The organism is Plastoroseomonas hellenica (assembly GCF_018129085.1).
GTDB classification, from domain to species: Bacteria; Pseudomonadota; Alphaproteobacteria; order Acetobacterales; family Acetobacteraceae; genus Plastoroseomonas; species Plastoroseomonas hellenica.
The window spans coordinates 1-57,362 of record NZ_JAAGBB010000037.1 but is presented as its reverse complement, the minus strand read 5'-3'; the positions used below and the strand labels follow the sequence as shown (position 1 = coordinate 57,362).

47 protein-coding genes and 1 pseudogene (1 of these 48 running past the window's edge) are annotated in these 57,362 nt (G+C 67.1%); 25 read left to right on the top strand and 23 right to left on the bottom strand.

Annotated elements, in window-relative coordinates; translation table 11 throughout:
• From GXW71_RS24800 to GXW71_RS24775, 6 genes are all read left to right on the top strand, one after another.
• Positions 1 to 428, top strand: partial view of a TonB-dependent siderophore receptor gene (locus GXW71_RS24800; RefSeq protein WP_211855379.1) — the end only. 1,792 nt of this gene lie to the left of the window's left edge; 428 of the gene's 2,220 nt are visible here — the last part of the coding sequence; its start codon lies off the left edge, out of view; it ends in the stop codon at positions 426 to 428.
• Positions 429 to 508: 80 nt separating this feature from the next.
• Positions 509 to 1,327, top strand: a complete 819-nt coding sequence (locus GXW71_RS24795) for an ABC transporter substrate-binding protein (protein WP_211855378.1) — start codon at positions 509 to 511, stop codon at positions 1,325 to 1,327.
• The gene (fhuB, locus tag GXW71_RS24790) at positions 1,320 to 3,329 is read left to right on the top strand and encodes a Fe(3+)-hydroxamate ABC transporter permease FhuB (RefSeq protein ID WP_367617365.1); all 2,010 of its coding nucleotides are present in this window, start codon (positions 1,320 to 1,322) and stop codon (positions 3,327 to 3,329) included. The genes GXW71_RS24795 and fhuB overlap by 8 nt, the downstream gene beginning before the upstream one ends.
• Entirely contained in the window at positions 3,326 to 4,987 is a 1,662-nt protein-coding gene (locus GXW71_RS24785) for a cyclic peptide export ABC transporter (protein WP_211855377.1), read from the top strand. Before fhuB ends, GXW71_RS24785 begins: the two co-directional genes overlap by 4 nt.
• Positions 4,984 to 5,790, top strand: coding sequence for an ATP-binding cassette domain-containing protein (locus tag GXW71_RS24780; RefSeq protein ID WP_211855376.1), 807 nt, complete (start codon positions 4,984 to 4,986; stop codon positions 5,788 to 5,790). Before GXW71_RS24785 ends, GXW71_RS24780 begins: the two co-directional genes overlap by 4 nt.
• Before the next feature lie 99 nt (positions 5,791 to 5,889).
• Positions 5,890 to 6,954 carry a siderophore-interacting protein gene (locus tag GXW71_RS24775; RefSeq protein WP_211855375.1) on the top strand — a complete coding sequence of 355 codons (1,065 nt, stop codon included), beginning with the start codon at positions 5,890 to 5,892 and terminating at the stop codon, positions 6,952 to 6,954.
• 641 nt (positions 6,955 to 7,595) lie between these two features.
• Here GXW71_RS24775 and GXW71_RS34970 read toward each other — a convergent pair.
• Positions 7,596 to 7,838, bottom strand: a pseudogene (locus GXW71_RS34970) (IS5/IS1182 family transposase); the annotation flags it as partial.
• A 111-nt stretch (positions 7,839 to 7,949) separates the two neighbouring features.
• On the bottom strand, positions 7,950 to 8,672 hold the full coding sequence (locus GXW71_RS24770) for a helix-turn-helix domain-containing protein (RefSeq protein ID WP_211855374.1): 723 nt from the start codon (positions 8,670 to 8,672) through the stop codon (positions 7,950 to 7,952).
• A gap of 18 nt (positions 8,673 to 8,690) precedes the next feature.
• On the opposite strand from GXW71_RS24770, the gene GXW71_RS24765 reads away from it, so the two are divergent.
• Genes GXW71_RS24765 through GXW71_RS24755 form a run of 3 tightly spaced genes read left to right on the top strand, consistent with a single transcriptional unit; the run spans position 8,691 to position 10,897 of the window.
• Complete coding sequence (locus GXW71_RS24765) at positions 8,691 to 9,590, top strand: transporter substrate-binding domain-containing protein (protein WP_211855373.1); 900 nt, start codon at positions 8,691 to 8,693, stop codon at positions 9,588 to 9,590.
• 10 nt (positions 9,591 to 9,600) lie between these two features.
• Positions 9,601 to 10,245, top strand: a complete 645-nt coding sequence (locus GXW71_RS24760) for an amino acid ABC transporter permease (protein WP_211855372.1) — start codon at positions 9,601 to 9,603, stop codon at positions 10,243 to 10,245.
• 1 nt (position 10,246) lies between these two features.
• Complete coding sequence (locus GXW71_RS24755; RefSeq protein WP_211855371.1) at positions 10,247 to 10,897, top strand: amino acid ABC transporter permease; 651 nt, start codon at positions 10,247 to 10,249, stop codon at positions 10,895 to 10,897.
• Positions 10,898 to 10,910: 13 nt separating this feature from the next.
• On the opposite strand, the gene GXW71_RS24750 is transcribed toward GXW71_RS24755, so the two are convergent.
• The 3 genes from GXW71_RS24750 to GXW71_RS35600 all read right to left on the bottom strand — a co-directional run bounded on the left by GXW71_RS24750 (position 10,911) and on the right by GXW71_RS35600 (position 14,010).
• Complete coding sequence (locus GXW71_RS24750) at positions 10,911 to 12,200, bottom strand: NtaA/DmoA family FMN-dependent monooxygenase (protein ID WP_211855370.1); 1,290 nt, start codon at positions 12,198 to 12,200, stop codon at positions 10,911 to 10,913.
• A 13-nt stretch (positions 12,201 to 12,213) separates the two neighbouring features.
• A complete protein-coding gene (locus GXW71_RS24745) occupies positions 12,214 to 13,341 on the bottom strand; it encodes an NAD(P)/FAD-dependent oxidoreductase (RefSeq protein WP_211855369.1) in 1,128 nt (375 codons plus the stop codon).
• A 462-nt stretch (positions 13,342 to 13,803) separates the two neighbouring features.
• A complete protein-coding gene (locus tag GXW71_RS35600; protein WP_408902006.1) occupies positions 13,804 to 14,010 on the bottom strand; it encodes a DUF736 domain-containing protein in 207 nt (68 codons plus the stop codon).
• Positions 14,011 to 14,115: 105 nt separating this feature from the next.
• On the opposite strand from GXW71_RS35600, the gene GXW71_RS24735 reads away from it, so the two are divergent.
• Positions 14,116 to 14,736 carry a hypothetical protein gene (locus GXW71_RS24735; protein WP_211855368.1) on the top strand — a complete coding sequence of 207 codons (621 nt, stop codon included), beginning with the start codon at positions 14,116 to 14,118 and terminating at the stop codon, positions 14,734 to 14,736.
• 218 nt (positions 14,737 to 14,954) lie between these two features.
• Here the strand turns inward: GXW71_RS24735 and GXW71_RS24730 are convergent, their stop codons facing one another.
• From GXW71_RS24730 to GXW71_RS24710, 5 genes are all read right to left on the bottom strand, one after another.
• The gene (locus GXW71_RS24730) at positions 14,955 to 16,493 is read right to left on the bottom strand and encodes a methyl-accepting chemotaxis protein (protein WP_246526862.1); all 1,539 of its coding nucleotides are present in this window, start codon (positions 16,491 to 16,493) and stop codon (positions 14,955 to 14,957) included.
• Positions 16,494 to 17,241: 748 nt separating this feature from the next.
• Complete coding sequence (locus GXW71_RS24725) at positions 17,242 to 17,625, bottom strand: ABC transporter permease (protein ID WP_211855367.1); 384 nt, start codon at positions 17,623 to 17,625, stop codon at positions 17,242 to 17,244.
• A 987-nt stretch (positions 17,626 to 18,612) separates the two neighbouring features.
• Positions 18,613 to 18,882 carry a hypothetical protein gene (locus GXW71_RS24720; RefSeq protein ID WP_211855366.1) on the bottom strand — a complete coding sequence of 90 codons (270 nt, stop codon included), beginning with the start codon at positions 18,880 to 18,882 and terminating at the stop codon, positions 18,613 to 18,615.
• 378 nt (positions 18,883 to 19,260) lie between these two features.
• Positions 19,261 to 19,809 (bottom strand): hypothetical protein, encoded by a 549-nt coding sequence (locus tag GXW71_RS24715; RefSeq protein ID WP_211855365.1) that lies wholly within the window; start codon positions 19,807 to 19,809, stop codon positions 19,261 to 19,263.
• Positions 19,810 to 19,984: 175 nt separating this feature from the next.
• Positions 19,985 to 20,794 carry a hypothetical protein gene (locus GXW71_RS24710; protein WP_211855364.1) on the bottom strand — a complete coding sequence of 270 codons (810 nt, stop codon included), beginning with the start codon at positions 20,792 to 20,794 and terminating at the stop codon, positions 19,985 to 19,987.
• A gap of 173 nt (positions 20,795 to 20,967) precedes the next feature.
• On the opposite strand from GXW71_RS24710, the gene GXW71_RS24705 reads away from it, so the two are divergent.
• Positions 20,968 to 21,117, top strand: a complete 150-nt coding sequence (locus tag GXW71_RS24705; RefSeq protein WP_211855363.1) for a hypothetical protein — start codon at positions 20,968 to 20,970, stop codon at positions 21,115 to 21,117.
• Between the two features lie 268 nt (positions 21,118 to 21,385).
• On the opposite strand, the gene GXW71_RS24700 is transcribed toward GXW71_RS24705, so the two are convergent.
• The gene (locus GXW71_RS24700; protein WP_211855362.1) at positions 21,386 to 22,294 is read right to left on the bottom strand and encodes a LysR family transcriptional regulator; all 909 of its coding nucleotides are present in this window, start codon (positions 22,292 to 22,294) and stop codon (positions 21,386 to 21,388) included.
• Between the two features lie 55 nt (positions 22,295 to 22,349).
• On the opposite strand from GXW71_RS24700, the gene GXW71_RS24695 reads away from it, so the two are divergent.
• From GXW71_RS24695 to GXW71_RS24680, 4 genes are read left to right on the top strand one after another with little or no spacing between them, the layout of a single operon-like run.
• Complete coding sequence (locus tag GXW71_RS24695; RefSeq protein ID WP_211855361.1) at positions 22,350 to 23,477, top strand: tripartite tricarboxylate transporter substrate binding protein; 1,128 nt, start codon at positions 22,350 to 22,352, stop codon at positions 23,475 to 23,477.
• A 41-nt stretch (positions 23,478 to 23,518) separates the two neighbouring features.
• The gene (locus GXW71_RS24690; protein WP_211855360.1) at positions 23,519 to 24,310 is read left to right on the top strand and encodes a creatininase family protein; all 792 of its coding nucleotides are present in this window, start codon (positions 23,519 to 23,521) and stop codon (positions 24,308 to 24,310) included.
• A complete protein-coding gene (locus tag GXW71_RS24685; RefSeq protein ID WP_211855359.1) occupies positions 24,307 to 25,080 on the top strand; it encodes a maleate cis-trans isomerase family protein in 774 nt (257 codons plus the stop codon). The genes GXW71_RS24690 and GXW71_RS24685 overlap by 4 nt, the downstream gene beginning before the upstream one ends.
• Positions 25,077 to 26,369, top strand: a complete 1,293-nt coding sequence (locus GXW71_RS24680; protein ID WP_211855358.1) for an amidase — start codon at positions 25,077 to 25,079, stop codon at positions 26,367 to 26,369. The genes GXW71_RS24685 and GXW71_RS24680 overlap by 4 nt, the downstream gene beginning before the upstream one ends.
• 479 nt (positions 26,370 to 26,848) lie before the next feature.
• Here GXW71_RS24680 and GXW71_RS24675 read toward each other — a convergent pair whose 3' ends face one another.
• A complete protein-coding gene (locus GXW71_RS24675) occupies positions 26,849 to 27,760 on the bottom strand; it encodes an HpcH/HpaI aldolase family protein (protein ID WP_211855357.1) in 912 nt (303 codons plus the stop codon).
• Between GXW71_RS24675 and GXW71_RS24670 the strand changes: the two genes are divergently transcribed.
• The 3 genes from GXW71_RS24670 (at position 27,747) to GXW71_RS24660 (ending at position 31,455) form a co-directional block, all read left to right on the top strand.
• Positions 27,747 to 29,117 carry an LLM class flavin-dependent oxidoreductase gene (locus GXW71_RS24670; protein ID WP_211855356.1) on the top strand — a complete coding sequence of 457 codons (1,371 nt, stop codon included), beginning with the start codon at positions 27,747 to 27,749 and terminating at the stop codon, positions 29,115 to 29,117. The two genes, GXW71_RS24675 and GXW71_RS24670, sit on opposite strands and share 14 nt — an antisense overlap.
• A gap of 282 nt (positions 29,118 to 29,399) precedes the next feature.
• Positions 29,400 to 30,374 carry a tripartite tricarboxylate transporter substrate binding protein gene (locus GXW71_RS24665; RefSeq protein ID WP_211855355.1) on the top strand — a complete coding sequence of 325 codons (975 nt, stop codon included), beginning with the start codon at positions 29,400 to 29,402 and terminating at the stop codon, positions 30,372 to 30,374.
• Between the two features lie 97 nt (positions 30,375 to 30,471).
• The gene (locus GXW71_RS24660; protein ID WP_211855354.1) at positions 30,472 to 31,455 is read left to right on the top strand and encodes a Bug family tripartite tricarboxylate transporter substrate binding protein; all 984 of its coding nucleotides are present in this window, start codon (positions 30,472 to 30,474) and stop codon (positions 31,453 to 31,455) included.
• A gap of 65 nt (positions 31,456 to 31,520) precedes the next feature.
• Here GXW71_RS24660 and GXW71_RS24655 read toward each other — a convergent pair whose 3' ends face one another.
• Positions 31,521 to 32,318 (bottom strand): maleate cis-trans isomerase family protein, encoded by a 798-nt coding sequence (locus tag GXW71_RS24655; protein ID WP_211855353.1) that lies wholly within the window; start codon positions 32,316 to 32,318, stop codon positions 31,521 to 31,523.
• A gap of 193 nt (positions 32,319 to 32,511) precedes the next feature.
• Positions 32,512 to 33,375: a tripartite tricarboxylate transporter substrate binding protein gene (locus GXW71_RS24650; RefSeq protein WP_246526861.1), complete on the bottom strand. Its 864-nt coding sequence runs from the start codon at positions 33,373 to 33,375 to the stop codon at positions 32,512 to 32,514.
• Between the two features lie 381 nt (positions 33,376 to 33,756).
• Here GXW71_RS24650 and GXW71_RS24645 point away from each other — a divergent pair, with 381 nt between their 5' ends.
• Positions 33,757 to 34,434: a GntR family transcriptional regulator gene (locus tag GXW71_RS24645; RefSeq protein ID WP_211855351.1), complete on the top strand. Its 678-nt coding sequence runs from the start codon at positions 33,757 to 33,759 to the stop codon at positions 34,432 to 34,434.
• Here the strand turns inward: GXW71_RS24645 and GXW71_RS24640 are convergent.
• Genes GXW71_RS24640 through GXW71_RS24630 form a run of 3 tightly spaced genes read right to left on the bottom strand, consistent with a single transcriptional unit; the run spans position 34,431 to position 37,697 of the window.
• Complete coding sequence (locus GXW71_RS24640) at positions 34,431 to 35,600, bottom strand: NADH:flavin oxidoreductase/NADH oxidase (RefSeq protein WP_211855350.1); 1,170 nt, start codon at positions 35,598 to 35,600, stop codon at positions 34,431 to 34,433. The two genes, GXW71_RS24645 and GXW71_RS24640, sit on opposite strands and share 4 nt — an antisense overlap.
• A 25-nt stretch (positions 35,601 to 35,625) precedes the next feature.
• Entirely contained in the window at positions 35,626 to 36,885 is a 1,260-nt protein-coding gene (locus GXW71_RS24635; RefSeq protein WP_211855349.1) for an NAD(P)/FAD-dependent oxidoreductase, read from the bottom strand.
• A complete protein-coding gene (locus GXW71_RS24630; protein WP_211855348.1) occupies positions 36,882 to 37,697 on the bottom strand; it encodes a GntR family transcriptional regulator in 816 nt (271 codons plus the stop codon). Before GXW71_RS24630 ends, GXW71_RS24635 begins: the two co-directional genes overlap by 4 nt.
• A 38-nt stretch (positions 37,698 to 37,735) precedes the next feature.
• On the opposite strand from GXW71_RS24630, the gene GXW71_RS24625 reads away from it, so the two are divergent.
• Positions 37,736 to 38,704, top strand: a complete 969-nt coding sequence (locus GXW71_RS24625; RefSeq protein WP_211855347.1) for a tripartite tricarboxylate transporter substrate binding protein — start codon at positions 37,736 to 37,738, stop codon at positions 38,702 to 38,704.
• A 305-nt stretch (positions 38,705 to 39,009) separates the two neighbouring features.
• Here the strand turns inward: GXW71_RS24625 and GXW71_RS24620 are convergent, their stop codons facing one another.
• Positions 39,010 to 40,308 (bottom strand): NtaA/DmoA family FMN-dependent monooxygenase, encoded by a 1,299-nt coding sequence (locus tag GXW71_RS24620; protein WP_211855346.1) that lies wholly within the window; start codon positions 40,306 to 40,308, stop codon positions 39,010 to 39,012.
• Between the two features lie 46 nt (positions 40,309 to 40,354).
• Entirely contained in the window at positions 40,355 to 41,266 is a 912-nt protein-coding gene (locus tag GXW71_RS24615) for a tripartite tricarboxylate transporter substrate-binding protein (protein WP_211855345.1), read from the bottom strand.
• Between the two features lie 150 nt (positions 41,267 to 41,416).
• Here GXW71_RS24615 and GXW71_RS24610 point away from each other — a divergent pair, with 150 nt between their 5' ends.
• Positions 41,417 to 42,313 (top strand): LysR family transcriptional regulator, encoded by an 897-nt coding sequence (locus GXW71_RS24610; RefSeq protein ID WP_211855344.1) that lies wholly within the window; start codon positions 41,417 to 41,419, stop codon positions 42,311 to 42,313.
• Between the two features lie 462 nt (positions 42,314 to 42,775).
• Here the strand turns inward: GXW71_RS24610 and GXW71_RS24605 are convergent, their stop codons facing one another.
• From GXW71_RS24605 to GXW71_RS24590, 4 genes are read right to left on the bottom strand one after another with little or no spacing between them, the layout of a single operon-like run.
• Positions 42,776 to 44,518 (bottom strand): ABC transporter permease subunit, encoded by a 1,743-nt coding sequence (locus tag GXW71_RS24605; RefSeq protein WP_211855343.1) that lies wholly within the window; start codon positions 44,516 to 44,518, stop codon positions 42,776 to 42,778.
• A gap of 28 nt (positions 44,519 to 44,546) precedes the next feature.
• Entirely contained in the window at positions 44,547 to 45,656 is a 1,110-nt protein-coding gene (locus GXW71_RS24600) for an extracellular solute-binding protein (RefSeq protein WP_211855342.1), read from the bottom strand.
• Positions 45,657 to 45,705: 49 nt separating this feature from the next.
• On the bottom strand, positions 45,706 to 46,773 hold the full coding sequence (locus GXW71_RS24595; RefSeq protein WP_246526860.1) for an ABC transporter ATP-binding protein: 1,068 nt from the start codon (positions 46,771 to 46,773) through the stop codon (positions 45,706 to 45,708).
• Between the two features lie 8 nt (positions 46,774 to 46,781).
• Positions 46,782 to 47,936 (bottom strand): M24 family metallopeptidase, encoded by a 1,155-nt coding sequence (locus GXW71_RS24590; RefSeq protein ID WP_211855341.1) that lies wholly within the window; start codon positions 47,934 to 47,936, stop codon positions 46,782 to 46,784.
• Between the two features lie 99 nt (positions 47,937 to 48,035).
• On the opposite strand from GXW71_RS24590, the gene GXW71_RS24585 reads away from it, so the two are divergent.
• From GXW71_RS24585 to GXW71_RS24570, 4 genes are all read left to right on the top strand, one after another.
• A complete protein-coding gene (locus GXW71_RS24585) occupies positions 48,036 to 48,947 on the top strand; it encodes a LysR substrate-binding domain-containing protein (protein WP_211855340.1) in 912 nt (303 codons plus the stop codon).
• A gap of 999 nt (positions 48,948 to 49,946) precedes the next feature.
• Positions 49,947 to 50,597 carry a hypothetical protein gene (locus GXW71_RS24580; RefSeq protein ID WP_211855339.1) on the top strand — a complete coding sequence of 217 codons (651 nt, stop codon included), beginning with the start codon at positions 49,947 to 49,949 and terminating at the stop codon, positions 50,595 to 50,597.
• A 1,569-nt stretch (positions 50,598 to 52,166) separates the two neighbouring features.
• Positions 52,167 to 56,177, top strand: coding sequence for an Ig-like domain-containing protein (locus GXW71_RS24575; RefSeq protein ID WP_211855338.1), 4,011 nt, complete (start codon positions 52,167 to 52,169; stop codon positions 56,175 to 56,177).
• Between the two features lie 170 nt (positions 56,178 to 56,347).
• On the top strand, positions 56,348 to 57,362 hold a 1,015-nt coding region (locus GXW71_RS24570), incomplete at its 3' end, for an ABC transporter transmembrane domain-containing protein (protein ID WP_246526859.1).

The window sequence follows — 57,362 nt, the reverse complement described above, 5'->3', positions numbered from 1 at the left end:
CGCGCGGCGTCGAGCTCGAGACGCAGCTCGCCATCACCGACAACTTCAACATCATGGCCGCCTACACCTACACCGATGCGCTGGTAACCAAGAGCAACGCGGCCGACCTCGGCACCGTGCCGGCGACGATCCCGATGCATCAGATGACGCTCTGGGGCGACTACACCTTCCGCGAAGGCGCGCTGCGCGGCTTTGGCTTCGGCGCCGGCGTGCGTTATTCCAGCGCCACCTACAACACCGGCAACACGGCGCGGGTGCCGGACTACACGGTGGTGGACGCGATGGCGCGCTACGATTTCAACGAGCAATGGCGCCTCTCGGTGAACGTGCGCAATCTCTTCGACAACACCTATGTCGCGAGCTGCACCTATGCCTGCTTCTACGGCGAGAGGCTGACGGTGACGGCGGCGCTGCGGTATCGCTTTTGACGTCGGGCGACCACCGTCAGGCCCGGCATCCGGCGGCGCTGTCCAGGCGCGCTGTCCTGGGCGCGGCGGGGATGCTGGCAGTGGCGCCTGCCTTCGCGGCCGGGCCGCCGCAGCGGATCGCTGCGGTCGGCTGGCCGGCGGCTCAGGCGCTGCTGGCACTGGGCGTCCCGCCGCTCGGCGTCACCGAGATCCGCCGCTACGAGCAGCTGGTGATCGAACCGGCGCTGCCGTCATCCACCCTCGAGCTGGGGCTGCGCTTCGAGCCAAATCTGGAGCAGTTGCAGGCGCTGGCGCCGGATCTCATCCTGGCCGATGCCAGTGCCGGCGGGATCCTGCCAAGGCTGCGCCAGATCGCCCCGGTCAGCCTCTATGCCTGGCGCGGGCCGCAGGGCGTCGCTCTGCCGCAGGCCCGCACCGGTCTCCGCATGCTCGCCGGCGCTATCGGGCGTGACGCCGCCGGGGAGGCATGCCTGGCCGAGCTGGACGCCACATTGGCTCGGGCACGCGACCAGCTGCGGCCGATCAGCGGGCGACATGTCTTCCTGGTGGCCGAGGTCCTGCAGCAGCGCATGCTGATGCTGGGCGGCGGCAGCCTCTTCCAGTCGGTGCTGGACGCGATCGGCTTGCGCAATGCCTGGACCGGGCCGACCAGCGCTTTCGGCCATGCGCTCGTGTCGCTCGATGAGTTGGCCGCGGCGCCGGACGCCAGGCTCATCCTCACCGGGCGGCAGGGGCGGGACTGGCAGGATTTGGCCGGAGACCCGATCCTCCGGCACCTCCCTTTTGTCCGCGAAGGGCGCGTAACGGTGTTGCCGGCGACCCTGTTCTATGGCGGCGTCCCCTCCGCCACGCGGCTTGCGCAGCTGCTGATGCAGCATCTGGACATCACCAGTGTCTGAGTTGCGATTGTCCGGGCCGCCACTCGTCGGGCCGCGTTCGGCCAGCCGGGTCGGCTGGATCATCGGCGCCTTGTTGTTGGCCGCAGCCCTGCTCGCCTGGCGGGAGCTCGCCGGCAGGCTGCCCCCGGCGCTCTGGTGGCAGGCGGCCTTCGCGCCGGTCGAAGAAGATCTGCGGCAGGTCGTCGTGCACTACGCCATGTTGCCGAGATCGGCGGTGGCGATCCTGGCCGGCGCCGCCTTGGCGCTGGCGGGGATCCTGCTGCAGCAGGTGCTGCGCAACCCGATGGCGGAACCCGCGACCCTCGGGGTTTCGGCCGGGGCCTCGCTGGCCCTCACGGGCGCGACGCTTTTCCTGCCGGGCCTGCTCGTCCTGGGCCGCGAACCCGTTGCCTTCGCGGGAGGCGTGGCGGCGCTCGTGCTGGTGCTGGCCTTGTCCTGGCGGCAGGGTTTCGCGCCGCTGCAAGTGATCCTCGCCGGCATGGTGGTCAGCCTGGCCTGCGGCGCATTGAGCGCCGTGCTGGTGCAGTTCCATCACGACATGCTGCTCGGCCTGTTCATTTGGGGCGCCGGTACGCTGGATCAGCGCGGCTGGGACAGCGCACAACTGCTCCTCACCCGCCTCGCCGCGGCCACGCTGCTCGCGTGGCTGCTGCTCCGCCCATTGCGCTTGCTGGAACTGGACGAGGAGGTCGCGGCCAGCCTTGGCGCGCGGGTGGCGATCACCCGCCTGGCCGGGCTGGGGGTCGCGGTGCTGCTCGCCGCCTCGGTGGTCAGCGCGGTCGGGCTGATCAGTTTCCTTGGTCTCGCCACCCCGGCGTTGGCGCGGCTGCTCGGGCTGCGCAGCTTCAAGTCGCGGCTGCTCTGGGGGCCGCTGCTCGGGGCAGGCCTGCTCTGGCTGACCGACCAGGTCGTGCTGCTGATCCCGACCGGTTATCGCAGCCTATCGACCGGCGCGATGGTGGGGTTCCTGGGCGCGCCGCTGCTGATCTGGCTGCTGCCGCGCCTCCCGGCCAGCCCTACCCCAATTCTTGCCCGGCCGCAGGTACCCGGCCGGCATGGGCGGCCCTGGCTCTTGCTCCTGGGGCTCCTGCTCCTACTGCTCACCTTGGTTTGGCTGGCCCTCGCGATCGGCCAGGATGCCGAGGGCTGGCACTGGGCCAGCGGCCCGGCATTCGAGGCCTTGCTGGCCTGGCGTGCCCCGCGCGTCGCCGCAGCGCTGGCCTGCGGCCTGCTGCTCGCGCAGGCGGGGACGCTGATGCAACGCATGACCGGCAATCCGATGGCGGCCCCGGAAGTGCTCGGCATCACATCCGGCGCGGCGCTCGGGGTGATCGCCCTGATCTTCACCGTCACCGGGACGACGCGTTGGACGCAGATGGCCGCCGGCGCGGCGGGCGCCTTCGTGGTCCTCGCGATCATGCTGGCGCTCGGCCGCAAATCCGGCTTCGCACCGAACCGACTGATCCTGGCCGGCATTGCGCTGACAGCGCTGCTCGGCACCATGACCGGGCTGGTGATGGCGAGCGGCGATCCCCGGGCTGTGGCGCTGCTCACCTGGATGGCGGGCTCGACCTACGCGGTCTCAGCCAGTGAGGGCACGGTGCTCTTCATCCTCGCGGCCATCAGCCTGCTGCTGGTCCCAGTCCTGGCGCGCTGGCTGGACATCCTGCCGCTGGGCCCCACCGCGGCGCGGGTGCTGGGCTTGCCGCTGACGTTGGCGCGGCTCTGCCTGCTGCTGCTGACCGCGGCCATGACCTCCGTCGCCACGCTGGTGGTCGGGCCGCTGAGCTTCGTCGGCCTGCTCGCCCCGCAGATCGCCCGGATGGTCGGGCTGGGGCGTGCCCTGCACCAGATGCTTGGCGCCGCTCTGCTGGGCGCCATCATCCTGGTGCTGGCGGATTGGGTCGGCCGCAATGCGGCCTTCCCCTTCCAGATCGCCGCGGGATTGCTGGCGACGGCGATCGGCGGGCCGGCGCTGCTCTGGCTGCTGGTCCGCCGATGAGCCGCCGCGTCCTGTTGCAGGAAGGCATGCGGCTGCTGCGGCCATTCCGTCGCCTGATCCTGCTCGCCGCCGCCTGCGGCGCGGCCGCCGGCCTCGCCACCGTCGCGCTGCTGGCGACCGTCAACCGCGCGCTCAACCAGCCCGAGGGGCTGGCCAGCGGTCTGTTCGGCGCCTTTCTCGGGCTCTGCGCCATGACGCTGGTCGGTCGGGCGGTGTCCGACATCCTGACCAACCGTGTCGGCCAGCGGCTGGTCGCGCAGGTTCGCACGGCGCTCGGCCGCAAGATCCTGGAGGCACCGATCGCGGCGCTGGAGCGCTACCGCTCCCACCGCCTGCTGCCGGTGCTGACCAAAGATGTCGACATGATCTCCGACATCGCCTTTCTGCTGGCATCGCTGCTGATCGCCAGCGCCGTGACGCTGGGATGCTTCATCTACCTCGCCTGGCTGTCGCTGCCGATGTTCCTGCTGCTGCTCGTCTCGCTCGGCCTCGGCAGCATCATCCAATATCGCGCACGGGCGCGCGCGATCCGGGGCTTCCGCGCCGCGCGCGACAGCGAGGACACGCTGCACAAAGCCTATCGTGCCATCTCGGAAGGTGCCAAGGAGCTGCGCATCAACCGCCGCCGCCGTGCGATGGTCTTCGGCGGGCAGATCGAGGCGACGATCGACCGCATCCGCGCGATCAATGAAGGCGCCATCCGCAATTTCGTGCTGGCCAATACCGTCGGCTCGGCCCTGCTGTTCCTGGTAATCGGCCTGCTGCTGGCCTGGCAGCTCCTCTTCCCCGCACCGGACCAGGCGGTGCTCAGCGGCTTTGTGCTGGTGTTGCTCTTCGTGAAGGGGCCGATGGACCAGATCATCGCCGCGATCCCGTCGCTGGGGCGGGCGCAGATCGCCTTCGGTCGGATCGCCGAGCTCTCGGCAGGCTTCGTCACCCCCGAGCCGGGGGTCACCACGGACCGGCCGGTGCCGCCGGATCGCCAGATCGACAGCCTGGCGCTGCGCGGCCTGCGCTACGCCTACCCCGCGAGCAAGGGCAGCACGCCCTTCACGCTGGGGCCGATCGACCTGACCATCCGTCGCGGCGAGATCGTCTTCATCGTCGGCGACAACGGCTCGGGCAAGACGACGCTGATCAAGCTGCTGCTGGGCCTCTATGTGCCGACCGAGGGAGAGGTGCTCCTCGACGGGCGGCCGGTGACGGATCTCGACCGCGACGACTACCGACAATTGTTCACGACGGTCTTCGCCGACTACCACCTCTTCGAGGAGTTGGCCGAGGATGCCGATGGCCTGGCCGAGAGGGCGGGGCCGTATCTGGAAAGGCTGGAGATTGCGCATAAGGTGACGGTGGAGAACGGCGCCTTCTCGACCACCGATCTGTCGACCGGCCAGCGCAAGCGGCTGGCGCTGGTGCAGGCCTATCTGGAGCGCCGGCCGATCGTGGTGTTTGACGAATGGGCGGCCGACCAGGACCCCACCTTCCGGCGTATCTTCTATACCGAGCTGCTGCCCGAGCTGCGAAGCCAGGGCAGAACCCTGATCGTCATTTCACATGACGACCGCTACTTCGACATCGCCGACCGCGTCGTGCGCCTGGACGCCGGGCGAGTTCAGGCGGAAGAGGTCGCCGTCGCCAAGGATCCCGCACCATGACGCCTTCGCGCAGCAGCGCGCTCGAGGTTGCGTCGCTCTTCACCCTTGAAGACGCCACCTTTCGTGTGGGTGCCGCGACGCTGCTGCAGCCGCTGCGCCTCGAGATTCCCGAAGGCCGGGTTATTGGGCTGATCGGGCACAATGGATCGGGAAAGTCCACGCTGCTCAAACTCCTGGCCCGGCAGCAACCGCCTTCCAGCGGGGGCATCAGCTTCCGAGGACGGCCACTGCACAGTTGGGGGCATCGTGCCCTCGCGAGGGCTGTCGCGTATCTGCCGCAGGACACGCCTCCCACTGACGGCATGCTCGTGCGAGAGCTCGTGGCGCTCGGCCGTTACCCATGGCACGGGGCGCTCGGACGATTTGGCGCCGAGGACCGCCGCAAGGTCGCCGAGGCCATGGCACTGACGGAGGTGGAAGGCTTCGCCGAACGCCAGGTGGAGACGCTCTCCGGCGGCGAGCGGCAACGCGTCTGGCTCGCCATGCTGGTGGCGCAGGACGCAACCTGCTTGCTGCTCGATGAACCTATATCGGCGTTGGACATCGCGCATCAGGTGGAGGTCCTCGCCCTCATCCGGCGGCTGAGCCGTGAGCGGTCGCTCAGCGTGATCGTGGTGCTGCACGACATCAACATGGCCGCGCGCACCTGCGACGAGATTCTCGCCCTGAAGGGCGGCCATCTGCTGATGCGAGGGAGCCCGGGAGACATCATGGCACCCGAGCGGTTGCAGGCGATCTATGGCCTGTCGCTCGGCATCATGCCGCATCCCCAGTCCGGGGAACCCATAGCCTACGTTCCCTAGAGTGGATGCCTTGAGGCGGTTCGGGGACGATCACCAACTGCGCAGCCCGGAGGGTGCATCGACCTGCCCGGCGCTGACATCGACAAAGGTCGCTGCGTGATGGCGGAATTCACCTCCGAGACGCTGATCCCCTTGCGCGATCCCGCCACCGTCGCGGCGCAATTGATCGACCACCTGGCCGAGCATGGCGTGATCTTCGAGCGGCAGGGCGATGCCTTCGTCACCAGCCTGCGCTTTGGTCATGGCGTGATGCGGGTGGAGGAGGGCGGCCTGCGCTTTCGTGCGACCGCCCAGGAGCTCGCTGGCCTGGAGCGGATCCGCGCGGCCATCGCATCCCATGTCCTGGAATTCGCCGACGACGAGCGTCCCGATATCCGCTGGGACGGGCTGCCGTCCGGCGAGATGCAGGCGGATTTCCGCGAGCTGCGGGTGCTGGCGGTCGAGGACATCGCCCTCCGCATGCGGCGCCTGACCTTGTCGGGGCAGGATCTCGGGCGCTTCGCGAGCCTGGATGATCTGCATGTAAAGCTCTACGTCCCGCCGCCCGGATCGGCGCGGCCAGCCTGGCCGCGGCTCGCCGCGGATGGCCGCCTGATCTGGCCCGATCCGCCTCACCGCCCCGCCCAGCGCGCCTACACGATCCGCAGCATCGATGCGCAGAAGGGCGTCATCGAGATCGATTTCGTTCTTCACACCCATGGTGGCCCCGGCGCTCGCTTCGCCGAGCGGGCGCAGCCAGGCGACTTCTGCGGCATATCCGGTCCCGGTGGTGGCGGAATGCCGACAGCGCGCTGGATGCTGCTCATGGGCGACGAAACCGCACTTCCGGCGATTGCTCGCATGCTGGAGGCCATGCCGCCGCATGCCGCGGGCATCGCGATCATCGAAGTGGATGGGCCAGCGAGCGAGGTGCCCCTGACCGTACCCGCAGGATTCGCCCTGAGGTGGCTGCACCGCGGAGGGGAGCGAAATGGCCCCGATAGTGGGCTGCACGCAGCTCTCGCTGAGATTGCCTGGCCAGCACATGACGACCGCTTCGTCTGGGCGGCCTGTGAACGCGCCGCCGCGGACCAGATCCGGAAGGAGCTTCGCGTCATCGGTCTTGAGCGGGCGCAGTATCGGGTCGCCGCTTACTGGCACCACGGGAGAGCGGGACGAGATTGACCGGAGGCGAGAGGCCTGACCAGAGGTTCGACGCGGGGCGAAGGTGAAGGAGGTCGGAGCGTCCCTTTGCAGAAGAAGTGTCTCTCGGGCGCCAGCTCCTCGCCTGCGTCTGGGTCGGTGCCCCGCCGCTCTGCGCCCAGTCCGGCACTTCCGTCACGACGCAATCAATGACCACCACCGTCAGCGGTACCCCTTGGCGACCCCTCATACCGGCTGCCGACCCAACTCTCCTTTGCGCGCTCACTCTTCCTCGTGACCTGAGCGCGACACCACGGCATGCAGTCGATCTCCGCTCTCAAAAGATAAGACGAAGTGACCTATCGGCCCGACAGTGAAAATTCTTATTCGTAACAAAATGGCCCTGCGTCGCTGCCGGTCCAGCGCAGCTTTCTTCAGCTATGCGGACCAGCCGATGCTTTCGTTTGATCGCGGTCCATCTCGATGACCTGCCGTCTACCCTGACCCAGATCGTCGCTCCGTGGGTCACGCCCTGGCCGCGCAGATTCGCCGCGACCTCCAGCCTCCTGCCATGAAACGGAGCGGCGGAGACGGTCTGCAAGCGGCCGCCGTGAGCTCGCGAAAGATCCCGATAGCGGGAATGCGCCGCAGAATCGAAGCGGATGAGTGCGGCTCGATGCCCTGAAGCCCGGGCTTTGTCGGTCACAGACAAAGTCGGCGCGCGAGAAGGTGCCATCTTGCCGGCGTGACTTGTCGAACACAGGGGAATGCGGCTCGATGCCTCGTCCATGCACCAGCCAGCCGAGCATCTCAGCCGAGCCATAGCTGGTGTTGGCAATGATCTTGCACGGCCATAGCCCCAAACTGTCTGCGGCGCGCTCGATCCTTCGCTTGGCGGCCGTCACTTCGGCTTGGCGGGCGGCAGTGAATCAGGACCCCAGCCCAGCCTCAATGGCCCTTTTCAACAGAATCGGCGGAAAGCTGCCGGACTGCTTGCAATCCCGAAAACCCAAATCCGAGCCGCTTCGATCAACCAGTCAGAAGGCCCCGTCCACAATGCCTTCGACGATGATCCAGAACACCTTGGCCGGCGCGTCGCCGTCATTGTGGAGGCTGTGCGCCAGCATGCTGCTGAACTGGAAGCTGTCGCCGGGCAGCAGCCGCGCAGGCTGCCCATCCACCACGATGCGGATCTCGCCCTCCATGACCCAGCCGGCCTTCTGGCCGACCCCCGTGACGACATCGAGATTCTCCGATCTCGGCGGCAGTGCGATGTGCATCATCCGCAGGCTGCGGTTGCCGGGCGGCGAGAGCATCTCCTTCAAGATCGGCGCGGTGCCCACCAGGATCCGCTGATGGCTGCCGGCCCGTGCGACAAAGGCCGGGTCGTTGGCCGTGGGCTCCGTCGCCAGGATCGCGTCCGTCGCCACGCCGAGCGCCGCGCAGATCTTCTCGATGGTGTTGAGCGAGGGATTGGCCCGATCACGCTCGATCTGGCTGACGATCCCGGCCGATACGCCCGCGGCGGCGGCAAGCGCATTGACGCTCATCCCGCGCGCCATCCGCAGGGAGCGCACCCGCGCGCCGATCAGGTTGGACAGGCGGCCGGGCGCCGTCATGGCTGTTTCCAAAGACCCTTCCTCCGGGTGCCGCATGATTTCGCTGCTCCTTATGACATAGGAACGCTTGACGGTAGGGGGGGCGTGCAAAATAATGAACGCCTCTTCAATCGGTGCCCCGCCTGGGCCGGTTGAGCCCATCCATCCGGGGATTCCGCCATGACGTCGCAGCCTGCCCGTACCCTCATGGCGGCTCCCCTGTCGCGGCGCGCGCTTGGCATGTCGCTTTCTGCGGCGGCGATCCTCTCCACGCGCCCCGCGCGCGCTGATGCCACCTGGGACCGCATCCGCTCCAGCAAGAGCGTGACGGTCGGCTTCGTGAACAACCGCCCCTGGTCCTTCCGCGACCAAGGCGGCAACCATGCCGGCATCGAACCCGACATCATGCGCGCCGTCTTCGCGCGCCATGGCGTGGCCACGATCGAGACGGCGCCGGTCGAGTTCAACGGCATCATCCCCGGTTTGCAGGCCCGCCGCTTCGACATGAGCAATGGCGGCCTCTACATCACCCCGCAGCGCTGCCGGCTGGTCGCCTTCAGCAGCCCCTATCTGCGCGTCTCCGACGGCATCCTCGTGCGCGAGGGCAACCCGCTCAACATCCGCAGCTACCGCGACTTCGTGGACAACCCCAACCTGCGCCTGGGCACCGTGCGCGGCAGCATCAACGCCCAGAACGCCGAGCTCGCGGGCGTGCCCGCCGGGCGGCAACTGCTGCTGCCGGATTCGCAAGGCGTGATCAGCGCGCTGATGGCCGGCCGCCTCGATGCCGGCTCCTTCTCGCTCGGCCTGGCGCTCGCCATGCTGCAGGATTCGAACATCCGCGGCCTGCAGCGCGCGGTGCCCTTCACTGGCTACATCATGCCCAATGGCGAGGAGAAGCTGGGCTTTGCGGCCTTCGCCTTTCGCCGCCCGGACACCGAGCTGAAGCGCGTCTTCGACGAGGGCATCGCGGCGCTGACCGCGGACGGCACGCTCGCCACCATCCTCGGCCGCTATGGCTTCTCCGAGAGCGACGTGCCGCGGGACATCTCCACCGAGCGGCTCTGCACAGAAGGCTGACCCACCGGCAATGAGCTTCACCGCGATCCTGCTCTGGCTGCTGCAGGGAATCAGCGTCACCATGGCGGTGACGGCGCTGTCGGCGCTGGTGGTCTTCCCCTTCGCGCTGGTCTTCGGCGTGCTGGAATACCGGCTGCGCGGCTTTCCGCGCCTGCTGCTGACCATCTTCATCGATTTCTGGCGCAGCTCCTCCGTCATCATCCTGCTGTTCTTCTTCTTCTACGTGGGCCCGGCCTTCGACATCTTCCTAAGCGCCTATGCGGTGGGCGCGCTGGTGATCGGCTGCAACATCGGCGCCTATGGTTCCCAGGCGCTGCGGGCGGCGCTGGAATCCATCGGCCCGGGCCAGCGGGAGGCCGGCAGCGCCCTGGGCCTCTCGCGGAACCGCGTCCTCTTCTTGATCGAGTTGCCCCAGGCGCTGCGCAAGGTCATCCCGATCGCCGGCAACGAGATCATCGAGATCGTAAAGACCTCCGCCAACGTCTCGCTGATTGGCCTCGCCGACGTGACCTTCAAGGCGAAGGAGGTCATGCAGGCGACGCACCAGCCGGCCGAGATCTACTCGGCGCTGCTTGGCGTCTACATCGCCATCTGCCTGCCCATGGCGCTCGCCATCCACGCCCTGGTGCGCCGGGGCCAGAGGCAGCGGGCCTGAGATGGGCTTCGATTTCGAGTATTTCTGGTCGCTCTGGCCCGCCATTTTGGAAGGCTCGCTGATGACGCTGGGGGCGGCTGCGGCGGGCTCGGTCGGCGCCATCCTCGTGGGCATGGCGCTGGCGCTCGGGCGCCGGAGCGGAACGGTGGGTCGGATCCTCTGTGCTGGCTTCACCGAGGCGATCCGGCTGAGCCCTTTCCTGGTCCAGCTCTACTTCCTCTACTATGTGCTGCCGGTCTGGGGGCTGACAATGTCCGCGCTCACCGTGGGCATCCTCACCCTCTCCCTGCATTTCGGCGCCTTCCTGGGCGAGGTGTTCGGCGCGGGGATCGACGCCGTGCCGCGCGGGCAGGTGGAGGCGGCGCGCGCGCTCGGCCTGCGGGGGCGACAGATCAGCTTTCTCATCGTGCTGCCGCAGATGCTGCGCTTCGTCGCGGCACCGACTGCGAACTACATGATATCGCTGCTGAAGACGACGCCGTATCTCGCCGTGGTCGGCGTGCCAGAGATGCTGGGCGTAGCCTTCGACAAGGCCTCGGACAGCTTCCGCTATGTCGAGCCGCTGACGGCGGCAGGCCTGCTGTTCCTGGTCTACAGCATCATCATCGGCCGCGGTGCCCGCTATGTGGAGCGAAACATCCGCCCGCTCTGACGCGCCGCTCCCGTTATCTCCGCAGATTCTCCCGCAGCGTGGCGGCGGCGTATTCCTTCTGCATGAGCCCACGCTTCTGCAGCACCGGCACGACCATGCGGCAGAAATCCTCGAACATGCCGGGGCTGGTGGTGGGCCAGAGCACGAAGCCGTCGCAGGCGCGGTCCCGGAACCAGTCCTCCATCTGGTCGGCGATGCTGTCCGGCGTGCCGACCATCAGGCTGCGCGGTTTCTTCGCGGCCTCCTGGAGGCTGACGCCTTCGCGCTTCGCCTTCAGCACAACGCGATCGAGTGAGCCCTGGATGCCGCGCGCGGAAGAGGTGTCGTCATCCGGCAGCGGCTTGCTGAGGTCGAGGCCGACGGTGTTGGAGATCGAGGCCTGCTGCAACTCCGGGTTCAGCAGGCTGTGCAGGTAGTCCAGCTTTTCCTTCGCGATGCTCTCGGTCTCGCCCACCACCACGCCGAGGGAGGGCAGGATGGCGCAGTTCTCCGGGTCGCGTCCCGCCTTGGCGACGCGCTGCTTGATGTCGGCGTAGTAGGCCTGGGAATTGTCCTTGAAGGCGGGGGTGCTGAAGATCAGCTCCGCCCAGCGCGCGGCGAATTCGCGACCGCGCGGCGAGGAGCCGGCCTGCATGAACACCGGATGGTCCTGCGGGCTGCGCGGCACCCCGAGCGGGCCCTTGGTGCTGACATACTTCCCCTTGTAGTCGGCGTAGCGGACCTTGCTGGTATTGACGAACTGGCCGGATGCCTTGTCCATCACCATCGCGTCGGCATCCCAGCCGTGCCAGAGGGCCAGGCAGGCCTCCACCACCTCGTCGGCCTGGTCATAGCGCTCCTCCTTCGGCGGCAGGCGCTCGCTGCCGAAGTTGCGCGCCTCGAAATCCGTGGCGGAGGTGACGATGTTCCAGCACATGCGGCCGCCGCTGAGCAGATCCATCGAGCCCAGAATTCGGGCCAGGTGATAGGGTTGGTAGAAGGTGGTCGACAGGGTGGTGCCGAGGCCGAGATGCTTGGTCACCCGCATCATGAAGGGCAGCACCGCGAGCGGCTCCAGGTAACTGATCTGGCCGCCGAGCCCGAGATAGGTGTCGAAGGCGCCCTTGTGGATGTCCGGCACGCCCACCGTGTCGGCGAAGAAGGCCGCGTCGAAGCGGGCGGCCTCCAGCAGCCGCGCCACGTCCTCGTACCTCTCCGGGTTGAAGATGTCGTCAAGCCTGGCGGCCGGGTGGCGCCATCCGCCGCCGTGATTGGCGGTCGGGCCTGTCTTTAGGTAGGCGACGAGGCGCATGCGGCGGGACATGGGGCGTTTCCTCTCAGGCGGCCTTGCGGGGCGAGAAATCCTCGGCGCGGAGCCAGCGGCTCAGCCGGTCGGCATCGCCGTCAAGCACCGCATCGGCGACGCGCCGGCCCACGGCGGCGCCAAACTTGTAGCCATGGCCCGAGCAGGGCGAGACGATCAGCGCCTTGCCAGCCGGCTGGCTCAGGAAGCGCAGGTCCTCGGTGAAGGTATAGGCGCAGGTGATCGTGCGCAGGATCGCATAGTCCTTCACGCGGGCGAGCGGCGGCGCGAAGAGGTTGCGCATGGTCTCGCCCTCCTCTGGCAGCGCCTCGCGATCGGCGTCTGCATCGCCGTTGCGCGCCAGCCGCCGCAGCGAGCCCGCGGCGAATTTCAGCTCGGTGCCGCCGGCCGGCGGCAGGATGTAGCCGGAAAGGATGCCGCCGATGGACTGTACCGCCGGCGCCACGTCCCAGGCCGCACGGAGATCCTCGGGTGGCGCGACATAGACGGCGATAGTGCGGCAGACGGTGAGGCGGTCCGCCAACTCGGGGAAGAGCTGAAGCACCCAGGCGCCGGCGGTGACCACCGTCTTGTCGAAGGCCAGCGCTTCGCCGCCCGCCAGTGTCACGGTGCCGGCCGTGCCATCCACCGCCGCGACGCGCGTGTTCGGGCGCAGCGTGGCGCCATGGCGTTCGAGCCAGGCGGCGAGGCCGGCGCCGATCTTCTGGCAGAGCAGGGGACCGCCGTCGGGGCTGTGATAGGCCTCGCGGAAGGTGCCGGCGTCGAGGAAGGGGTAGCGTTCCGCCGCTTCTTCCGGCCGCAGCGTCGTGAAGGGATGGCCGTGCCGCCGCATGCTGCCGACAAATGCGAGGCCCAGGTCGTTCGGATACTGGTTGATCGCGATGACGCCGCGGTTCGCGAGATGCGACTCGCCCAGATCCTCCCAAAGCTCGTCCCAGGCCGCGAAGGCCTCGTTGATCAGTGTCGCGTAGCCGTCCATGCCCCCATAGGCGCGGCGGATCAGCCGGTGCTGGTCGCCCGAGGCGGAGAGCGGGTTGGGGATGCTCCCCTGCTCGAAGAGCGTGACCTCGACGCCCTGCTTCACCAGCGACCAGGCGGTGGAAAGGCCGGCAATGCCGGCGCCGATGACAGCGACCTTCATCAGACGACGCCTTGCAGCAGGGAGCGGAGTGAACGGCTCCATATTATATTGAACATCGCGGTTGACCAGCCCCCCCTTCAGGACGCGTAGGTCTTATCTTGATGGGCACACGGCTTGGATGTCGTGACAGCAGGTGCTTGAGAAGGGCTCCTTGTCTCCTTCGATTTAGGCCCCGCTATCAGGCTTAACGAATGTCCGCTTCTGCAACGGCTTGCGACGACAGCTTTGGCGCGAAGCGGACACTCCCTGGTCGGTGACTGACCTCCGCACGCGTGCGCCAGCGCCATCGAGGAGGTTCGGCGGTGCCCCTGCCTAGTAGCGAGGGCACCCTCGGTCACTTAGTCCCTGCTGCGGGAGCCGTTCGGCCGGGACCAGATCAACTCGTGCTCGCCATTCTCCATCTCAAGGAGGTTTGCGAGGATCGGCGCCGGCAGGGTGGGAATCGCTGAGCTTGACCGAGAGCTAATCGCGGCCGTCGTTCGCGGTCGTCTTCCAGGCCGCCCCGATCTCGGCGCGGCCGGCGAGGATGCGGAAGTCGGGGGCCTTCTCGCTGGACTTCTCTGCCGGCCGGACCTGGACCTTTGCGTCGAGGGCGAGGGTCGAGACCGTGCCGGTGTAGCCGCCGTGGTCTTGGTGAAGGTGCCGATGGTCGCGTTGACAGTCATTTATCTGTTTATTGGGCGAGCTTGATGATGGTCGCCGGGCTGTTCTCGCCTCCGCTGCGGGCGCCGTGCGTGCAGTCCGTCTATACTTGTACCGCAGATGGGGAGAGTATTGGTGCGCAGGCTTTCGTGGATGGCGACGCTCTGTGTCCTGCTAACGGCCGGCGCGGAAGCGCAGCCCACCGCGGCGCCGCCGCCGCCCGCCACCGGCCTCGCCCTGGGCAATGCCTTTCATCAAGGCGCGACCCTCGTTGCCGCCGCTGAGGGCTTCATCTGGACTGAGCGCTACGCCGCTGACGGCACGCTGCGCGGCCGCTATCGCGGCCAAAGCTATGTCGGCCGCTGGACCAACGAGAACGGTGAGCTCTGCACGCAGCCGGATGGCGGGGCCAAGACGTGCCACTGGGTCTATGGCGACGTGATGGGGACCTGGCGTGACAACCTCTATCTCACGCTCGTTGCCTCGCGACCTGCGACAGGGACACCGGCCATGACAGTGTTCTATCGGCTGGCGGAGCCCGGCCATCATGGCTCCGCCACTCATTCAATCAGCGGCACGGTCACAGAGCTGCTGGTGGATGGCCTACGGTTTCATCCTGATCGCGCGCCGCCGCTGAGCGAAATCTATGTCTTCGCCGAACGCCGCCCCGGGCTGCATGTCGGCATGCGAGCGACCATTCACGGCACGACGGACAACGTCACCTTTCGCGCGACCCGCGTGACGGCGCCCTGAAGAGCCTTGCCGATGGCGATCGCCCCGGAAGACACGCAGGCAGCGCAGCAGGCGATCGAATCGATCCTCACAGATGTCTTGGCGCGGACCGATTAGCGCCCCCCGTCCGCGCTCCAGTACTCGGAGAATTCTCTGCCGTCCCTTTGCATTCGTTGACTAGAGGCGGGTTGGTCGGTGAGCCGCTGCGGCTGGTACGTCCATGCGACCGGCAGGCTTCGTCACATCGCACGGACGCTCTTCAGGAAGCCGTCGACGCGCTGCTCGAGCCCATCGGCCTGCTGCGACAGCGACTGCGCGGTGTTTAGGACCGCGGCCGAGGACCGGCCCGTCGCTTCGGCGGCACTCGTGACAGAGCTTATGTTGGACGACACCTCTCGCGTCGCTGCCGACTGCTCCTCGACGGCACCTGCGATCGACACGCTGATCTCGCTGATCTGGCTCACAATCTTCACGATCTCATCGATGGCGTGCGCCGTTGACTGGCTGACCTGTTGAATGCCGTTGATCTGCTTCCCGATCTCCTCAGTCGCGCTCGCGGTCTGGGTCGCGAGCGTCTTCACTTCGGACGCGACCACCGCGAAGCCCTTGCCCGCTTCGCCTGCGCGCGCGGCCTCAATGGTGGCATTGAGGGCGAGCAGGTTGGTCTGGCTGGCGATGTCCGTGATCATCTGCGTCACGTCGCCGATCTTGACCGCGGCGCTCACCAGCTCGCCCACCATCCGCTCCGACGTCCGTGCTTGACCGACCGCGTTGCGGATGACCTCAGTCGCGACCGCGAGTTGGCGTGAGATCTCGTTCACCGAGGCCGCCAGTTCCTCCGCCGCAGCCGAGACGGTGTTGGACTGCTGGTTCGTCTGCTCGGCCGAGGCGGCGAGTGTCTGGGCGGTGCCTTGCATGTCCTCCGCGGAGGTGGCGACCGCATTCACCAGGGTCTTCACCCCGGTCTCGAACTCATGCGCCAGCGCCGCGTTCTCCGCCTTGCGCGGCGAGAGGTCGGTCGCGATCTTGACGACCTTCCACGGGCGGCCATTCAGGTCCATCACCGGATTGTAGGACGCCTCGATCCAGACTTCCTTGCCGCTCTTGCCGATCCGCCGGTACTGCGCGGCCCGGTATTCGCCGTTGTTCAGGTCGGCCCAGAACTGCCGGTATTCCGCGCTGTCGGCGAAAGCGCGATCGACGAAGAGGCGGTGATGCTTCCCCCGGATCTCCTCGAGCGTATAGCCGAGGAGACGAAGGAAGTTGTCGTTGGCCGTGATGACCGTGCCGTCGAGATTGAACTCGATCATCCCCTGCGAGCGGTTTATGGCATCGGTCTTTCCGAGCAGGTCGGCGAAAATCGCCTTCTGCGCGGAGACGTCGGTGGCGAATTTGACGACCTTGTAGGGACTCCCGCGGCGATCCAAGATCGGGTTGTAGGACGCCTCGATCCAGACTTCCTTGCCGCCCTTGCCGATCCGCTTGTACTGCGCGGCCCGATATTCGCCTTTGTTCAGATCGGCCCAGAACTGACGGTATTCGGCGCTGTCGCGGAAGTCGGGGGCCACGAATATACCGTGATGCTTCCCCTGGATTTCGGACAGCGTGTACCCCATGGCCTTCAGGAAGTTGCCATTGGCGGTCAGGATCGTGCCATCCATGGCGAATTCGATAATCGCCTGCGACTTATGAAGCGCGGCCACCGTCGCAGCCGCGGTGCGTACACCAGAAAGTCCAAGCATCCCCGCCTCCGCTCGCACGCGCCAGCGCGCGGCCATGTTCCGTGGTATCGGCACGACAACGGAATATGGTGGAGTGCCTTAAGGAGAGCTGAAGGCAATCGTATACGCCAAGATTAATCGGCAAAGAGCACCGCTGCGCTCGAGGGGATATGGCCAAACCTCGCCGATCCTGGGGAACCGCGGCGAAAGCCCTCACCCGTGACCGTGTTTCAGCAAGAGCCCACGATCGTCTGAGCTAATGTCGATACCGGGCGCGCAGGTGGCTCGCCGGCCCTCGGCGGATATCTTCCCTTCTGTCCAGCGGCGCATCCTGGGGCAGCTATCGCCATGATCTCGGCGACGAGACCGATCGCTGCCCGTCGCGCTGCAACGGGGCGCGGATCGCTGGACACAGGTGGAATCTATTGCAGAAAGCTCCGACCGCAGGGGCTCGCCAATTGTCGAAGCTGTTCTCGATCCACGGCCCCAACCTCCGCGACCGGCCGGACCTGTTTGGGTGCCAGCCTGCGCTACCGCATCATCGCTGGCGGGCTGATTCGGGCCGAGGACTATGTGCAGGCGATGCGCATATGGGTGGGACTTGCGTCGCGTATGCAGGCGGTGCTGCGCGAGGTCGATCTCATCATGCTGCCCACCGGGAGCCGGCGAAGACCTTGCAGCCGGTACCGCCGGAGATCCTCTTCAGGCGACAGCGCTCCGTGCCGGGGATGCCTATGAGCGTGCGGCGCCATGGCGGGGGCGGTGCCCGGCGCCGATGGCGGCCGCCTGACGCGCGGCAGCACCATCAGGCGTCCGTTCGCACCCTCCGATGCGGCAGCAGGGTCCGCAGCATTGGCAAGGTCATTGCGACCAGCAGCACCCCGAGCTGCACCACGCCGACCACCGCCGTCTTCGGGCTGATCTCCAGCCGGATATCCTCCCACATGCGGATCGCCAGCGTGGTGCCGCGCGGCGAGCTCAGGAACAGGGCGATGATCAGGTCGTCGAAGCCGCTGAGGAAGGCGAAGAGGAAGGCGGTCACGAAGGACGCGGCGAGCAGCGGCAGCGTCACGGTGCGGAAGACGGTCAGCGGCGCCGCGCCGAGATTGGCGGCCGCGCGCTCCAGGTCGCGGCGCCGGCGGAACAGATCAAAAGCCGACCTCGGCGCCAGGTAGCGCGAGCAGTGCACGACAAATCTCGAAGGTAAGGCGCTGGATGTCGCTCGGACGCGACGCGGCGCACAAGTACGAGGATGCTTGACAGGCCCGCCGAACCTCTTGGTGGAGGCACTGGCGAAGATCGCGTCGCCGCTTAAATCCGATTGATCCCGACGCGCCTGTTAGCGCCAGAGCGCGGGTTCGAAGCATCCACGAGTTCGCGGTCACTGCTCCCCTTCAACTCGATGACGCTCGCGGGAACACCCAACCTGGCAAGTTCGCGCGCTACCCGGGCGGCTCGCAGGAACGCCAAGTTGTTTCCATCACGCTCCCCCCCGGAGCGCCCGACGATCTCGACGCGCCAAGCTCGGGCGGGGAACGGCTCTGCGCGCTCCGCAGTCGCAGGAGCGAGGCGGCCCGCCAGGCTGTCCTGCCAGTAGCTTGCGAATTCAGCCAAGGTCTCGGAGCAGCCCGGCGGCAGGTCCGCGCTGTCCAACTCGAAGTCGAAGCATATGAACACCCGGATGTCGGCCACTGCTCGCCGGTCATGTGAGCCGGCTGTCCACAATGCCGCGGCTAATGCGCAGCCCCGTACGATCGACCGAAGCGTCATTCCAACAGTCCTCGCTGTAATCTGTCCGATCCGGCGCATTGAAGACTGACTCTTACGAACCCGCAAGGAGCCATCCGGCGCGGCGCCAGCGTCTCGACTTGGCGATCGCCTTGTCCCGCTCCTCCGTTAGGCCCAGACCCTGCGCGGCCGGGTCGACGGCTTCCTCGGTGGTATCCGCGCCGCCTGACGCGTCGCCCGAGAGAAAAACCCCATAAGGATGAGCCGCTCCCGACCCATCTTCTTGTAAAAATGGTCGGCCGCTGCCGCTGCCGCGGCCGCGGCCGGCGCGCAGCATGAACTGCCAGCCTCAGCCCCGTTGAGCCCGTCGCGGGAAAGCGATGCAGTGGCGCTCTGGTCAGCCGACTGACGCTGCAGGACAGCCGTGCGTCGAGTCCGTCGTTCGACGTCAGCCCTTCTGTACCCATTCCCGGGCGAGTGTTCGAGCGCGTGGTAGGGCATCGACGCGCAAGCCCTCGCGGCAAGCCGGGTACTGCGCTTCCCACTCCGTACAGCGCCAGAGCAGGCCTGGTGGCGTAGCCCGTCCCTCCGTCTCGACCTCCCGGACATGCGGGGAGAAGGCGTCTTCCACGATCTCCGGCAAGCCGAAGACGAGACCCTGCGCGACCGCCCAATCGCGGGTATCCAACGCCAGCCGCTCGAAGCTCGTGCGGTGCACACCCCGGCGGGATCGATGCTGAGCGTCACGTCGATCTGGCGGGCCAGTATGGCCGCATAAGTCCACGGCGCCCTTCAACTGCCTCCGAGCATGATTAGGGCGCGGAGCATGGACGCGAGCCGTCTGGGCGGTGCCGGCTGGGCGCCCGGCGGCGGCCGCGTCAGTCCCCCCGCACCACCTTCAGCTTCTCGCGGGTGGCCTTGGGGGCCGGGATGATTTCATCTGTGCACGCAGAGTCTTCCGACGGGCACGGAGGCGGTGCACCTCGCGCGCCTCCGCTTCCATCATCGTCGATGCACCTGCGGATAGCGTTCTCATGAAGCAGACGCGATTGCTTGAAGCGCGTGGAGTCTCCTCCCTAATCACTTATTGCCTCCGCTAGTGCGGGGCGGAGGCCGCGGTAGCGATCCAACCCGGCAGGACGGCTGGGCATGCACCAGAGTGTGCGATTAGCGCCATCCGTTCACCACTGGCGCCGGCCATGCGGACCACGTCGAACTGATGGCTGTCGAGCCAGCCATAGCTTCGTAGCGGGGACCAGACTTCCTCCGGCACCACATCCAGAACTTCCACGATCCCATTGGAAAGGTCGGAGATTTCGCATTTTCCTGCCATATAAAATAGAGAATTTATCTGCTGATAAACATCGGCGATCATGCTCTTTTCCTTAATTGTTTGAGACGCGCGACGAGTGAATAATATTGACGGTAACACGGTCATTTCAAATATGCCGGAATACTTCCTCAATTTATTGAGAATGAAAGCGGCCGAGGCATTGCCCAGGCCGGGCGCAGTGTCCCCAGCTCGACTGGCCGGCAAACCATCGGTCAGCCGCACGGCTGCACGCTGATCCTGGGTGGTCTTCGCTGAGGTGCCCAGCGCGGCGCCGCCGCCAATGCCAGGCTGCACGTGATCGGCGCGGAGCAAGAGTCCCCGGACTCGCGGGGGGCAGGATGGCTGTTGGCCAATCTCACCGCTATGGGCCTACGCCCAACTCTCGATCTGGCTCCATTTGCCGGGCCGCAACTGACTTCATTTATTGGCATGGGGCTGGCGGCGTGTGGTGTGGCAACCGCCACTCACATCGCCCAACGGAGTTGAGCTATCGACCGCCCACAGCGTCGGGCTGCGGGCTTTTGGTCTGCACCCAGCGAAATCCCTCATGCTTGGTGATCGCAGCGATCTCGACCGCGCCGCCCACTGACTTGGGCAGGAACACCGCGAACTGGATGAAGCCGATCGTCGTCTCGACCAGGAACCGTGCGAGGTTGATGGCGTCCTGGATCGGCATCGCCGGCACGGCGAGGGTGACATAGAGGTCCTTGACCAGCCTGGCCTGCAGTTCGGCCGCCTTCGCCTCCGACAATCCGGACGCGACGATCACTGCCTGCGCGTCGTTTCCAAGGCCGAGGACCAGGCGATTCAGGGCTTCGTACTGGCCATTCCACAGCACCCCGAAGCCGCTCTCCTCCATGACGCAGCGCGGCGGCGGGCAGGCATGCCGCTTGAGGTCCACCTCCCAGATCTCGGCCAGCGGCCGGCCCGCGGAGTAGCCGCACACGCGCAGCTGAATGCTGGTCTCGGCTTCGTTGATCGCGGCCTTCTCCTCGAACAGGAAGCTGCGGAGCCGCCCGGCGACCTGCTCGATCGTGTAGGCGTTGGGATCCAGTTTCCAGCCGGAATGCGACGCGCTGCGGCCCGCGAAGCGACGGCGGAGGTCCTTCAGCAGGGTCTCGATCGACTCATTGCCGATGCCGCCCGAGCCCGTCGACATCGCCCCGACCGGCAGTCCTTCGCAGATGTTGGTGATCTTGTTGGCGTGCGCGTAGATCTGGCCGCTCGCCATGGAGCCGGCGCTGTCAGCCGCCATGACCACGCCGTCATTGATTTTCACCGAAACGATGACGGTCATTGCCGATCTCCTGTTTCGTCGAGAGGCGCGCCGATGGCCGACAGCCGGTGTCGCACCAGCGGCCTGTCTCCGCCAGCATCGGCATCTCCCTACCCGCTTGCCGCCATTCGCGCTGCTGGTGCGTTCAGCCTAGACCGGACCTCTACATCGCTCAGTCCCGCTTCCATCAGATCATGCAAGAGAATTACCTCGCGGTGTCGATGGATATCGAGCAGCGGTCGTTTGGCCCCGATGAGATCTCGGCCGCAAAGCAGCGTTTCGACGACGGGATCGGTGGTGGTGCGGCAGCGGCCTACCTGGAGCTTCAGGAGGAAGAGGGCTGAGGTAGTGGTGCATAGGCACATCCATTGATGGCTGGCTCTGACGCGGTATTCGTCGGCGCCAACGTCTGGAACCGGAGAGTCCTTTTCGCGACTGATGGGATCGGGCTCCGGCCTGCCATCGGCGCGCACTGGCGAGCAAGGGGCCGGCTCGCCCAGTAAGCATCCAGCGGAGCAGCGTGCTGGCGCCTTCGCTTCCCCACGCCGGCCAAGCGACCGGGCGGGGCCATCTATTCCATACGACCACCGCGTTGAAACTGTCGGCCGTTTCTCATCGCGTAGCGACCGGACCAAGCCGGTGACGTGAAACGACATGTCCGAGTGTCGTCACGAACTCTTCGCAAAGCTGGGGTACGGGCCGGCTCTCCGGGAAGAAGAAGCCATAGGTGAGGGTGATATCGCCTGACATCGGACGATTTGCCAATTGCTTCGGTCCGATCATCAGAGGACTGAAGGGATCAGCCACCGCAATGCCGAGCCCCAATGCGACAAAGCGTGACGCAACGAACGGCGAGGAGGTTTCGAGGCCTGAGCGGTAGGAGATACCTGCCTTGGCGAGCTCGAGTTCCATCTTCGGCCGGATGGAATTCTCCTTCGTCAGCATGATGATGTTCTCACCTTGCAGGTCGCGGATCTCCACTTTTCTCCGTCGCGCCAAGCGATGCGCAGGTGGCAATAGCAGACGTGCGGGGAGGGTGAAGAGCTGCCGGACACTCGGCCCGGGGGCATCGAAAGGAACCGCAGTGAAGCCCATATCGTAGTGGAGGGATTGCGCGGATCGCGCCACGTCCCGACGCTCCACGATCTCGAGGCTGATCCGGATGTTCGGGTACTGGCGCGTGAACGCGGCGATTGCTTCGGGGAAGACAGTATAGCCGGCCTGGGGCGTGCACAGCAGCACCAATGATCCCTCGCGATGGGATGCGATCTCGCGAGCAACACGCGAGAGATCGTCCACGCCGTCGAGGACGCGCTCGACGCGACGATAGAACAGCTCGGCCTGACGGGTTGGGAGGAGCCGCCCCTGTTCCCGCGCAAAAAGTGAAAACCCGACCTCCTGCTCAAGAGTGCTGATCAGCCGGCTCACCGCGGGCTGGGTCAAGCCGATGGCGTCCGCCGCCTTGGTGACGGAACCGGTCCGCATCAGCGCCCGCAACGCACGGAGGTTCTGCAGCTTCATTCAAGAACTCCATGACAGAATGGCATGGAAGTAGAAGATATTATCATTTGTGAGAATGGTCGCGCCGCTCAATCCTGTACCCGGGCCGGCGATCCTCGCAGTCGGCCCGCTTATCGGAAGCAAGAAGACAACGCCGACACGGTTCATCCGCACCATGGCGCCCTGCGCTGAAGGAGCCGCGATGTTGAGCCCGTCCCAGCCTGTTCGCCGCCAAGCGACGCCGATCACCCGGCGCACCGTGGCTGCTCTATTGGCCACACCGTTCCTGTCTCGAGGGTCGCTTGCGGCCGCATGGCCAGAGCGTCCCGTCGAGATCATCGTTCCTTTCACGCCCGGTGGTGGCGTGGACCTGACGGCGCGTATCGCCGCTCGCTTTCTGGACAAGCACGCTGGCGGCAGGGGCTTTGTCGTGTTGAACCGCCCAGGGGCAGGCGGAGAGGTCGGGTGGGGCGCCGTCGCGGATGCGCGTCCGGACGGCCATACCCTGGGCCTTCTGAATGCGCCCAATATCCTCACGCTTCCAATCGAACGCGCATCCCCACGTTTTCGCCTCGATAGCTTCGCGCTCATCGCGAATATTGCGGACGATCCCGTCACCCTGTCGGTTCACGCCTCCAGCCCCATCCGGACCATCGAGGATCTTGTGGCCGCCGCCCGTGCTCGGCCCGGACACCTGACCTATGGCACCGCCGGCATCGGGGCCGTCGGCCACATTGCCATGATGTCGCTGACGCGGGCGACCGGCATCGCCGCGGAGCACATCCCATTCCAGGGTGCCTCCGGCGTCGCGAGCGCGCTTCTCGGGCGGCAGATCGACATCGCGACAACCACCTTCGCCGAATCCCTCGGCTTCGCGCGAGGACAGAGCGACTGGCGCATCCTGGGCGTCATGTCACCGCGCCGCCTGACGGCGATGCCGGACCTGCCGACGCTCGCTGAGGCGGGCATCCAGGTCGAGGTCGGCTCGCAGCGGGGCCTCGGCGCTCCGCGCGCAACCCCGCCCGAGGTGATCGCTGCCATCGAGGCGGCGGTCGACAAGATGGTAGCGGACCCCGATTTCGCCGTTGCCATGGCAGCCTCCTCCCTGCCGATGCGGGTCATGAAGGCGAATGCTTATACCGCGCATCTGACGAATCTGGAGGCCGATCTGCGTTCGCTCTGGGCGACCCATCCCTGGCGGTAGCGCCTACCCAGAGCCACCCCGTGCGACATCAAGGAGACACCATGCGCACCGACCGCGTACCCTATGCCGACATCCGCGCCTACCTCGAGATCCACGAGACGGTGATCGTACCGATCGGCGCGACCGAATGCTACGGGCCGCATCTGGCGACAGGCACAGAACTTCGCATCTGCGAGGCTTACGCCACGGAGATTGGTGAGCGCGCCGGCATTGCGGTCGTGCCGGTCGTCCCGTTCAACTACTCCCACATGTTCCTGGACTACCCGGGAACCTGCTCTGTCGAAATGGCCACGCTTGAAGCCTATGTGCTGGACGCCTGCGACGGGCTCGCGGCGCAGGGATTTCGCCGGTTCTTCTTCGTCAATGTGCATAATGGCTCACTTGGCCCCCTGGAGGGCGTGTGTCGGACGCTCCGACGGCGGCATGGCAGCATGGGAGCATTGATCGACGTGTTCTCGGTGATGCGCGACGTGGGAGGCGTGGCCTTCGAGACGAACTCCGCGCCGACCGCCCATGCAGCGGAAATGGTCACCTCCGTCGCGTTGCACCTGTGCCCGGAACTGGTGTTCATGGATCGCGCGAAGCCACCGCTCATCTCACCACCGCCTTCGCCGAAGGTGAAGGCGCTCTCCGGCAACAAGATCGCTTTCGGAGGATCGCACTTCATCAATTTCGCCAACATGGCGGATGACTCCCCCATGGGCCTGCGCGACGATCCGTTGCCCGCTACTGCCGCGAAAGGCGAGCGCATCTGGGAGAACGCCGTTGCTTATGGCGCTGAGGCAGTCGGAATCTATGCCACGATGACTCCGCCGACCGGCGCGCCGGCATGAAGGCCGTCGCGGGCTATGCGCCATACGGCTGGCGCGCGAAGATCGGCCTGATCATCCCCTCTACCAATACCATCAATGAGGTGGAGTTCTGCCGCCTCGCGCCGCGCGGCGTCACCATCCATACGGCGCGCGCCACGTCGACAGGCGAATTCAGCGAAGCCTACTTTCAGCGCCTGCGCGAGGCCGGGATGCACGGCGCCGACGACCTGGCAACGGCAGAGGTCGATGTGATCGCCTATGGCTGCACCTCCGGCTCCATCGTTCAGCCGCTCGATGAGATCGTGAGTGGGATTGGAACACGGGCTGGTGTCCCGGCCATCGCCACTGCCGGTGCGGTGATCGCGGCGTTGCGGGCGCTCGGCATATCCCGTGTCGCCGTTGCGACGCCTTACGTCGACTTCATCAACGAAGCGGAGCGGAAGTTCCTCGCGCTCCACCGCTTCGAGGTGACCTCTTTGCACGGTCTCGGGCTCGGCGGGACGGAGGCTGAGCGCCGCGCCATCGGGCGCGTACCGCCGGAGCACGTCTACCGTATGGCACGCCAAGTGGACCGACCGGAGGCGCAGGCCATCTTCATCTCCTGCACGAACCTAGCCACGCTCGATGTGATCGCGGCCATTGAGACCGACCTTGGCAAGCCGGTTGTCACCAGCAACCAAGCCTGCTTCTGGAACTGCCTGCGATTGGCCGGGATTCCCGACCGTATCGAGGGCTATGGCCGCCTTCTGAGCGAATGCACCAACCCCATTGCCGGATCCCCACACGCATGACGGACGTGACCCTTCTTCCTGCGACCGAGCTGGCGCGCCGCCTGCGGACGGGCGAGACGTCGGCGACCGCGATTATGGAGGCCCATCTCGAGCGAATCCGCATGCGGGAGCCGCAGCTGCGCGCCTTCGTCTATCTGGACGAGAAGGTCGCGCTCGCGGAGGCGCGCGCAGCGGATGCGCGGCGTCGATCTGGTACCGAGCCGGGACCGCTCCATGGGCTTCCTATCGGCGTGAAAGATGTACTCGACGTCGCCGCGATGCCGAGCGGCTACGGCTCGCCCATCTGGGCCGACCATGTGCCCCGCGCTGATGCGGCTTCGGTGGCCATGGCCCGGGCCGCCGGTGCCGTCGTCATCGGCAAGACGGTGACGACGGAGTTTGCCACACGCGAACCGGGTCCGACGGTGAACCCCGCGAACCCGGCGCATACGCCCGGCGGTTCCTCGTCCGGCTCGGCAGCAGGGGTGGCCGCGCATTTTTTCCCGCTGGCCTACGGCACGCAGACGGCTGGCAGCATCCTGCGCCCGGCAGCCTTCTGTGGCGTGGTCGGATACATGCCGACGCATGGCGCGATCCACCGCGCCGGCATGAAGGTAATGAGCGAATCCCTCGACACGATCGGTGCGCTGGCCCGAACAGTTCCCGACTGTGCCCTGATGATCGCCGGGGCGACGGGACGAAGCCTCGGTGACCCGGCCGTGAAGCCAGATCGGGCGCCGCATCTGCTACTCTGCCTCGGCCCCACTGCGGAGCAAGCTGCGCCGGAGACGCTGGCCCTTATGGAGCATGTCGCGGAGCTCGTCGTCCGCGCGGGTGCAAAGGTGACCCGGAGGGAGATGCCCTCGATCGTCACCTCCGCGGCCAAGGCGCACCCGGTGGTCATGAACATGGAGGGCGCGCAGGCCCTTGCCTGGGAACTGACGCAGCATCGCGAGCAGGTCTCCAATGTGCTTCGTGAGAAGCTTGAGACTGCCCGGGCGCTTCCAGCGGATGCGCTTCGCGAAGCCCGAGACACGTTCGTCGCCGCGCGCGCCGCCTTTCCAGGCGTCATCGCGGACTACGATGCCGTGCTGACACCGGCGGCGGTCGGCGAAGCGCCGCGGCGGCTCGACTGGACGGGAGATCCGGCCTTCAACCTGTTGTGGACGGCACTGCACGCACCGTGCGTGAGCGTGCCTGCCGGTTCAGGACCCAACGGGCTTCCCCTTGGTGTGCAGATCGTCGCCGCGCCAGGAAAGGACAGAGAGGCTCTCCAATGGGCCGAATGGGTGCGTCACGCGCTGAGTTAGTCGCACGAAAGCAGAATGCGCCGCGCCACACATGAGCATGGGAACCCGGGAAGCCGGCGGAAGGGACGAAATGATCCGCGCATCTCCCCTGGCGTATCTCGAAGAGCGCGGGCGATACAGGTCGGCCGCCACACGCTGCCCAATTGGTCTGACGGCGGCGGTAGATGGCCGAAGCAAGGCGGCGCTGCCAAACGAGCGCTCCCGCCTTCGAAAGGGGAGGGCTCCACGGTGGCGCCGACGATACAGGAGCGAGGCCAATGTTGCGGCGAATCGAGGTTTCGCGCGGCTCGTGATCGGCGTCGGAGCGCTTCCGATTGGCTAGTCGAGGCCAGCGCTCATCACTGGATTGAGCCGAAGCAGTCCGACCCGCTGGCGTGATCCCCAACGTGGCGTTGCAACCGGCAACTGCGTCATCGAGATGCCGGCTGGATGTCGGTCGCTCCATCAGCCGGCGGCAGATGGCCTTTCGCGGCAACTCGTCATTCGCCGCCGCGAAGCAAACGAACCCGTGTCGAAGCGGCGCTCTGCAGCAAAGCCGCGTCATGCCCTGCGGAGAGGTAGCGCATCCCCATCGCCTGTGCGCGCTGGAGCTGGCTGTCGTCGGGCAAGCCGCCGATACCTGGCGTCTTGCCGTGACGTCGGCAGGCTGCAACGACCGCCGCCGCGCTCTCCCACAATGCCGGATCGTCCTTTCGTCCAGGCCGGCCGAGATCCGCCATCAGGTCTGACGCGCCCAGGAACAGCACATCCAGCCCCGGCACGGCCGCTATCTCGTCGATCGCCTCCATCGCACGCCTGGTTTCGATGATGCCAACGACGCTCGTCTCTGCCGTCAGCGCTGCGGTCGCGTCACCTTGCGAGATTGGCCGCCGGCGGAAATGCGGGAAGACCGGCGGCACTGGGCGGCGGCCGGCGGGCGGGAAGGTCGCCGCATGCACGATGGCGCGCGCGATTTCGACGCTCTCCACACGCGGAATCACCACGCCGAGCGCGCCCGCGGAAAGCGCCTGACCGATCGGGCCGTGAGCGCTGTCGGGCAGTCGGATCAGCGGCGTGATGCCGCATTCGAGCGCGGCCATGACCAGCGCATTCACCGCGTCTTCCGGGATCTGGTTGTGCTCGCGATCAATGACCATGACGTCGTAACCGGCGACGCCCAGGATGCGCGCGACGTCGCCGTCCCGCGCCAGCTGCGTGGTGACGACGAGCGCCACACCGCCTTCGGCAAGCCGCACCTTCATCCCGTTCTTCACCAAAGTCCGGCCTCGCTCGCTGCTCTGTCCGACGGCCTCTTCGGCACCTTGCGAAGAGGAATACGACTGGTATACCAGTCCGGGAGGGACCGCAACGGCGGCCATCCGCCTCTCGGGAGCAGTGATGACGACGCGCAAGATGCATCTCGGCCTCTCCATCCGTGCGCTGGGCTATGCGCAGGCGCCCTGGCGGCACCCCGAGGTGAAGGCCGACGGCCAGCTCGACTACGACAGCTTCCTCAAGGTCGCGAAGATCGCGGAGAGCGCCTGCTTCGACATGATCTTTTTCGCCGACAACGTCGGCTATATCGGCGGCGATACGCCTGCCGGCTCCATCGCCTACACCAATCGTGTCGTGGAGCTCGACCCGCTCATCCTGCTCTCGGCTATTGCCGCGAATACGCGCAACATCGGCCTCGTTGCCACCGCCTCGACCACCTTCAACGACCCTTACCAGATCGCGCGCCGCTTCTCTTCGTTGGATCATGTCAGTGGCGGCCGCGCCGGCTGGAATGTCGTGACCTCCTTCAACGATGCGGAGGCGCGCAACTTCGGCCTCGAGCACATGCCGTCCTATGACGAGCGCCACGAGCGCGCCGAGGAATTCGTCCAGGTCGTCAAAGGCCTGTGGGATGGGTGGGAGAATGACGCGCTGGTGCTGGACAAGGTCTCCGGGCAATTCGTCGACCCTGCCAAGATGCATGTGCTGAACCATGCCGGGAAATTCTTCAAGGTGATGGGGCCACTGACCTGTCCGCGCTCGCCGCAGGGCCGGCCGGTGTTGGTGCAGGCCGGCGACGGCGAACCGGCACGGCGCATCGCCTCGGCCCATGCCGACCTGGTCTACACGGCCGCGGTCAGCCTGCAGGCTGCCAAGGACTACGCTGCCTCCTTGCGCGGCATGTTGGCGGAGAAGGGGCGGGATTCCCATGCCGTGCGGATCATGCCTGCCGCCTCCGTCTTCGTCGGCCGTACGCGCGCCGACGCGGAAGGCAAGTACGAGCTGATGCAGGACCTGGTGCACGAACAGACCGGCCTGGCACTGGTCTACTCCCGCATGGGCGACATGTCCGACTATCCCCTCGATGGCCCGGTGCCGGAGCCGAAATACTCGAACTCCATGATGCAGAGTGGCGCACGCCGCTTTTATGACATGGCGCAGCGGGACAACCTCACCATCCGCCAACTCGGGCGCCGGCTTGGCGCTGGCACCTGGGGACGGCCGCCGGTGATGGGCACGGCGAAGGACGTCGCGGACCATATGGAAGAGTGGTTCACGGCGGGCGTTGCCGACGGCTTCAACCTGACCCCTGGCTGGCTGCCGCACCAGATCCAGGACTTCGCCGAACTGGTGGTGCCGGAGCTGCAGCGCCGCGGCCTGTTCCGGACAAGCTATGACGGCCGGACGCTCCGCGACCAGCTCGGCCTGGCCAAGCACCGCACGCATTGGGAGCTGGCGCGGGAAGCGGCATCTGCTCCCGCCGGGTTGGGCTGACCCGTGTGCTGCTGCCCCCTCGTCACACCGGCTGCTTCGGGCGCACGCGTGCGCCGGCACCGCGCGGGTCGCGGCGCGGCGACGCGTTTGCATCGCGTGGCAACACATTTGCATGTGGCAGCACACTTGCACGAGCGCAGTCGGTGGGAGGGTGCTGCGTGCGGGCGGAGCGCTGTGGCCGCCGCCCTGAGCTGAACGACCGATTTGCCGTAACGCCGGCATAGACCGGCTAGGCGCTGGAGAGGGAGTGCCGCAGACGCCCGACAGGGCGATGGAGACGAGATGCTCAAAGCTCTTTCCCGCCGAGCGACCTTCGCGCTGGCCATTGCGACACCGACGATCGTCCGCGCGCAACCCTACCCCACGCGCCCGATCCGCTTCATCTCGCCCTACGCCCCTGGCGGGACCGGCGACATCATGGCGCGGCTGATCGCCACCGGCGTATCGGCGAAGCTGCATCAGCCCGTCGTGGTGGAGAACCGCCCGGGCGCCAATGGCGTAATCGGCGCGGATGCGGTCGCTAAGGCCGCGCCCGACGGATATACCTATGGCGTGGTCGTGTCGTCACACACCATCAACAAGGCGGTGCGCGGCGACATGCCTTTCGATCCGGTGACGGATTTTGAGCCGGTCTGCCTGGCCGTGCGCACGCAATTCGCACTGACCATCACGGGCAATATACCGGCGGCCACGACACGCGACTTCATCGACTATGCGCGAGCCCGTCCGGGCCAGCTTTCCTTCGCTTCGGCAGGCTCGGGCAGCAATGTGCACGTCTTCCTCGAATGGTTCTGCCGTCGCGCGGGAATCGAGGCGACGCATGTGCCCTATCGCGGCAGCGGATCATACCACACCGATCTGCTGGCTGGCCGGGTGCAGTTCACGATCGACGGCTATGCCTCCTTTGCCCAGCACTTTCAGAGCGGTGCCCTGAAGCTGCTCGCGATGGGCGGGCCGAGCCGCTTCAGCCAGCGGCCCGACGTGCCGACGATCGCGGAGGCCGCCGGCATTGACGGTTTCGAAGCCGGCTCCTGGGCTGGCGTCATCGCGCCGGCACGCACGCCCGGACCGATCCTGGACATCATGAACGCGGCCGTCGTCGCGGTGATGCAGGAAGCGGAGGTGCAGCGGCGGACAATCGAGCTGGGTGCCGACGTCACCGCCGGCAGCCGCGCCGATTTCGGACGTGTTCTGCAGACCGAGGCTACGCGCTTCTCCGCGCTGGTGCAGGAATTCGGCATCACCGCCGCAGGCTGAAAAGGGGGGACACGCCCCCTGCAAGATGATCGGGAGAACGCCGCGGCACGACAAAACGCCGCGCCACCGTGCGCACCCTGTCAAGGAGTGTGGGACATTGCCTTCCCGTCGATCCATCCTTGCCCTGCCGGCACTGCTCGCCGCCGCGGGCGGGCAGCAGCGCGCCGCGCGCGCGTCGGAAACCTATCCTGACCGTCCGGTGACCATCGTCGTCGGCTTCGCCGCCGGTGGTTCGACCGACCTCGTCGCACGGCTGATTGCCCAATCTCTGAGCGAGGCGTTGAAGCAGAGCTTCGTCGTCGACAACCGCACGGGCGCGGCGGGCGTGGTCGGCCATACCGCCGTCGCCCGCGCCAGGCCGGACGGCTACACGCTGCTGATGGCGACGAACAGCACCTATGTCATGGCCCCGTTCCTCTACGGCAACATTCCCTACGACAGCGAAACCGCCTTTGCGCCAATTTCGCTGGTCGGGAACAATGGGCAGGTGCTGAGCGTACATCCCGCGCTGCCCGTCCGGGATATCGCGGGACTGGTCGACTACCTCAAGACGCGCCCCGGGCAGGTGAACTTCTCCACCTCGGGCGTCGCCGGCACCAGCCACATGGCGACCGAGCTCTTCATGTCGATGTCGGGCGCGAGCATGACGCATGTGCCCTATCGCGGCGGCGGCCCGGCGGCGCAGGCACTGATGACGGGCGAAGTTGGCGCCTGCTTCGTCGATGTGGCGACGGCGGCACCGCTGGCGGCGGATGGCAAGGTGCGGGCGCTCGGTATTAGCAGTCTGCAGCGCTCGCCGCTGTTGTCGGATGTACGGAGCATCAGCGAGTCGCTTCCGGGCTTCGAATCCTCGACGGATTTCGCCTTGCTCGCGCCGGCCGGCACGCCCGAACCAGTTCGGCAGCAACTCCATCGCGCACTGACGGCGGTGCTGGCGGATCCGGTGCTAAAGGGCAAGCTTGAGCAGCAGGGCGTGAACGTGATTGGCAGCACGCCGTCGGAATTCAGGCGCTATCGCGCACAGGAAGTCGCCCGCTGGGGCCGGATCATCACCGAGCGCAACATCCGTGCGCCGTCCTGACAGCGGGCGGGAGAAGGCGCGCGTCGCGGAGGAACCGGAGGGAAGCGCACCCCCTCCGACAGGGTTCAGGCGGCCTTGGCCGCCGCAGGCGGCGCGAAGCTCTCCATCGTGATCGGGTCGAGGCACTCGCTCAACAGCCTGCCGTGACCCTCGATCCTGTCGCGCAGCCCCAGCATGCGCAAGCACGCCCAGAAGCAGGACTGGTTGCTGGTCACGACCGGCTTGCCCAGATCCGTCTCGATCTGCTGGATCACATCGATGGTCGCGAGGTTGGTGCAAGATATGAAGATGGTGTCCGCATCCGGCCGGTCGGTGGCGAGCGCCATGCGGTAGACGTGCTCGGGCGGCACGCGGCCGATGCCGCGGCGCTCCTCCTGTGTCTCGCCCAGGCGCAGACCGTGCATCGAGGTCACCTCGAAGCCGTAGTCCTTCAGGAACTTGATCTCACTGTCGTTGACGAAGTCGACATAGGGCGTCGCCACGGCGACCTTGCGCGCGCCGAGCGCGCGCAGAGCGGCGACCACGGCGCCCGCGGTCGCGATCGCCGGCACCTTCGTGCGCTGCTGCAGGTCCGCCACGATGTCCTGCAGCGAGCAGACGATCGACCCCGAGGTGCAGCCATAGGCGACGACATCGACCTCGGCCGTCGCGAGGTCGTCGGCCGCGACCTTCACAGCCTCGGCCATGCGGAAATAGCTTTCCTCGGTCGCCTTGCCGAGCAATGTGGCGCGCCCGGTGTGGATGGTCACGCCCTTGGGCGCCAGGCGCCAGAACTCGGGCTCATTGATGGTGTTGGTCGAGGGAACGATCAGTCCGATCTTTCCGCGCCAGCCATAGGGGCGATAGTCAGCGACAGCCTTCATTGCGTGATCTCCCTTGTTACGTCAGGCATGGCCGGCAAGCGAACGCAGCCGTGGGGCTGCGCCGGAAAGCGCATGGACAGGATCGCGGCCTGGTTGGCGAAAGGCATCCAGCCGATCCCCCGGACGAACCTTTTCTTCTCGGCGCCGAGATCCTGACTTAAATCTTCGCGCCCCGATCATGGATACTGGCCGTTCACCCGTTCCAGGGGCGAATGCGCCAGAGCGCGCGATGCGCGGCATCCACCTCCCTGAGATAGGCGACATAGTCGACCGGGGGCAGGAAACGCAGCGGCTGGAAGGTTCGCTCGCTGGTGGCGACGAAGTCCGCATTGGCCAGCACGCGGCTGACCGCGCCGGAGAGCTTCTGCGCAACCTCGGGCGGCAGTCCCCTCGGCGCGCCGATCCCGCGCAGGGAGCCGCCGCGCAGGTCATACCCCGCTTCCTTGAAGCTCGGCACGTCCGGCGCCATGGAGGAGCGTTCCGCGGCCATCACGCCAAGGGTGCGATAGGGCTGCTGCTGGGCGAATGTGAGGCTCTCGCCGAGATTGGCGGTGGTCACCTGAATTTGCTTCTGCAGCATCGCGAGCGCGGCCGGCGCCGCGCCGGCATAGGCCACTGGCTCGAAGCGCACGCCCGCCGCCTGCTCCAGCAGCAGCATGGCGATGTGGCCGGCCGAGCCAACGCCCTGCGTACCAAGCGTCACTTGGCCGGGCGCCGCCCGTGCCGCGGCGACAAGATCGGCGATGGTCCTGATCGGGCTGTCTGGATGCACGGCGAAGGTGGCCGGATCCTCGACCACGCCGGCGATGAAGGCGAAGCTGTCCATCGACCAGCGCGGCGAGCGCTCGATCGGGATGGTCACGACGCCAGGCGTGTTGATGATGCCGAGCGTATAGCCGTCAGGCCGTGCGTCCGCGATGGCCGACAATCCGATCTCGCCGCCCGCGCCGCCTCGGTTCACCACGACGATCGGCTGGCCGAGCTCGGCCTCGAGATACCGCGCGAGGGTGCGCGCGGAAATGTCGGTGCCCCCGCCGGCCGCGAAGGGCACGATCATCTGGATCGGCCGGTCGGGCCAAGCCGCGCGCGCGGGGGAAGGGGCTGCGAGCGCGCCGCTCGCAAAGAGGCCAAGCACCATCCGACGCGGGATGGTCTGCGTCGTGGTCGCAGCACATCCAGGGCTCTGGGTCGGAGGCAACCCGGACGGGGCATTGGCCAGCCTGGCCATGCCCCGTAGAACTGGCGATCGCCGCAGCATGAGGGCTCCTCAGACCGTGTCGAACGCCGTGTACCGTCGCAATCTCCCCTGCCGCTGGTTCAGCCGGCCTGGCCCGGAGGCCGGCGGCTGCCAGCACGATCCCTCGTGCATGCGGTCTGTGGGTGGTATACCGGCAGAACACCTGCCCGGCAACGCAGTTTCAGGCGACAAGACTCAACGATGATGCATGACGATAGCGGACGACCGGGCGAGGAGCTCTTGCACCAGGGCCGCAGCGCGGCTGGGCACGCCTACGACCAGCTCGTCGAAATGCTGCTCTCCCGGCGTCTCGAACCCGATGACGTCGTCCAGGAACGGCGCCTGGCGGCCGAACTCGGCGTCTCCCGCACCCCGCTGCGAGAGGCAATGCACCGGCTGGAAGGGGAGGGCATTCTGGCACGGCGCTCGGACGGCGCGCTGGTCGTCCCGCGCCTCGACGCCGAGGAGACCCTCGAAGTCCTGAGCGTCCGCCGCCTGCTTGAAGTCGAAGCCGCCGGCGCCGCCGCCGGCAAGGTGCCGTCCGCGGTGATCGAGGCCCTGCGCCGTCGCGTGCAGGCGCTGGCCGCTACCGGCGATCCGGCGAGCCCCGAGCGGCTGCTGCTGGACCTCGATCTGCACCGCGCCATCGGCGAGGCCTGCGGGAACCGGTGCCTGGCGCGCATGATCGCGGATATGCGCCGCCGTACGCAGCTCTTCGCGACGCGCCGGACGCCGGAGCGGCTCGAGCCGATCTGCGCCGAGCATCTGAAGATTCTGCGTGCGCTCGAAGCCGACGACGCCGAGGCGGCACGAAAAGCCATGGCCGAGCACATCGACGCCACGCGGGCCGGCATCATGCGGCGCCTGGGAGCCGTCTAGACCGCCTGCGCCTCTTCCCGACCGGTCGGATATGCGCGGCGCACTTCCTCGCGCCGTTCGAGCCACCAGGCGTAGGGACGCGGCAACAGACTGTGCGGCGCGGGCACGCCGAGCGCCGCCGCCGCATGCACTGGCCAATTCGGGTTCCACATCATCTCGCGCGCCAGGGCGACCAGGTCGCATTGGCCGGCCTCGAGATACCCCTGGGCTTGATGCGCATCGGTAATCAGGCCGACCGCCATGGTGGGAATACCCGTCTCGCGCCTGATGCGTTCGGCGAAGGGGACGTGATACCCCGGCACGCGCGGCACGATGTGCAGCGTCAGCGGCCCCTCGATGCCGCCTGAAGAGCAATCGAGCATGTCGACGCCGAGCGTTTTGAGCTCGCCAGCGAACAGCACCGTGTCTTCCAGGCTCCAGATGCCGCCCCGGCCGTCGACGCAGGAGACGCGGAAGAAGAGCGGCCGATCAGCTGGCCAGGCCGCCCGCACGGCTTCGACCAGCTCCAGCCCAAACCGCATCCGGCCGCGGATGTCGCCACCGTAGCCGTCGGTGCGCTTGTTGGTGATGGGGGAAAGGAACTGCTGGATGATGTAGCCATGCGCGCCGTGGATCTCGCAGATGTCGAAGCCGGCATCGAGGGAGCGCCGCGCGGCGTCGACGTGGAGCTGGATGACGGCACGGATGTCGTCGCGGTCCATCTCCTTCGGTACCGTTGCGCCTTCCTTGAAGGGGATGGGGCTGGGCGCGATGCCGGCCCAGGGGGCGCGGCCCTTCGCAGCATCTTCCGCGCCGAGGGGCGCGAAGCCGTCCCATGGTGCGCGCGTCGCGACCTTGCGCCCGGCATGGCCGAGCTGGATCGCCGCCGCCGCGCCCTGACCGCGGATGAAGTCGGTGACTCGCCGCCAGGCCTTCACCTGCGCATCCGTGTAGATGCCCGGGCAGTCATAGGTCTTGCGGGAGCGTTCGGAGACCGAGGTCTCCTCGCAGAACACCACGCCGGCGCCGCCCATGGCGAATTTGCCGAGATGGACCAAGTGCCAGTCGGTCGGCGCGCCATCCACCGCCGCATACTGCGACATGGGCGAGACCACGACGCGGTTGCGCAGGGTCAACCCGCGCAGGGTAAGGGGTGTGAAGAGCAGCGGCGGTGCGTTCTCGGGCATTGGGCGATCCTCCAGCGGAACCAGGTCAGGCGGTGCGCAACGCGGCGAAGCGGCCGGGCGCATAGGGGGTGGGATCGAGCGACGGCGGCGCGCCGGTCATCAGTGCGGCGAGCAGCCGGCCCGTCGCCGGGGCGCTGGTGAGGCCGAGATGGCCATGGCCGCAGCATAGGAAGAGGCCTGGGCGTCGCCCTGCCGCGCCGATCAATGGCAAACTGTCGGGGGTGCCAGGCCGCGGGCCCATCCAGAGGCGCGGCGGCCCATGCGTGAGGCCGGGAAAGAGGGCGCGCGCCTGCGCGGCCAGACGCAGCGCGCGGGCCTCCTCGGGCGGGGCGTCCAGGCCGGCGATCTCGACGGTCCCGGCGACGCGCAGGCCATCGGACATCGGCGCGAGTCCCACCCCGCGGCTGCGCACCGAGATCGGCATGGGGAGGGTGATCGATGGCGCGGGCAGCATCGCGTGGTAACCGCGCTCGGCCTCCAGCGGCAGGCTGAGGCCGAGGGGCGCCAATAACGGGCGCGACCAAGCGCCGGCGGCCATCACCACGCGCGCGGCCCGGTGATTGGCGATGCCGGTCATCACCATCCACCCGTCGCGTTCCGGGACCAGCTTCTGCACCCCCTCCAGGAGGATCGCACCGCCTTCGGCACGCAGCGTATCGGCCAGTGTGGCGACCAGCCGGCCAGGATCGACGCAGAAGCCGTTGCCCGGCAGCAGCAGGCCGCTTTGCACAGAGGGTGCGAGGCCTGGAAACAGGGCCTTGAGCGCCGCGCGGTCGAGCCGCTCGCTCGCGATGCCAGCCGCCTCCCGCAGGCTGCGGTCGAGAGCGGCCTGGGCAGGGCTGGGGGGCGCCTCGCTGGCCAGCACTTGGCCGCTCTCGCGGAGCAGCGCGTCGGCCTGCGCCGGGCCCAGTAGTGCGCGCCAGCCGGCGAACGCGTCCCGCAGCAGGGCGTGCAGGGCCAGCGAGATCGGTCGGACCCGCGTCTCCCGCCCGGCTTCCAGCCAGCGCAGCAGCCAAGGTAGCGCCCAGGGGAGGTAGCCTGGCCGGATGGCCAGCGGGCCCATCGGGTCCAGCAGCCAGCGCGGCACCTGCCGCCACATCCCAGGCAGGGAGGAGGGCGCGACGATTGCTGCGCTGATCATCCCCGCATTGCCGAAGGAGGCGCCGCCGGTGCCCGGGGGCAGGCGCTCGATCACCGTGACTGGAACGCCCACCCGGCGCAGCGACAGCGCCGCCGTCAATCCGGCCACACCGCCCCCGAGCACCAGGGTGGCTGGAGCCGTCACAGCGCTGCCAGCCGCTGGAGGATGACGGTCCGCAGGGAATCGACATGCGCCGCCATCGCGGCGCGAGCAGCTTCGGCATCGCCGGCCAGCAGCGCCGCGATGACGCGGCGATACTGCGCACACGCCTCCTCGAGCCGACCCGGCTGCGGCGGTGTCGCGAACAGCAGCATCCGACGCCGCAGATCCTCGAGCAGGCGGGTGAGATTGCCGCTGCCGGCGGCGGCGGCAATGGCGCGGTGCAGCGCGATGTCGACCTCCAGCCGTTCTGCCTGCCGGTCCGCCAGAGGCCGACCGACGTCGAGCAGCGCTGCCACCCGCTCGTCCAATGCCCGTAGAAGCGCTGGGTCGATGCGGGCTGCCGCGAGGGCAGCCGCCTCGCCTTCGATCAGGCGGCGCAGATGAAGGATCTCGAGGAACTCTTCGACGGAGATTCGGCGTACCCGCAGAACACCGCCTGGCAGGCGTTCCAGCAGGCCCTCGCCTTCCATGCGCCGCAGGGCCTCGCGCAGGGGCGTGCGGGAGATGCCGAGCGCGGCCGCGACCGCCCGCTCCGAGATCGGCTGGTCGAGCGGCAGCCCGTGGGTCAGCAGCAATTCGTGCAAATGCGCGTAGGCGCTGTCTGCGACGTTGCGCCTGGGCGAGCTAGTCGGCGCTGCGTGCGGCGCGAGGTGGTCCATGGCGCTCCGGGGTAGCGCCGCGCGATCGCTGCGCGTGGGCTTGGCAGGACGATATACAATCATTATACCACCTGTACTCCACTCGGCAATCGGCGCCAGACCGATACGGCAACGCCTCACGAACGGCCCAAACATGGGCGCCGCACCGGCGCTGATATTCCGGGAGCGCCGCCATGCCGCCGATCTTCGCCCATCATCGCCGCAGGATCCTAACCGCCGCGCTGGGCGCGCTTGCCGCGCCCGTGACGGCGCGAGGCAGCGACTATCCGTCTCGCCCGCTGACGCTGATCGTTCCCTTTGGCCCAGGCGGCGGGAATGATGTGACGGCGCGCACGCTCGGCCAGTTCCTCGAAAAGGTGCTCGGGCAGCCCATCGTGGTGCAGAACCGTCCTGGCGCCGGCGGCGAAGTCGGCATAAACGCCGTCGCGGATGCCCGGCCGGATGGCTATACGTTTGGCATCTTGAACACGCCTGGGCTGGTGACGATCCCGATCGAGCGCCAGCCGCGATGGTCGCTTGACAGCTTCGCCTTCGTCGCCGGCTTGGTCGAGGATCCGGGCACCATCGCCGTGCATCCCGACAGCGGCATCACGACGGTGGCGCAACTGGTCGCCGCCGCGCGGCGGGAGGACGGCTTCACCATCGCGGCGCAGGGGCGCGGCTCAACGAGCTTTCTCTCGGTGCGCATGCTCGAACAGGTCGCCGGCGTTCGCTTCGAGCCGGTCATCTATCCCTCGTTGCCGCAATGCGTGCTGGCGCTGGGGCAAAAGGAGGTCCGCGGCGCCGCCGCCAATCTGGGCGAGGGCCAGGTCATGGCCGAAGGTCGGCCATGGCGGCTGGTGGGCGTGATGGCCGAAACGCGCTCGCCGCTTGCACCGGAGGTACCAACCTTCAGGGAGCAGGGCTGCGATGTGACCATCGGCAGCCTGCGCGGCTTCGTCGGCCCGCGAGGAGTCCCCGAGGAGATATCGGCGCGCCTCGGCTCTGCGATCGCGACCATCTTTGCGGACCCGGAGTTCCTCGCCCTTGCCCGGCGCACGCAGCAACCGCTCCGCCTGCTCGATCAGACGGCCTATGCTCGACATCTTCTCGATGCAGACCGGACGTTCCGCGCGTTGTGGGCGGCACGCCCGTGGCTTTGAGCATGGGGCGCACCGGAGTACCGAATCGCGGCTTGAAGGCTGCGGCACAAGCTGACCGAGGCCGGCTTCACCGGCGCGATCGCGACGGTCTGGGGCCGCGGCTATGTACTGCGCGAGACCGCCGAGGTGCCCGCCGCCGCACCGCCACCGCGCCGGCCGTCGCCCGCGCCGCTGCCTGAGGCGCGCCGCCACCCGGACAGCGGAGCCTACCGCACGGACGGCGTCGCGAGCACTCGACAGCGGTGGGCAACTTCCAGCGTACAATCGCGTCTCGGCACGCTCGCGCACCGCGCGGTGCAGGGGCGTCAGAACTCCAGGAGATTCTCGCGAAACGTGTCGTGGGCGTAGCGCCGCTTCACGAGACCGCGCCGCTGCAGCTCTGGTACCAGGCCGTCGCAAATTTCGGCGACGTAGCGGCGGGTGAACTCGCCGTTGAAGATCAGAAAGCCGTCGCCTCCGACTTCCTGCATGATTTCCGCCATCATGCCTGCGACGTGGTCGACCGTACCAGTGTAGTCGATCCCTGACTTTGTGGCGTATCCCAGAGCGATCTCGCGCGGCGTCCGGCCGGCATACGCGGCGGTGCTCGACTGATGGCCGTTTGAGGTCAGATCGGGCAGTGGCTCGTCCAGGTCGAACTTTGAAAAGTCAATGCCACTGATGCGGGCCATCATGGCGAGGCTCATATCCAGATGCGCCGCCGCATCCGCAAGCTCGCGATTGCGTCGATCGCGCGCGGCCTCGATGGAAACGTCGATGATCGGGTAGGCCAGGAAGAGGACCTTGATGGATCGCGGGTCACGCCCTTCAGCCTCGGCGAGGTGGTGGATTTCCTGCCGATACGCCTTCATCGCCGAGACGCTCGTCGCGTTGGTGATGATGGTGTCGGCCCATCGTGCGGCGAAGCGCTGGCCGCGCGGCGATCCGCCGGCCTGGCATAGCACCGGCCGGCCCTGCGGCGAGCGTGGTGCGCTGAGTGGGCCGCGGACGCTGAAATACTTCCCCTTATGATCGAGAGCGCGGACCTTGCTGCCGTCGGCGAAGAGATGGCGATCACGATCGAGCACAACGGCGTCCGGCTCCCAGCCCTCCCAGAGCTGCGTGACGATCGACGTGAACTCATCGGCGATTTCGTAACGCTCATCGTGGAGGTGGTGCTTGTCGCGCCCGTAGTTCTGCGCTCCGCCATCATTGCTGCCCGTGACGATGTTCCAGCCAACGCGGCCTTCCGTCACGTGATCGAGGGAGTTCACCAGGCGCGCCAGAAGAAACGGCGGGTACTCGCTGGTAGAGAGCGTGGGAATGATACCGAGCTTCTTGGTTGCCATCGTCAGCCAGGGAACGAGCACGGCGGGGTCCAGCTTAGGCGCTCCCGCTGCGTACTTCAGATACGTGTCGTGGGTCCCTTGGTAGGTGTAGGGGACGTTGCAGCTGTCCTCGATGATCATGTAGTCGAAGCAGGCGCGCTCCATGCTGCGCGCCAGATCCTGGAAGAGGTCCGGCATCATCCAGCGTCGCTGATCGCCCGCCCAGTCGTGGCGCCAACCTTTCGGCCCGTAGCCGCGCGAAAGGAACCATGCGAGATGAAAAGGCGAGCTGCTCATAGCGTCTTCCCAAGCAGGTGTTTGGCCGCCAGCGTGCGGCGATGCACTAGTCGACCCGCATCCCGGTTTGTTGGACGACGCGGCGCCACTTCGGGATCTCCTCGAGCACCATCGCGCCGAGCTCCTCCGGAGGGCCGGCAACCGGCTCGAAGGCCTGATCCTTGAGGAGCTTGTCGAGTTCGGGTGACCGGATCGCCGCGGTGATCGCGCTGTGCAGCCTGGTCATGATGTCCGCCGGTACGCCGCTCGGCACGAACAGGGCCTGCCAGCTGTTGACGATCACCTCCGGCAGGGTTTCCGACATGGTTGGAACCTCGGGTACGAAGGGGCTGCGCGCTGCGCTGGTGATCGCCAGCGCCCGCAGCGATCCATCGGCGAGAAATGGCAGCGTGGCCGGCAGGGTGACGATCGTGCCGTCGAGCGTTCCAGCGACCGCGTCCTGCACCGCGTGCCCCCCACCGCGATAGGTGACCGGCGTGACCTTCACTCCGGCCAGCTCCAGCAGTGCCGTCGTCATGCGCCCAGGCGAGGTCGCGCCGGAATGGCCGATGGTGATGTCGCGACCACCGGTGGCCGCCGCAATGAAATCCGCAAAGCTGCGCAGGGGGCTGTCCCTTCCGACGGCCAGGACTTGCGACAGTGTGGCCACAAGCGTGAGCGGCGCGAGATCGCGGACGGGATCGAACGGCAGGTTCGGCATGACGCTCGGGTTGACCGTGAGCGGCTCGCTGGCGATCAGAAGGGTGTAGCCATCGGGTCGTGCCTTGGCGACGGCATCCATGCCGATGCTTCCGCCCCCGCCACTCCGGTTTTCCACCACCATTGACCAGCCCCGCATTTCGCCGAGCTTCCTGGAGATGGCGCGCGCGAGCATGTCGAGACTGCCCCCTGGCGCCGAGGGGACGATCATTCGCATGGGACGCTCGGGGAATGCCTCGGCGGCCGCCAGGCTGGGCATGGTCAGTGTCAACCCCGTGCTCAGAAGGCCTCGTCGACCCATGCGCATGCCACTGCCCCATGCCTGTCCCCGACATCGAGCCGTCTTTGACAGCCTGCGAACAAGTGCCGATTATCGCAGTGCAACATGCCATTTCGGCAAGGCAGCTGAATGCTCCCGCCTGGTCTTCGCTACTTTCTCGCCGTCGCGCAGACGGGCTCCATCCGGGAGGCGTGCGAGCAGCTGCATGTCGCGCAGTCGGCGGTCAGCCGGCAGATCCTGAAGTTGGAGCAGCGGCTCGGCGCCCAGCTGTTCATCCGCGGGCCGCGCGGCATGGCGTTGAGCTCGGCGGGTGAGATCCTGTTGAGCCACGCTCGAGAGGCGGCGTTGCAGGAGCAGCGGCTCGATGCCGACATGGCCTCCCTGCGTGGCCTGAAGCGCGGCCATGTGGTCCTACGCACCATCGAAGGGTTCGCGGTGTCCTCGCTGCCGGAGGTCTATACGGGGTTCATGCAGCGCTATCCCGGCATCACGATGGACATCAGCATTGCGGGGTCGGAGACAATACTGCCGGCGGTTCGCGACGGGCTTTGCCACCTCGGCATTGCCTTCAATCAGCTGCCGGATCCGGATGTGGCGGTGCTGGCCTCCGCGCCACAGCCGCTGGAGGTGCTCTGCAGTCCGGACCACCCTCTCACGACATCGCCCGGCGCGAAGCTTTCTGACCTGCTGAACTGGCCGCTCGCCCTGCCGATGCCCAATGGTGGCAGCCGGCGCCTGATCGACGCCGCATGTCACGCAGCGGGGCTGACCCTGCGGCCGTCGCTCGAGACGAACTCCGCCACGCTCGTGGGCGCGTTCGTGGCGACCCGGGGCGGCGTCGCGCTCTTCTCAGGTCAGCGTGCGTCGGCACAGGTGCGATCCGGCCAGCTCGTGGTGGTGCCGCTCCTGCTGCCGCGCTTCCGCCAGGGACATATCGCGCTGCTGGCGCGACGTGGGCGTCGATTGCCTCCGGCGGTTGAGTCCTTCGCGGCGACGCTTTCCGCTGCGCTGATGAGGCGGCGCTAATATCGGGTCGAGAGCAAGGCGACGTCGGTCCGACGGTGTTCGTCAATTGACGGCAACCTCGCAGCAATGGCCTGGCACTCGACGCCTTAGATGAGCTCTTCGAAAGCCGTCGGGCATGCGCCGCCGCAGAAGGCCGCTCGACGCGGCGCCTGTCCCGCCGCCGTTAGCGCGAACCTGAGGGCGACGATCGGTTCAATCGCGAAGACCCGCATTTCACGCCCTGTCTGCAGCCAAAGCTGTCGCCGCCGCACCTCCTGCCGTGCGCCCGATGTCTCGGGCAACCCGGCCCTCGCGCGCTGCACGGGCTTCGACGCCGATTGCATGCGTTTGTCGCTGTAGATCGTGGGCCGATTGTTCGATGCGGCGGCCGTGCTGCGCGCCGGGGATGCCTATGAGCGTGCGGCGCCATGGCGGGGGCGGCGCCCGGCGCTGACGGCGGCCGCCTGACGCGCGGCAGCACCATCACGCCTCCGTTCGCACCCTCCGACGCGGCAGCATGGTCCGCAGCATTGGCAAGGTCATCGCGACCAGCAGCACCCCGAGTTGCACCACGCCGACGACCGCCGTCTTCGGGCTGATCTCCAGCCGGATATCCTCCCACATACGGATCGCCAGCGTGGTGCCGCGCGGCGAGCTGAGGAACAGGCCGATGATCAGGTCGTCGAAGCCGCTGAGGAAGGCGAAGAGGAAGGCGGTCACGAAGGACGCGGCGAGCAGCGGCAGCGTCACGGTGCGGAAGGCGGTCATCGGCGCCGCGCCGAGATTGGCGGCCGCGCGCTCCAGGTCGACATCGAAACGGCCGAGCGCCGAGAGCAGGATGATCACCACATAGGGGAGCCCGATGACGGTGTAAGCGAGCCAGAAACTCACGGGATGACCGTTGAGGCCGAGCGCCACGAAGGTGAAGAACAGCCCGAGGCCGATGACGATGTGCGGCAGGATCATGGGCGACACCGCCAGCAGCCAGAGCAGCCGCCGCCCACCGAAGCGCCCGCGGGCCAGCCCGAAGGCGAAGGGGGTGCCGATCGCCAGCGCCGCGACCGCCGCGGCCGTGGAGACCGTGAGGCTGAACCAGGCCGCTTCCAGCCAGTTCGCATCGTCGAGCAACGCCATGAACCAGCGCCAGGAATAGCCGGGGGGCGGGAAGGTCAGATAGGGCGCGCTGCTGCAGGCGATCAGCACGACTACCAGCATCGGTGCGAGCATGAAGACGAGCAGCGCCGCGCCATGGAGATGGAGCAGCGGCCCCGCCAGCGGCGCGACGGCATCGCCCATCGCGTTCAGTGCCGCACGCAGGCCCGGGACGGCGCCGATCGCGCTGGCGGCGCATGCGGGCCGCAGCCCGGCGACCCCGACAACGCGCGCGGGCGTCGACGCGGGGTCATCGGCGAGCGAGACGATGCGGCGGCGGAAGAGCATCAGGAAGCCGCCCACCAGCACCAGCAGGATGCAGGACAGCCCGGCGGCGACGTCAAATTCCGCGAGTGTCGCGACGCGCACCTCGATCGCCTGGGCTAGCATGTAGTCGCCCGGCGCGCCCAGCAGCGCCGGCGCGATGTAGAATCCGAGCGCGCTGAGGAAGACCAGCGCCGAGCCCGCCGCGAGGCCCGGCAGCGACAACGGCAGGAAGACCGTCACGAAGACGGGCATCGGCCCGCCGCCCAGACCGCGCCCGGCCAGCAGCAGCGCCCCGTCGATGCGACGCATCGCCGCATAGAGTGGCAGCACCATCATCGGCAGCAGGATATGCACCATCCCCACATAGCTGCCGAAGCTGTTGAAGACGAGTTGCAGCGGGTCCTCGATCAACCCAAGCGCGATCAGCGTGCGGTTCACCAGCCCGCCGCCGCCGAGGATGGCAACCCAGGCATAGGAGCGGATGAGGATGCTGGTCAGGTAGGGCACCGTGACCAGCGCCATGATCAGCCCGGCGTGCCGCCGCGCCCGGGTGGCGACACAATAGGCGAAGGGGTAGCCGAGTGCCGCGCAGAGTGCCGTGACCAGCACCGCCATCCAGAGGGTGCGCAGCAGGATGTCGAGGAAGACCGGCGAGGCCAGGATCTCGGCATAGGCCGCGAGGCTGAAATGCCCGGCACGCCGCAGGCTGGTCCACGCCACCGTCGCCAGCGGCGCCAGGAATCCGAGGGCGAGCAGCAGCAGGGCAGGCAGCAGCAGCGCCGCCCGTTGTCGATCCCGCCCTGTCATTCCGCCCATCACGCGACCGGCCCCGCGCTCAACGCCGTGCGGCGATCCAGCGCTCCCACTCCGCGATGGCGCGGCGGAGCCCGGTCTGGCCGCTGGCGTCGACGGTGTTCCAGAAGGTGTAGTTCTGCACGATCTGCCGGTCCTTCACCGCCGGCGCGGTCGGCAGTAGCGCGGCGCGCTCGGCCGGGATGTGGTTGAACGCCAGCGCATTGGTCGGGCCATAGGTGATGATCTCGGAAAAGCGCGCCTGCGGCTCCGGCCGGCTCATGAAGGCGATGTACTTCTGTGCGTTCTCGCTGTTCGTGGCGCCGCGCGGGATCGCCCATCCCGCCCATTGCAGGATGCCCTGGTTCCAGCTCTTACCGATGCGGGCGCCCTGTTCGTTGGCGCCGTCGATGCGGCCGTTCCAGGCGCTGCCGATCGTCGCCTGCCGGTCCACCTGGAGCTGCACGGATTCCGCCCCGTTCGCCCACCACTTCACGACATCGGCGCGCAGCCGGTCCAGGCTGCGCAGCGCCCGTTCCCAGTCGATCGGGTAGAGATCTTCCGGCTTCACGCCATCGGCCAGCAACGCGATCTCATAGCTCGCGCCATCGGCGGCGTTGGTGCCGGCGGCGAGCGTGCGCCGGCCGGGGAAGTCCCGCAGGTTCCAGAGATCCGCCCAGCTCTCGGGTGCGCGGCTGGCGTAGCGCTGCTGGTCGAAGGCGACGACCATCGAATAGAGCATCGCCGGCACGTTGAACTGCGAGGCGGGAACGAGGTCATAGCCGGCGCGGTTCTGCGGGGCCCAATAGCCGTAGTCGACCGGCTGCAGCAGCCCATCCTGTTCGAAGGCCGCCATGGATCCGCCGGAGATGTTGGCGACGTCATGCTTCGGCGCGCCGGCCAGGATGGCGGCGCGCTGCACGCCGGCGGCGACGCCCGCCTGGTGGATGACGCGGATGCCGGTCTCGGCCTGGAAGGGTTCTGAATAGGCGATGCGCTGCGCTTCGCCCATGCTGCCGCCGCCGAAATGCACGATCACGCTGCCGGTGCCGCGCAGGCTGTTCTGGGCGATGGCGGGGCGGGCGAGGCCGGCCACGGCACCGCTGAGGGCTGCGGTTGCCAGAAGCCGCCGGCGGCTGAGATCGAGGCGCATCGTCGTCGCTCCTTCGTGGTCGATGTCGGCGTGGTCGATGTGGGCGTAGTCAGTGTTGGTCGGATGGTGGGAAGATCCGGGCGGTCCGCGGATGGAAGCCGAGGGAGGCCGCCTCGCCCGGCCGCCAGAGGCGCTCCGTGGCCGGCGCCTCGATCGTCACGCGGTGCCCGGCCACCTCGGCCAGCACCGATTGCCGGGCACCACCGAAGGCGACTTCGACGATGCGGCAGGGCTCGCCCTCCGCGTCTGGCGCCCGCAGCGCGAGATGCTCGGGCCGGATGGCCAGCAGATGCCCCCCGACCGGCGGCGCGCTGCCCTCGGCCAGGGCGGCGCCCAGTGGGCCGGCAAAGCCTTGCACGCGCGGCGGCGCGCCGTCCGCGATCGGCAGGAAGTTGTTGCGCCCGATGAAGCCGGCGACGAAGGCGTCCGCGGGATTCCGATAGAGTTCGGCCGGCGTGCCGACCTGGCGCATCCGCCCTTCATGCAGTAGCGCGACGCGGTCGGCCATCGACAGCGCCTCCTCCTGGTCATGGGTCACCAGGATGATGGTGGCGCCGAGTTCGCGGTGCAGCAGGCGCAGCTCCATCTGCATGTGCTCGCGCAGCTTCTTGTCGAGCGCGCTCATCGGCTCGTCCATCAGCAGGACGGCCGGGCGGAAGATCAGAGCGCGGGCGATGGCGACCCGCTGCTGCTGGCCGCCGGAGAGCTGGTCAATGCCGCGCCCGCCATAGCCTTCAAGCTTCACCAGCGACAGCGTCTCCTCGACGCGCCGGGCGAGCTCGGACGACGCGACACCGCGGCGGCGCAACGGGTAGGCCAGGTTCTCGGCGACACTCATATGCGGGAACAGCGCGTAGCGCTGGAACACCATGCCGATGTCGCGCCGATGCGGCGGCAGCCGGTCGATGGCGCGGCCGCCGATCAGGATATGGCCGGAGTCCGCACGTTCGAATCCCGCCACGGCCATCAGGATGGTCGTCTTGCCGGAGCCGCTCGGCCCCAGCAGCGCCATGAACTCACCAGGCCGTACCGTGAGCGAGACGCCATCCAGCGCGACCACGGCACCGAAGCGCTTGCGCAGCGCCTGGATCTCGACCGCCTGCCCGCCTTCCATCATCGCCGCGGTCAGGCCACCAGCGGCAGGTCGTGGCTGAGCGCCGACAGGCGCTCCGGCTCGCCTTCCGTGACAATGAAGGTCTCGCCCAGGCACATAGCGAGGTTGGTCTCGCTGTCCAGCAGGATCATGTGCATGAACACCACCATGTTCGGCTCCAGCGGCACCGGGTTGCCGGCATAGATCATGGGCCACTCCATCCAGGTCGGAGGATAGGAGATGCCGAGGCTGTAGCCGCAGGCATTCAGCCGCGCATGCCGATAGCCATGGCGATCCAGCACCGCGGCATGGGCGTCGAACAGGTCGCCATAGGTGTACCCGGGCCGCAGCTTCCGCCGGCAAGCCTCCAGCGCCTCGATATTGGCATCGTGCATGCGGCGCTGCGACGGCGTGGCGCTGCCGGTCAGGGCGGTGCGCATCAGCGCGACATGGTAGTGCCGGTAGGCGGCGGCGAATTCGATGTTCACCTGATCGGTCTCGCCGATCCGGCCCTTGCCCGTGAAGTAGCGGCAGAGCAAGGCGTTGTCGCCGGCGCCGCAGACGAAGCGACCCGCCGCCGGGTCGCCCCCGGCCCGGATCACCGTGGCGTAGATCTCGGCCAGGATGTCGGATTCGGACGCGCCGGGCCGGCAGGCGGCGAAGGCCCGGCGCCAGGCCTCGTCAGCGATGCGCCCCGCCTGCCGCACATGGGCGAGCTCGGCCGGGGACTTCACCACCGCCAGCGCGGCGATCAGGGTGGAGGCATCTTCCAGCACGGCGTCGGCACCGAAGGCCGCGTCCAGCAGCTTGCCGCGCTGCGCGTTGAGCGTGACGGAGGCGTATTCGACGCCGATGCGATCGCCCGGCCGGATGCGCGTCTCGATCGCCTCGCGCAGTGTCGCCGCCGGATTGGCGCCAGCGGCATCCACCCAGAGGCGCACATCCTCGATGATCGAGGTCAGCTTCGCCTGCCGCACATCGGAGGATCGGGTCAGCAGCATCAGGCCGCCATCGGCGCCGAGCCAGAGGCCCTGGAACTGGGAGTAGCCGGCGGTGTCGTAGCCGGTCAGCCAGTACATGCTCTCCTGGCGGAACACGAGCAGCCCGGCCAGCCCTTGCTCCTGCAGCCGGGCGGTGGCGCGGACGATGCGCGCGCGATGCTCGTCCGGGGCGACATGCAAAGCCATGGGATGCATTTCCCTCGCGTGCAGGATCGAAAGTGAGGAGCGTGAGATCGATCGTTAAACGATTGCCGTGCGTAAGATGAATGAATTATTGCTACTCATATGAATTCCATTCAGTCGTTCGAGCGGCTTCCCCTGGTGGCGCTCCGCAGCTTCGAGAGCTTCGCGCGACTGGGCGATATCGCAGCAGCCGCGTCGGAGCTCGGCATCACGCCCTCGGCCGTCAGCCACCAGCTGCATGCGCTGGAGACCGCGCTGGGCATGGCCGTCACCGAGCGCCGTGGTCGCCGCCTCGGGCTCAGCGACGAAGGCCGGCGCTACTTCGAAGCCGTGCGTCCGGCCTTTATCCTGCTGACCAGCGCGACCGCCCAGATCCGGCAGAACACGCTGCCACCGCGCATCACCATCAGCGCACTGCCGCTACTGGCGACAGGCTGGCTGGTGCCGCGGCTGGAGCGCTTCCTGGCGGCCCATTCCGACGTGGCGATCCAGGTGCAGTATGCCCGGTACCGGAACTACTCGAGCGATGCAGCGGATGTCTCGCTCCGCTTCGGCACTGGCGACTGGCCCGGCTACGCCAGTGAGAAGCTGCTGTCCGGCACCGCCTATCCAGTCGCCAGCCGGACCTTCGTCGCGCGGCACGGACCGTTCGCCACGCTGACGGATTTCCTGGCGGCGCCTCTGATCCATGATGGCACCTCCGAGCAATGGACCCGCTGGCTTAGCGATGCAGGACTGGCGCCTTCCGCCGCGCTCAAGGGCATGGTCTGCGAGGATGGGATGCTGACGCGCAGTGCCATGCTGGCCGGCATCGGCGTCGCGCTCACCAGACCCGATCTGCTGGAAGCGGAGCTTCAGGACGGCCGGCTCCTGGTGGTGTCTGAACGCGGGGTCGACGACGGCCAGGACTACTATCTCTGCGTCCGATCGGACCAGAATCCATCGCCAGCCGTCCGGCAGCTTGCCGCTTGGCTGCGGCGATCTCTAACGCCTGTACCGTCGCCGCATGGCTGAAGCCCTCGCCGCGCTCCACAACATCTGGCGCAGGGCGGCGATCTTTGTCCTGCAAGCCGGTGACGGCGGTCGAAGGATGCGTAAGTGGAGCCGCGGCGACGTTCATCGGCATACCGCTGTTCGGCACCCGCTGCGGGTGTCCCGCGAAGGCAAGCCGCACGAGCCGAACGGCATGCCCGCAGCGGAGCGCCGGGCGAGAGCCGTCCTGGCGGTGTTCCACAGGTCCGGACTGCCGACGCGGCATGGCATCCTTCAGGGCGACTTGTCGGCGGGTTCCACCTCATTGGCTAAGGCATTGCGCGCCGGCTTACGGTTGCCGCCGTCTCCTCCTCCGTATCGACGCAGCCCTGGAGCGCTGCGTACGAGCCAGTGGTGGTGGCACGAACTCTCCGTTCGCAGTAACCGCGGACCGGGCCCGGTACCTGTGTCCATGAAATACGGAGCGCATCGAGGCTCTCCTGCTCGCTAGTGATGCAACTCGGTACGATCGAACTGGCCTGTAGTCCGGTGCGTCTCTCGACTTGGCGACAGTAGCGGTCGGAGTCGTATTGGGGGATTGTTGGCGATCCAGCCATAAGTGGGGTGGCTGCGAGGGTAAAGAGCGCACAAACAATGTAGCGCATGCCGAGCCTCCTCAGCGTCATCCGAGTTCTCGTCCGTGCGACGAAATTTGCCTTCTTCACAAACGAACCGCGCCTGCCTCAAGTTTCTGCCCGAGGATGTTGGATGGTTGCTTAACGCTGGCGAGCGCTTGTTTCGGCTCAGGGCGTGGATGCCAAGCTGATGCCCATACGTGCATAGTTTGTAGCCCGCGCGGCCGCGTGGGACTGAGTGGGGCTGCGTGCAGTGGGGCTGCGTGCAGGCCAAGATGCGCGAGCGGGTACTGCTGTCGACTGAGCCATGCAGGGGAAACGCACCTGTCCCAAATTCCCCTCGACTCTTCTGACTTGGCTGCCTCAGGTTCTCCCAATGTTCCGTCAGATGGATCAGGAGGTCCGGATGGCAGCCGAGCACCTAGTGAGCATCGAGTCCGTCGAGATTCCGGCGAGCCGCTTCACGCACCGCGGTCATGAATTCGAGGTGGGGCTGTTTCCGTCGCCCTATGGCCCGGGATTCGAAATCCTCCTCACGGACAGGCTCGGCGTCATCTTGATGCAGGGCCTCGAGAATACGTTCGTCCCGGAGACGGCGCTGCCGCTGGACGAGGAGGTCAAGGTGCCGCTTTTGAAGCTACGCGACTGGCTGCAGAAGCACGTCATGGGCTTGGACGAGGAGACGTTCCAACGTCTCCTCAACACGCCGCGCCATCGGCCGGAGTTTCGCTGGTCCCACGAAACGCTGGATGCGGTGCGGGGCATCGACTGGGATCAGCCCGACGAGACCTTCCGCCATCGCGGCCACAACTTCAGCGTGGGGCATTGCACTGTGAGCGGTGGTGTTCTCGTCGTGCTGCGCGACGACAAGGGCCTCTTCAACGGCTCCACCACACTACCCGCGGCGGAGATTGTCCGTGAGGCCATGCAGGGCCGCGACCTGATTCAGCGAGGGGTCGCGGCGATGAAGGAAATGGTGACGATGAAGACGGCCGCGGAGGTCAAGGACATGATCAGCAAGCCGCGCGTGCCGACGCAGCCGGAAGCCATGCACTAGCCGAGCGCGTGGACGCGACGCTGGTCCATCCGCACCTTTAGGCAGCAGCGCTCTCAGCTCGGCTGACGCCGGGCGTGATCTCGGAGCTTGCGTCCGCGTTGGTAGGAGCGCTAGCTCCAGGGCTACGCGCTGCATTGTGCGTCGCTGCGCCGGATCTGCGAGGCCGCTGTCGCGGGCCAGAGCCAGTCCGGCTTACGGCCGCATGCATGCACCCGCTTCGTGCCGCGCCCGTGTCACTCGGGTCAGGAGGCAATTGTCGTCTGCGCTCGTCGCTAAAGTTGGGACGCTTTTTTTATCCAGCAGATCTCCGAACGCGCGATATGAGCATCGCACTGCTTCGATATTTGACTCGATGTGGAATGCGGGCGTGCCCTCGCCGAAAATCGGGACCCTGGCTCGCGGCTCGCATCTTTCTACACGCTTAGCGTGCAACCAACCTCTGGCTGTGGCTTTTCGTGAGTGCTTCCGGCCCACGGAGGGATACTAGTGGCAAGCGCGAGACATCGGACCTCGGCGAGCACTTTCCTCACGCCAGCTCAGACTCGAGCGGCAAGGGCGTTGCTCGACATGCCGCGGCCACGGCTCGCAGAATTGTCCGGGATCTCTCACGCGACGATTTTCGCGTTCGAAGGCGGGCGTCAAGTCAAGCCTGCGACCCAGCAGCGCATCCGCCGAGCGTTAGAGGCAGAAGGAATAGAGTTTCTTGATAGCACGGGGGTGCGGCACGTAGAGCTTGCAGAAGCCGCCGATTTCACGTTGCCGGAAAACGCATCGCAATAAGGTGCGCTGCATTGGTGTGCTCAATGCCGCAACGGCTGCTTCTACGAATCTGCGATCATCGAAACGCGGTGCGAGGCGTATGGAACGATGCGCCTTCGCGTGGCAATGGCCTCGGACAAGCGCCGCCTTGTCCTAACATGTGTCTTCCGCCACCCGCCCGGTGCACCCGCCACCTACGTCGTCCCGAGACCTAAGGCCGGCGCGACATGCCTCCGTCCGTCCTGAGATCACTGATTCGCGGCCTCGAACTGCCATCCCGTCCATCTCTCGAGAGCTTCTGCGCAGCATCCGGCATGGAGCACGGACGCTAAGCAGAGATGAAGAGGGTTCACAACTGAGGCGCTGTACTCTCGTCGGGAGCACTGGCGACCACCGCTTCAGAATTGCGCGTCTGGACAAGGCGCCGCGTCAGATCAGGCGCGTCGGTCAGTGGCTGCGCGGCCGGCGGCTCCCCCAGCTTGTGTCATGCACTGAGCAACTCATCGTCGCCAGCGGCCTCGAGTTCTCATCGGTCATCCATAGGCATGCCTGGTAGTTCAGAGTGAACGCGTCACGCGAAGGACATACTCGCGCGTCGCGGGATTATCGCTGCGCTCCAATAAGCTTCTCAGGATTGAGCAGTGAATCACATGCTGCAATTTAGCAGAATTCATATGTTCCGGGGGACACACGGTCCGAGACTTTCGTGACCGGGATTGATGGTCCCTACAGCTCTCGCTTACCCCTCTGCTTTGCGGCACCGGCGGTTGTATCCGGGCCATGATTCGAATGCAGGCGGAAGGGAACACAATGACTGCACCAACCATAGGTGGTCTTAATCCCATCACGTACGGCGAGGGCGCCGCGCCGGTGAATGTCGGCAGCGGCGCCACTTTCACCGGGGGGCTCGGCTATCCCGGCGGCTCGATCACCTTCGATCTGAGCAGTCCCGACACGAATGACGTCCTGACGCTGACCAGCGCTGCGGATGGCATCGCTTCCGGCGCTATCTCCGTCGACCCGGATGGCAGCGTCTATCTCGGCAACGGGGCCAGCCGCGACCTGATCGGCACCGTGGACGCGATCCAGAACGGCCAAAACGGTCAGCCGCTGACGATTAACTTCGCTGCGAACGATACCAGCCTGCTGAGCAACCCGGGGTTTGAGGGCGGCACTGCGGGTTGGACGATCGTCGAGGACCGCGTGATCCTCGGCACCACCGTAGTCAATGGGCAGGTGTCTCCGGACGATCTGACCGACCCTGCAAACTCCGGCGATGATGCCGGTGCTGTCGATGAGATGACCTACGATTCGGAGGTCAGCACTGCTGAGCACAGCGAAGGAACGTCATCGCTTCGCCTGTTCAACAGCGGCACCACCAGCGCGGGTTTCGATGTCGTTCATGGCCCCACCGCCTATTCCGAGACCTTCGCGTCGCAGGCTGGCGACATCCTGAAATTCGATTGGAAGGCAGCGGCTGGCGGTGACGCCTACGACGCCTTCGGTTACCTGATGAATGCGGATACCGGCCAGGCCATCACGGTGCTGGACGAAACCGGCGCAGATGACACTGGCGTCAAGGACTGGACGACGGCCAGCGTGGTGGTGCCGTCCACCGGCAACTGGTATTTTGTTTTCGTCGCCGGCACTTACGACTTCACGGGCCTTATGGGCGTGGGCGGCTCGCTCTACATCGACAACTTCTCAGTGACACGGTCGAGCGTCACCGACTCTGTCCTGCAGAGCATCGCCAACCAGGTGACGTACCAAAATACTGGGGATGCCCCCCTTGAGGACCGCACCCTCACGATTGGTGTCACTGACGGCACGGGCTCTCAGCAGAACGCGGACACCGATCTCGACGTGACCAATGTCGATGACGCGCCGACCGGCGGCGTCACGGTGACGGGCACCGCCGAGCAGGGCGCCGTGCTCACAGCGTCCAACAACATCGCCGATCCCGACGGCCCGGATCCGCTGACCATCGCCTATCAGTGGCAGCGCCAGGATGCCGACGGCAACTGGGTGAACATCGGCGGTGCGACGGCCGCGACCTACACGCTGACCCAGGACGATGTCGGGCAAGAGGTCCGCGCGGTGGCGAGCTACACCGATGCCGGCGGCACGCCCACCTCCCTCAACAGCAACGAGACCGCGGCGGTCGCGAACGTCGATGACGATCCAACCGGTGCCGTCTCGGTGGCAGGCGATCCTACGCAGGGCGAGGTGCTGACCGCATCCAACACTATCGACGACTTGGACGGCGTCGATCCTGCCAGCATCACCTACAAGTGGCAGCGCCAAGACGGGGACGGCAACTGGGTCGACATCGCGGATGCGACTGATCCCACCTATACTCTAACCCAGGACGATGTCGGCCACCCCGTGCGCGCGGTTGCCCAGTACACCGATGGCCAGGGCACGGCGGAGGAACTGGCGAGCACCCCGACGACGCCGGTGGGGAACGTCGACGATGCGCCGGCTGGCGACGTCACGGTGGTCGGCGACGCCGAGCAGGGCGCCGTGCTCACCGCCGCAAACGACCTCACCGATCCGGATGGCCCGAATCCGCTGACCATTTCCTATCAATGGCAGCGCCAGGACGACCAGGGCAACTGGGTGAATATCAGCGGCGCGACGGGCACGACCTACACGCTGACCCAGGATGATGTCGGGCACGCGGTCCGCACAGTCGCGAGCTACACTGATGCCGGGGGGCAGTCAGAGTCGTTCAACAGCAACGAAACCGCAGCAGTCGGGAACGTTGATGACGATCCGACCGGCGCCGTCTCGGTAGCGGGTGATCCAACGCAGGGCGAGGTCCTGACCGCTTCCAACACCATCGACGATCTCGACGGCGTCGACCCCGCCGACATCGCCTACAAGTGGCAGCGTCAGGACGCCGACGGCAACTGGGCGGACATCACCGGTGCGACGGGAGCGACCTACACCCTGTCCCAGGATGACGTCGGGCACGCCGTTCGCGCCGTCGCTCACTACACCGATGATCTCGGGGCGGCGGAAGAACTCCCGAGCCTGCCGACGACGGCCGTGGCGAATGTCAACGACACGCCGGTGGCTGGGGATGACAGCTTCAATGTCGCTGAGGACACGGCCACTGTCCTCGACGTCCTGGCCAATGACGTCGATATCGATGGCGACACCCGCCAGATCACGCATGTGAATGGCGTGGCGATCACGGCGGGCGTCCCCATCATGCTTGCCGGTGGTACCGTGACCCTGAACGACGAGGGCAAGCTGCTCTTCACCCCGGATGCCGAGTTCAACGGCCCGGTGTCGTTCGACTACACGATTGACGACGGGAACGGCGAGACCTCGATCGGCACCGTCGATCTCAATGTCACCGCGGTCAACGATGTCCCGGTCTCGGCGGATGACAGCTTCACGGCAACCGCGGATGGCAGCTCGGTCACGCTCGACGTCCTGGCCAATGACGTCGATTCGGATGGCGACCTGCCGCGGATCACCCAGATCGACGGCCGGGCCATTGCGCCGGGCGGTTCGCTCGAGGTTGTCGGCGGTCTGGTGACCCTGAATGCCGATGGCGACCTGGTGTTCACGGCGTCCATGACGTTCGATGGCACCGCGCAGTTCACCTACACCGTCGATGACGGCCATGGCGGAACGGCGACCGGCACCGTCACCGGCGATGTCACGGCGACCGGCACCTGGGGTGAGGTCGGCGATCAGCTCGACGCCCTCCTGGGTGAGCAAGGGATCACGCAGCCCAACTATGTGAACAACCTGCTCTACATCGCCTCCGTGGTGTCGCCGGGTGCCTTCAACCTGGCCGATGGCAGCAACGGCACCGGCGCTGGCTATCATATGGGTCTCGGCTACGACCTCACGCCGAGCGCCGCGACGCCGGACCTGGCAGCCCTGTCGCGGTCGCTGGCAGCCCTGATCGAAGCACAACAGGGGTCGAATGCCCCCGGACTGCTGGCAGGCGACGATGGCAGCGGCTGGAGCAGCGCGGTCGACCAGAGCCTGCTGTTCCAGTCGAAGCTCGCAACCAGCACGGCCGTGGATATCGACTACACGGGGGGTGGAGCGGCGTTCTCCGATCTCGCCTCGCAGGGCTGGTCGCGGCAATTCGCCCAAATGGCGCTGCGTGCGGATTTCTCGGAGGACATGGTGATCCAGGCCGATGCCCGGGCCCAGGGGCAGCTGCACCAGGTCACCGTGGGCCAGGGCGCGGCGCTCTCCGTCAACATCGGCGGACAGGCGGCGGGCGCGCCGCAGGCGGTGCTGTCGAACGGCTTCGGCATGGCGGACTTCGTCACCGCGGACGGGAACAGCGCGGTCGAGGTGGCGCGCGCGGTCGCCGTGGCGGCGACGGTGGATGGCTCGGACGACCAGACCGCGATCGTCCGGATGCGCCAGGGTGGCACCCTGGATCTGCGCCTGCAGTTCTATGAGGTGGACGACTTCACTGGGGCGATCGGCGGCCTGCGTCCGGGTGATGCGGGCTACGCGGCGGCGGCGTCCGCTCGTGCGTATCAGACCGGCAACGGCTCGACCTGGCTGTCGGGTGGCGGGTTCGGCAAGTACAGCGAAGGGGCGGTGGTCGGCATCGATCACGACGACCTGATCGCGATGCGGCTGTCGAATGGGACGCAGGAGTTCTTCGCCTTCGCCCAGGCCAACGAGACGGTGAATGGCCAAGCTGTCGGCCATCTCTGGAGTTACGGCCTGAACACCTGGGGCTGGGAAGATCTGGCCGGAGGTGGCGACCGCGACTTCAATGACCTGATCGTCCAGCTCGACTTCACCAGCGCGCACACTGACCAGGTGCTCTGAGAGAATAGCAGACGCTCCGGCTTCCCGGAGCCTCTGCGTCTGACCGATGCCGGCCCTAAAAGCCGGCATCTCTGCTCCCCTGACGACGATTCATCCAGCGCGCCGCCGCTGGGCCCGCGTCTCGGTGACTTCTTCTCGTACCTCTTCGACGGCGCCCAAAAAGGATGCCTATGTCGCAGCCAGCCCCTGCCTCGCCTTCGCGCACGCCGCTTGATGCGGCGGTCGGCGCGTGCCGCTCCGAGTTCGTGACGGTCGGTGTGTTCAGCGGTGTCGCGAACCTGCTGCAGCTCACCGTGTCGATCTACATGATGCAGGTGTTCGACCGCGTGCTGGCGACGCGCAACCTCGACACGCTGCTGTATCTCACGCTGATCACCATTGCGGCGATCGGGTTGCTGGCGCTGCTGGAGGCGGTGCGCAGCCTGGTCATGCAGCGCCTCGGGCAATGGGTGGAGCGGCGCGTCGCGCCGGAGGGCTTCACCCGCGCGTTGGAAGCGCAGCTCCGCGGCCGCCCCTATCGGATGGAAGCGCTGCGCGACCTCGCGGTGGTGCGCGGCTATCTCGGCTCGCCTGGCGCGCTCGCGCTCTATGACGTGCCCTGGGTGCCGGTGTTCCTCGCCGTCATCTTCCTGCTGCACCCGGTGCTCGGCTGCATCGCGCTCGGCGGCGCGGTGATCCTGTTCGCACTGACCCTGTTGTCGGAGCTGATCACCTCCGCGCTGCTCCGCCGCGCCGGCAGTGCCGCGATGGCGAGCCAGCGCCGGGCCGAGGCGATGATGCGCAACGCCGAGGTGATCGACAGCATGGGCATGCTGCCGGCGGTGATGAAGCGCTGGCAGGAAAGCCAGGCGGAGCTCGCACCGGCCACCGCCAAGGCCACCGACCGCGCCGCGGTGCTGCTGGCGCTGACCAAGTTCTTCCGCCTCGCCGTGCAGGTCGGCATCCTCGGTGCCGGCGCCTATCTGGTGCTGCAGCAGGAGCTGACCTCGGGCGCCTCGATCGCCGGCTCGATCATCATGGGCCGCGCGCTGGCGCCGGTGGAGCAGCTCATCGGCGGCTGGAAGCAGCTGGTGCAGGCGCGGCAGAGCTGGAAGCGGCTGAAGGGCTTCCTGGCGCTGCCGCGGATCCGGCCGCAGGGCATGAAGCTGCCGGCGCCGGTCGGGCGGCTCACGGTGGAGCGGGTGT

What these genes read in the sequence shown, in the direction of transcription:
- GXW71_RS24755 (WP_211855371.1), top strand. Translation starts at nt 10,247, where the DNA reads ATGGGCTTCGATTTCGAGTATTTCTGGTCGCTCTGGCCCGCCATTTTG.
- GXW71_RS24605 (WP_211855343.1), bottom strand. Translation starts at nt 44,518, where the DNA reads ATGACAGGGCGGGATCGACAACGGGCGGCGCTGCTGCTGCCTGCCCTG.
- GXW71_RS24760 (WP_211855372.1), top strand. Translation starts at nt 9,601, where the DNA reads ATGAGCTTCACCGCGATCCTGCTCTGGCTGCTGCAGGGAATCAGCGTC.
- GXW71_RS24775 (WP_211855375.1), top strand. Translation starts at nt 5,890, where the DNA reads ATGGCGGAATTCACCTCCGAGACGCTGATCCCCTTGCGCGATCCCGCC.
- GXW71_RS24770 (WP_211855374.1), bottom strand. Translation starts at nt 8,672, where the DNA reads ATGGGCTCAACCGGCCCAGGCGGGGCACCGATTGAAGAGGCGTTCATT.
- GXW71_RS24590 (WP_211855341.1), bottom strand. Translation starts at nt 47,936, where the DNA reads ATGGCTTTGCATGTCGCCCCGGACGAGCATCGCGCGCGCATCGTCCGC.
- GXW71_RS24665 (WP_211855355.1), top strand. Translation starts at nt 29,400, where the DNA reads ATGCTCAAAGCTCTTTCCCGCCGAGCGACCTTCGCGCTGGCCATTGCG.
- GXW71_RS24745 (WP_211855369.1), bottom strand. Translation starts at nt 13,341, where the DNA reads ATGAAGGTCGCTGTCATCGGCGCCGGCATTGCCGGCCTTTCCACCGCC.
- GXW71_RS24680 (WP_211855358.1), top strand. Translation starts at nt 25,077, where the DNA reads ATGACGGACGTGACCCTTCTTCCTGCGACCGAGCTGGCGCGCCGCCTG.
- GXW71_RS24585 (WP_211855340.1), top strand. Translation starts at nt 48,036, where the DNA reads ATGAATTCCATTCAGTCGTTCGAGCGGCTTCCCCTGGTGGCGCTCCGC.
- GXW71_RS24765 (WP_211855373.1), top strand. Translation starts at nt 8,691, where the DNA reads ATGACGTCGCAGCCTGCCCGTACCCTCATGGCGGCTCCCCTGTCGCGG.
- GXW71_RS24685 (WP_211855359.1), top strand. Translation starts at nt 24,307, where the DNA reads ATGAAGGCCGTCGCGGGCTATGCGCCATACGGCTGGCGCGCGAAGATC.
- GXW71_RS24780 (WP_211855376.1), top strand. Translation starts at nt 4,984, where the DNA reads ATGACGCCTTCGCGCAGCAGCGCGCTCGAGGTTGCGTCGCTCTTCACC.
- GXW71_RS24615 (WP_211855345.1), bottom strand. Translation starts at nt 41,266, where the DNA reads ATGCCCAGCCTGGCGGCCGCCGAGGCATTCCCCGAGCGTCCCATGCGA.
- GXW71_RS24670 (WP_211855356.1), top strand. Translation starts at nt 27,747, where the DNA reads ATGACGACGCGCAAGATGCATCTCGGCCTCTCCATCCGTGCGCTGGGC.
- GXW71_RS24620 (WP_211855346.1), bottom strand. Translation starts at nt 40,308, where the DNA reads ATGAGCAGCTCGCCTTTTCATCTCGCATGGTTCCTTTCGCGCGGCTAC.
- GXW71_RS24695 (WP_211855361.1), top strand. Translation starts at nt 22,350, where the DNA reads ATGGTCGCGCCGCTCAATCCTGTACCCGGGCCGGCGATCCTCGCAGTC.
- GXW71_RS24650 (WP_246526861.1), bottom strand. Translation starts at nt 33,375, where the DNA reads ATGATCGTGCCCTTCGCGGCCGGCGGGGGCACCGACATTTCCGCGCGC.
- GXW71_RS24705 (WP_211855363.1), top strand. Translation starts at nt 20,968, where the DNA reads ATGCAAGAGAATTACCTCGCGGTGTCGATGGATATCGAGCAGCGGTCG.
- GXW71_RS24580 (WP_211855339.1), top strand. Translation starts at nt 49,947, where the DNA reads ATGGCAGCCGAGCACCTAGTGAGCATCGAGTCCGTCGAGATTCCGGCG.
- GXW71_RS24655 (WP_211855353.1), bottom strand. Translation starts at nt 32,318, where the DNA reads ATGAAGGCTGTCGCTGACTATCGCCCCTATGGCTGGCGCGGAAAGATC.
- GXW71_RS24610 (WP_211855344.1), top strand. Translation starts at nt 41,417, where the DNA reads ATGCTCCCGCCTGGTCTTCGCTACTTTCTCGCCGTCGCGCAGACGGGC.
- GXW71_RS24785 (WP_211855377.1), top strand. Translation starts at nt 3,326, where the DNA reads ATGAGCCGCCGCGTCCTGTTGCAGGAAGGCATGCGGCTGCTGCGGCCA.
- GXW71_RS24595 (WP_246526860.1), bottom strand. Translation starts at nt 46,773, where the DNA reads ATGATGGAAGGCGGGCAGGCGGTCGAGATCCAGGCGCTGCGCAAGCGC.
- GXW71_RS24730 (WP_246526862.1), bottom strand. Translation starts at nt 16,493, where the DNA reads ATGGCCGCGCGCTGGCGCGTGCGAGCGGAGGCGGGGATGCTTGGACTT.
- GXW71_RS24600 (WP_211855342.1), bottom strand. Translation starts at nt 45,656, where the DNA reads ATGCGCCTCGATCTCAGCCGCCGGCGGCTTCTGGCAACCGCAGCCCTC.
- GXW71_RS24575 (WP_211855338.1), top strand. Translation starts at nt 52,167, where the DNA reads ATGACTGCACCAACCATAGGTGGTCTTAATCCCATCACGTACGGCGAG.
- GXW71_RS24750 (WP_211855370.1), bottom strand. Translation starts at nt 12,200, where the DNA reads ATGTCCCGCCGCATGCGCCTCGTCGCCTACCTAAAGACAGGCCCGACC.
- GXW71_RS24710 (WP_211855364.1), bottom strand. Translation starts at nt 20,794, where the DNA reads ATGACCGTCATCGTTTCGGTGAAAATCAATGACGGCGTGGTCATGGCG.
- GXW71_RS24645 (WP_211855351.1), top strand. Translation starts at nt 33,757, where the DNA reads ATGATGCATGACGATAGCGGACGACCGGGCGAGGAGCTCTTGCACCAG.
- GXW71_RS24640 (WP_211855350.1), bottom strand. Translation starts at nt 35,600, where the DNA reads ATGCCCGAGAACGCACCGCCGCTGCTCTTCACACCCCTTACCCTGCGC.
- GXW71_RS24690 (WP_211855360.1), top strand. Translation starts at nt 23,519, where the DNA reads ATGCGCACCGACCGCGTACCCTATGCCGACATCCGCGCCTACCTCGAG.
- GXW71_RS24700 (WP_211855362.1), bottom strand. Translation starts at nt 22,294, where the DNA reads ATGAAGCTGCAGAACCTCCGTGCGTTGCGGGCGCTGATGCGGACCGGT.
- GXW71_RS24630 (WP_211855348.1), bottom strand. Translation starts at nt 37,697, where the DNA reads ATGTTTGGGCCGTTCGTGAGGCGTTGCCGTATCGGTCTGGCGCCGATT.
- GXW71_RS24625 (WP_211855347.1), top strand. Translation starts at nt 37,736, where the DNA reads ATGCCGCCGATCTTCGCCCATCATCGCCGCAGGATCCTAACCGCCGCG.